Origin of the sequence: Rhodohalobacter barkolensis (genome assembly GCF_002834295.1) — a bacterium.
GTDB classification, from domain to species: domain Bacteria; phylum Bacteroidota; class Rhodothermia; order Balneolales; family Balneolaceae; genus Rhodohalobacter; species Rhodohalobacter barkolensis.
Genome location: NZ_PISP01000004.1, coordinates 1 through 57,671, shown reverse-complemented (window position 1 = coordinate 57,671; position 57,671 = coordinate 1). Strand labels below are relative to the sequence as shown.

48 protein-coding genes, 4 tRNA genes and 2 pseudogenes (1 of these 54 running past the window's edge) are annotated in these 57,671 nt (G+C 43.1%); 29 read left to right on the top strand and 25 right to left on the bottom strand.

Translation table 11 applies throughout. The features are described 5' to 3' along the window. From CWD77_RS12705 to rpoN, 7 genes are all read left to right on the top strand, one after another. Positions 1-730 carry the final stretch of a hypothetical protein gene (locus tag CWD77_RS12705; protein ID WP_101073962.1) on the top strand. It extends 1,274 nt beyond the left edge of the window, so the window shows 730 of its 2,004 coding nt (coding positions 1,275-2,004); its start codon lies off the left edge, out of view; it ends in the stop codon at positions 728-730. Positions 731-749: 19 nt separating this feature from the next. Beyond that, a complete protein-coding gene (gene tsaB / locus CWD77_RS12700) occupies positions 750-1,427 on the top strand; it encodes a tRNA (adenosine(37)-N6)-threonylcarbamoyltransferase complex dimerization subunit type 1 TsaB (RefSeq protein ID WP_101073961.1) in 678 nt (225 codons plus the stop codon). A 61-nt stretch (positions 1,428-1,488) separates the two neighbouring features. Further along, positions 1,489-2,328, top strand: coding sequence for an acetyl-CoA carboxylase, carboxyltransferase subunit beta (gene accD / locus CWD77_RS12695; RefSeq protein ID WP_101073960.1), 840 nt, complete (start codon positions 1,489-1,491; stop codon positions 2,326-2,328). Positions 2,329-2,434: 106 nt separating this feature from the next. Beyond that, the gene (gene obgE / locus CWD77_RS12690; protein WP_101073959.1) at positions 2,435-3,433 is read left to right on the top strand and encodes a GTPase ObgE; all 999 of its coding nucleotides are present in this window, start codon (positions 2,435-2,437) and stop codon (positions 3,431-3,433) included. Next, positions 3,411-4,529: a DNA-processing protein DprA gene (dprA, locus tag CWD77_RS12685; RefSeq protein WP_133120234.1), complete on the top strand. Its 1,119-nt coding sequence runs from the start codon at positions 3,411-3,413 to the stop codon at positions 4,527-4,529. The genes obgE and dprA overlap by 23 nt, the downstream gene beginning before the upstream one ends. Before the next feature lie 26 nt (positions 4,530-4,555). Further along, a complete protein-coding gene (locus tag CWD77_RS12680; protein ID WP_101073957.1) occupies positions 4,556-5,131 on the top strand; it encodes a DUF3109 family protein in 576 nt (191 codons plus the stop codon). Continuing rightward, positions 5,132-6,667 (top strand): RNA polymerase factor sigma-54, encoded by a 1,536-nt coding sequence (gene rpoN, locus CWD77_RS12675; RefSeq protein WP_101073956.1) that lies wholly within the window; start codon positions 5,132-5,134, stop codon positions 6,665-6,667. A 59-nt stretch (positions 6,668-6,726) separates the two neighbouring features. On the opposite strand, the gene CWD77_RS12670 is transcribed toward rpoN, so the two are convergent. Together CWD77_RS12670 and CWD77_RS12665 are read right to left on the bottom strand one after the other, a co-directional pair. Further along, positions 6,727-8,223 carry a hypothetical protein gene (locus CWD77_RS12670; protein ID WP_101073955.1) on the bottom strand — a complete coding sequence of 499 codons (1,497 nt, stop codon included), beginning with the start codon at positions 8,221-8,223 and terminating at the stop codon, positions 6,727-6,729. 12 nt (positions 8,224-8,235) lie between these two features. Beyond that, the gene (locus tag CWD77_RS12665; protein WP_101073954.1) at positions 8,236-8,715 is read right to left on the bottom strand and encodes an Lrp/AsnC family transcriptional regulator; all 480 of its coding nucleotides are present in this window, start codon (positions 8,713-8,715) and stop codon (positions 8,236-8,238) included. Between the two features lie 200 nt (positions 8,716-8,915). On the opposite strand from CWD77_RS12665, the gene serS reads away from it, so the two are divergent. Continuing rightward, positions 8,916-10,184, top strand: coding sequence for a serine--tRNA ligase (serS, locus tag CWD77_RS12660; protein WP_101073953.1), 1,269 nt, complete (start codon positions 8,916-8,918; stop codon positions 10,182-10,184). Positions 10,185-10,462: 278 nt separating this feature from the next. On the opposite strand, the gene CWD77_RS12655 is transcribed toward serS, so the two are convergent. Then, entirely contained in the window at positions 10,463-10,705 is a 243-nt protein-coding gene (locus CWD77_RS12655; protein WP_101073952.1) for a hypothetical protein, read from the bottom strand. Between the two features lie 26 nt (positions 10,706-10,731). Then, positions 10,732-11,385 carry a hypothetical protein gene (locus CWD77_RS12650; RefSeq protein WP_101073951.1) on the bottom strand — a complete coding sequence of 218 codons (654 nt, stop codon included), beginning with the start codon at positions 11,383-11,385 and terminating at the stop codon, positions 10,732-10,734. Positions 11,386-11,860: 475 nt separating this feature from the next. Here CWD77_RS12650 and tnpA point away from each other — a divergent pair. From tnpA to CWD77_RS12635, 3 genes and pseudogenes are all read left to right on the top strand, one after another. After that, positions 11,861-12,297 (top strand): annotated as a pseudogene (tnpA, locus tag CWD77_RS15840) (IS200/IS605 family transposase). 364 nt (positions 12,298-12,661) lie between these two features. Continuing rightward, positions 12,662-14,680 (top strand): S9 family peptidase, encoded by a 2,019-nt coding sequence (locus CWD77_RS12640; protein WP_101073950.1) that lies wholly within the window; start codon positions 12,662-12,664, stop codon positions 14,678-14,680. A gap of 57 nt (positions 14,681-14,737) precedes the next feature. Next, positions 14,738-15,208, top strand: a complete 471-nt coding sequence (locus CWD77_RS12635; RefSeq protein WP_101073949.1) for a hypothetical protein — start codon at positions 14,738-14,740, stop codon at positions 15,206-15,208. Between the two features lies 1 nt (position 15,209). On the opposite strand, the gene dusB is transcribed toward CWD77_RS12635, so the two are convergent. Next, a complete protein-coding gene (dusB, locus tag CWD77_RS12630; protein ID WP_101073948.1) occupies positions 15,210-16,199 on the bottom strand; it encodes a tRNA dihydrouridine synthase DusB in 990 nt (329 codons plus the stop codon). A 195-nt stretch (positions 16,200-16,394) separates the two neighbouring features. Here dusB and CWD77_RS12625 point away from each other — a divergent pair, with 195 nt between their 5' ends. The 3 genes from CWD77_RS12625 to radA all read left to right on the top strand — a co-directional run bounded on the left by CWD77_RS12625 (position 16,395) and on the right by radA (position 20,001). Then, positions 16,395-17,471 (top strand): class I fructose-bisphosphate aldolase, encoded by a 1,077-nt coding sequence (locus CWD77_RS12625; RefSeq protein WP_101073947.1) that lies wholly within the window; start codon positions 16,395-16,397, stop codon positions 17,469-17,471. A gap of 171 nt (positions 17,472-17,642) precedes the next feature. Then, positions 17,643-18,668 (top strand): lysylphosphatidylglycerol synthase transmembrane domain-containing protein, encoded by a 1,026-nt coding sequence (locus CWD77_RS12620; protein WP_101073946.1) that lies wholly within the window; start codon positions 17,643-17,645, stop codon positions 18,666-18,668. Next, positions 18,655-20,001 (top strand): DNA repair protein RadA, encoded by a 1,347-nt coding sequence (gene radA, locus CWD77_RS12615; protein ID WP_101073945.1) that lies wholly within the window; start codon positions 18,655-18,657, stop codon positions 19,999-20,001. Before CWD77_RS12620 ends, radA begins: the two co-directional genes overlap by 14 nt. Positions 20,002-20,023: 22 nt before the next feature. Here radA and rpsU read toward each other — a convergent pair whose 3' ends face one another. Continuing rightward, positions 20,024-20,218 (bottom strand): 30S ribosomal protein S21, encoded by a 195-nt coding sequence (gene rpsU, locus CWD77_RS12610; protein WP_101073944.1) that lies wholly within the window; start codon positions 20,216-20,218, stop codon positions 20,024-20,026. Between the two features lie 177 nt (positions 20,219-20,395). On the opposite strand from rpsU, the gene CWD77_RS12605 reads away from it, so the two are divergent. Further along, positions 20,396-21,073 (top strand): DUF3667 domain-containing protein, encoded by a 678-nt coding sequence (locus tag CWD77_RS12605; RefSeq protein WP_101073943.1) that lies wholly within the window; start codon positions 20,396-20,398, stop codon positions 21,071-21,073. Here CWD77_RS12605 and CWD77_RS12600 read toward each other — a convergent pair whose 3' ends face one another. The 11 genes from CWD77_RS12600 to CWD77_RS12550 all read right to left on the bottom strand — a co-directional run bounded on the left by CWD77_RS12600 (position 21,074) and on the right by CWD77_RS12550 (position 35,317). After that, positions 21,074-22,261, bottom strand: coding sequence for a kynureninase/PvdN C-terminal domain-containing protein (locus CWD77_RS12600; protein ID WP_240596818.1), 1,188 nt, complete (start codon positions 22,259-22,261; stop codon positions 21,074-21,076). It lies immediately after the preceding gene. A 32-nt stretch (positions 22,262-22,293) separates the two neighbouring features. Beyond that, complete coding sequence (mnmC2, locus tag CWD77_RS12595; protein WP_101073942.1) at positions 22,294-23,070, bottom strand: tRNA (5-methylaminomethyl-2-thiouridine)(34)-methyltransferase MnmC2; 777 nt, start codon at positions 23,068-23,070, stop codon at positions 22,294-22,296. A 3-nt stretch (positions 23,071-23,073) separates the two neighbouring features. Further along, entirely contained in the window at positions 23,074-26,595 is a 3,522-nt protein-coding gene (smc, locus tag CWD77_RS12590; RefSeq protein ID WP_101073941.1) for a chromosome segregation protein SMC, read from the bottom strand. A 118-nt stretch (positions 26,596-26,713) separates the two neighbouring features. Further along, positions 26,714-27,283 (bottom strand): ribosome recycling factor, encoded by a 570-nt coding sequence (gene frr / locus CWD77_RS12585; RefSeq protein ID WP_101073940.1) that lies wholly within the window; start codon positions 27,281-27,283, stop codon positions 26,714-26,716. A 97-nt stretch (positions 27,284-27,380) separates the two neighbouring features. Then, complete coding sequence (pyrH, locus tag CWD77_RS12580; RefSeq protein ID WP_101073939.1) at positions 27,381-28,103, bottom strand: UMP kinase; 723 nt, start codon at positions 28,101-28,103, stop codon at positions 27,381-27,383. A gap of 75 nt (positions 28,104-28,178) precedes the next feature. Next, on the bottom strand, positions 28,179-29,009 hold the full coding sequence (gene tsf / locus CWD77_RS12575; protein WP_101073938.1) for a translation elongation factor Ts: 831 nt from the start codon (positions 29,007-29,009) through the stop codon (positions 28,179-28,181). A 27-nt stretch (positions 29,010-29,036) separates the two neighbouring features. Then, positions 29,037-29,999 (bottom strand): 30S ribosomal protein S2, encoded by a 963-nt coding sequence (rpsB, locus tag CWD77_RS12570; RefSeq protein WP_101073937.1) that lies wholly within the window; start codon positions 29,997-29,999, stop codon positions 29,037-29,039. A gap of 230 nt (positions 30,000-30,229) precedes the next feature. Continuing rightward, entirely contained in the window at positions 30,230-30,616 is a 387-nt protein-coding gene (rpsI, locus tag CWD77_RS12565) for a 30S ribosomal protein S9 (protein ID WP_101073936.1), read from the bottom strand. A gap of 9 nt (positions 30,617-30,625) precedes the next feature. Further along, positions 30,626-31,069 (bottom strand): 50S ribosomal protein L13, encoded by a 444-nt coding sequence (gene rplM / locus CWD77_RS12560; protein WP_101074016.1) that lies wholly within the window; start codon positions 31,067-31,069, stop codon positions 30,626-30,628. Positions 31,070-31,182: 113 nt separating this feature from the next. Continuing rightward, positions 31,183-33,765, bottom strand: coding sequence for a M20/M25/M40 family metallo-hydrolase (locus tag CWD77_RS12555; RefSeq protein WP_101073935.1), 2,583 nt, complete (start codon positions 33,763-33,765; stop codon positions 31,183-31,185). A gap of 91 nt (positions 33,766-33,856) precedes the next feature. After that, a complete protein-coding gene (locus CWD77_RS12550; RefSeq protein WP_101073934.1) occupies positions 33,857-35,317 on the bottom strand; it encodes a sensor histidine kinase in 1,461 nt (486 codons plus the stop codon). 256 nt (positions 35,318-35,573) lie between these two features. On the opposite strand from CWD77_RS12550, the gene acnA reads away from it, so the two are divergent. From acnA to CWD77_RS12530, 4 genes are all read left to right on the top strand, one after another. Then, the gene (gene acnA, locus CWD77_RS12545; protein ID WP_101073933.1) at positions 35,574-38,294 is read left to right on the top strand and encodes an aconitate hydratase AcnA; all 2,721 of its coding nucleotides are present in this window, start codon (positions 35,574-35,576) and stop codon (positions 38,292-38,294) included. An 89-nt stretch (positions 38,295-38,383) separates the two neighbouring features. After that, entirely contained in the window at positions 38,384-39,706 is a 1,323-nt protein-coding gene (locus CWD77_RS12540; RefSeq protein ID WP_101074015.1) for a Na+/H+ antiporter NhaC family protein, read from the top strand. A gap of 126 nt (positions 39,707-39,832) precedes the next feature. Beyond that, positions 39,833-41,008 (top strand): GAF domain-containing protein, encoded by a 1,176-nt coding sequence (locus tag CWD77_RS12535; protein WP_101073932.1) that lies wholly within the window; start codon positions 39,833-39,835, stop codon positions 41,006-41,008. A 123-nt stretch (positions 41,009-41,131) separates the two neighbouring features. Continuing rightward, the gene (locus CWD77_RS12530) at positions 41,132-42,304 is read left to right on the top strand and encodes a histidine kinase dimerization/phosphoacceptor domain -containing protein (RefSeq protein ID WP_101073931.1); all 1,173 of its coding nucleotides are present in this window, start codon (positions 41,132-41,134) and stop codon (positions 42,302-42,304) included. Positions 42,305-42,308: 4 nt separating this feature from the next. Here the strand turns inward: CWD77_RS12530 and CWD77_RS12525 are convergent, their stop codons facing one another. The 3 genes from CWD77_RS12525 to CWD77_RS12515 are packed head-to-tail and all read right to left on the bottom strand — an operon-like array spanning position 42,309 to position 45,267. Beyond that, complete coding sequence (locus tag CWD77_RS12525) at positions 42,309-43,469, bottom strand: FAD-dependent oxidoreductase (RefSeq protein ID WP_101073930.1); 1,161 nt, start codon at positions 43,467-43,469, stop codon at positions 42,309-42,311. Next, entirely contained in the window at positions 43,466-44,170 is a 705-nt protein-coding gene (locus tag CWD77_RS12520) for a methyltransferase domain-containing protein (RefSeq protein ID WP_101073929.1), read from the bottom strand. The genes CWD77_RS12525 and CWD77_RS12520 overlap by 4 nt, the downstream gene beginning before the upstream one ends. Next, entirely contained in the window at positions 44,170-45,267 is a 1,098-nt protein-coding gene (locus CWD77_RS12515; RefSeq protein WP_101073928.1) for a type III polyketide synthase, read from the bottom strand. The genes CWD77_RS12520 and CWD77_RS12515 overlap by 1 nt, the downstream gene beginning before the upstream one ends. A gap of 149 nt (positions 45,268-45,416) precedes the next feature. On the opposite strand from CWD77_RS12515, the gene CWD77_RS12510 reads away from it, so the two are divergent. Then, the gene (locus CWD77_RS12510) at positions 45,417-46,076 is read left to right on the top strand and encodes a hypothetical protein (RefSeq protein WP_165779151.1); all 660 of its coding nucleotides are present in this window, start codon (positions 45,417-45,419) and stop codon (positions 46,074-46,076) included. On the opposite strand, the gene CWD77_RS12505 is transcribed toward CWD77_RS12510, so the two are convergent. The 5 genes from CWD77_RS12505 to CWD77_RS12485 form a co-directional block, all read right to left on the bottom strand. After that, on the bottom strand, positions 46,066-47,439 hold the full coding sequence (locus CWD77_RS12505) for an MATE family efflux transporter (RefSeq protein WP_101073926.1): 1,374 nt from the start codon (positions 47,437-47,439) through the stop codon (positions 46,066-46,068). The genes CWD77_RS12510 and CWD77_RS12505 overlap by 11 nt on opposite strands. A gap of 73 nt (positions 47,440-47,512) precedes the next feature. Beyond that, complete coding sequence (locus tag CWD77_RS12500; protein ID WP_101073925.1) at positions 47,513-51,367, bottom strand: sensor histidine kinase; 3,855 nt, start codon at positions 51,365-51,367, stop codon at positions 47,513-47,515. 64 nt (positions 51,368-51,431) lie between these two features. After that, on the bottom strand, positions 51,432-51,848 hold the full coding sequence (gene rsfS / locus CWD77_RS12495; RefSeq protein ID WP_101073924.1) for a ribosome silencing factor: 417 nt from the start codon (positions 51,846-51,848) through the stop codon (positions 51,432-51,434). A gap of 10 nt (positions 51,849-51,858) precedes the next feature. After that, positions 51,859-52,314: a LytR C-terminal domain-containing protein gene (locus CWD77_RS12490; RefSeq protein ID WP_101073923.1), complete on the bottom strand. Its 456-nt coding sequence runs from the start codon at positions 52,312-52,314 to the stop codon at positions 51,859-51,861. Positions 52,315-52,323: 9 nt separating this feature from the next. Then, positions 52,324-52,809, bottom strand: a complete 486-nt coding sequence (locus CWD77_RS12485; RefSeq protein ID WP_101073922.1) for a hypothetical protein — start codon at positions 52,807-52,809, stop codon at positions 52,324-52,326. Between the two features lie 234 nt (positions 52,810-53,043). On the opposite strand from CWD77_RS12485, the pseudogene queA reads away from it, so the two are divergent. The 9 genes and pseudogenes from queA (at position 53,044) to tuf (ending at position 57,669) form a co-directional block, all read left to right on the top strand. Beyond that, positions 53,044-54,090: pseudogene (gene queA / locus CWD77_RS12480) on the top strand (tRNA preQ1(34) S-adenosylmethionine ribosyltransferase-isomerase QueA). 25 nt (positions 54,091-54,115) lie between these two features. Then, positions 54,116-54,799, top strand: coding sequence for a 2-C-methyl-D-erythritol 4-phosphate cytidylyltransferase (ispD, locus tag CWD77_RS12475; protein WP_165779150.1), 684 nt, complete (start codon positions 54,116-54,118; stop codon positions 54,797-54,799). 1 nt (position 54,800) lies between these two features. Next, positions 54,801-55,280: a 2-C-methyl-D-erythritol 2,4-cyclodiphosphate synthase gene (gene ispF, locus CWD77_RS12470; RefSeq protein WP_101073920.1), complete on the top strand. Its 480-nt coding sequence runs from the start codon at positions 54,801-54,803 to the stop codon at positions 55,278-55,280. Between the two features lie 11 nt (positions 55,281-55,291). Then, entirely contained in the window at positions 55,292-55,942 is a 651-nt protein-coding gene (locus tag CWD77_RS12465) for a DedA family protein (RefSeq protein WP_101073919.1), read from the top strand. A 152-nt stretch (positions 55,943-56,094) separates the two neighbouring features. Next, a tRNA-Thr gene (locus CWD77_RS12460) sits at positions 56,095-56,166 on the top strand. A 21-nt stretch (positions 56,167-56,187) separates the two neighbouring features. Next, positions 56,188-56,270 (top strand) — tRNA-Tyr (locus CWD77_RS12455). A gap of 5 nt (positions 56,271-56,275) precedes the next feature. Then, a tRNA-Gly gene (locus CWD77_RS12450) sits at positions 56,276-56,348 on the top strand. A gap of 11 nt (positions 56,349-56,359) precedes the next feature. Next, positions 56,360-56,431: transfer RNA gene (locus CWD77_RS12445), tRNA-Thr, on the top strand. Between the two features lie 50 nt (positions 56,432-56,481). Beyond that, on the top strand, positions 56,482-57,669 hold the full coding sequence (gene tuf / locus CWD77_RS12440) for an elongation factor Tu (protein WP_101073443.1): 1,188 nt from the start codon (positions 56,482-56,484) through the stop codon (positions 57,667-57,669). Positions 57,670-57,671: the final 2 nt, after the last annotated feature.

The window sequence follows — 57,671 nt, the reverse complement described above, 5'->3', positions numbered from 1 at the left end:
TCTTCCCAACCTGATTTCTGTTGATGCTTACAACGAACAGGGATTCCTGCTTTTAGAGAATACTTTTGATTGGGTTGAAATTCTGCCTGAGAAAAGCAGATTTAATCTGGATATTGAAATTGAGGCCGATCTTGATATCAATGGAAGTTTGGCAGGTGTTTTGAAAGCGGAGGTATCCGGCTATCCGTCCCGGGAAATCAGGCGCAGCATAGCCGGGGGAGAAACGAATAGTGAAATTATTAAGAAGATTTTTCTGGATGTTTACCCGGACGTTGACCTGAGTGAAACCGAGATCACAGTTCAAAACGAGAATCGGGATCTGATTACCATTCAGGCAGATTTTGCAATTTCAAATTATGCGGTCTCCTTTTCTGAAGGGTTGGAGTACAAGCCAATGATGGTGGGTTATCTCTATCAGAATCCTTTTGAAACCACAAACCGGCGCGTTCCCATTACCCTGGATGCGCCTGAAACCCTGTTTGTAAAGTACCGGGTTAATCTTCCTGATGGAACGAGTTCTGAGGAACTTCAGGGTGAACAGTCAACGGAGTTACCCGGCGCTAAACTGATGGAAGAGTATGACGTTACCCAAAAACAATTAAACTATTCATTTGGTGTGGATATTGATCGCAAACAGTTTTCTGCCCAAGATTATGCTCAGCTTCGCAGAATTTACGAGCGCTGGGTGGGGTTGAGCAACGAAGTCTGGTTTATAGAAACTGACAGATAACCGTTATCTTTACCTTCTGATGAAAAACCTTTTAGCCATAGAAACTTCAACCCCGGTCTGTTCGGTAGCCCTTCAGACAGGAGACGGACGTACAAAAGAGAAGCGTATTGAAGGGCGGGGTGTCCACTCAGAGTATACGGTTCAATTTATTGAAGACCTGCTACAGCGGGCAGATTTGAATGTGGACGATTTAGATGCCGTTTTATTCAGTAATGGTCCGGGTTCGTATACCGGACTTCGAATCGGCGCCGCATTAATCAAAGGATTGCTGTTTGGTAAAGATGTTCCGTTATATATCTACCCGACATTGATATCATTTGCCTGTGGCCAACTAACAGAAAGTTCAAACAACCGGATTATTCATTCTGTCATTGATGCTCGCAGAAATCATCTATATTATCAGCAAATAAAAGGATCATCAGCTGAAGCCACAGAAGCATCAGCATTGGAACTGGAGCAAATCACACAAAAAATTTCTAACGGTGATATTGTAATTGGAACCGGGTGGGACCGATTGGAATATTCTGAAAGAGAAGCCGTTCGATGGATCGGTCTGGAAGGTGTTTCTGCTGTTAGCTTAATTTATGCATGGAACCACCCAAAGATGAAAAGGTTTTATAAACAAGCAGAGGTTGAAACCTTTGAGCCGGAATATTTAACGATGGCTCAGATAAATAATTCACCGATTAAAGGATAAAGATTTTTGCTTCGGCACGAATTCGTTATTTTTGAAAGCTACTTAAATTAAATTTTGCATTATGTCTTGGTTTAAAAGAAAAGATTCAAACATTCAGACCGACAAAAAGAAAGATATGCCGGAAGGCGTATGGATAAAGGTGCCTGAAACAGGGGATACCATCCATCGTCGTGAACTCGAGGAGAACCTTTGGGTTGATCCGATCAGCGGGTATCACTTTCGGATTGGAAGTAAAGAGTATTTCTCTATTCTTTTTGATGATGGAGAGTTCGAGGAGATTGCAGATGAAATTATGCCAACGGATCCTCTGAATTTTGAAGACCGTAAAAAGTATTCCGACCGAATTAAACAGACTCAGAAAAAGTCGGGGCTTTCGGATGCGTGTCGTGTTGGAGTCGGTAAGTTAAAAAAACAGGATATTGTTATTGCCTGTATGGACTTCTCTTTTATTGGGGGAAGTATGGGTTCTGTAGTAGGTGAGAGATTAAGCCGGGCCATCGATCACGCCCGTGATAAAAAGTTTCCACTGGTGATCATATCTCAATCAGGTGGAGCACGTATGATGGAGAGCGTTTTAAGTTTGATGCAGATGGCCAAAACATCCGCGAAGCTGGCTCAGCTGGACAAAGAAGGAGTGCCCTACATTTCGCTGATGACGAACCCGACTACAGGAGGTGTAACTGCGAGTTATGCAATGCTTGGAGATTTCAATATCGCTGAACCGGGCTCACTGATTGGCTTCGCCGGGCCCAGGGTTATTCGTCAGACGATTGGTCGTGACCTGCCGGAGGGATTTCAAACCGCAGAATACCTGGTAGAACATGGATTCCTTGACTTTATCGTGCCACGAACAAAGCTAAAGAGTAAGTTAGCCAGGCTTTTGAGAATGCTAAAAAAATAGAAGACTTCGTTTTTTGAACAGACGAGAGAAACAGAAAATTAAATACACACTGAAACTCTGCTACTGACCATTGCAGAGTTTTTAGTTTGAAGGAAGAAGGCAGACTATGAGATTTGCAGATTATGCAAAAATTTATGTAACAGCCGGTAACGGTGGAGAGGGAATGTCGCATTTCCGCAGAGAGAAGTATGTACCTAAAGGCGGACCTGATGGTGGCGACGGAGGGAAAGGCGGTGATGTAGTTCTGAAAGGAAACAGCCAGCTCAATACGCTTCTCGATCTGCGATACAGAAAGTTTGTAAAGGCCGACCATGGAGAGCGGGGACACACTTCCCGGAAAACCGGAAAGGACGGTGAAAAAGAGGTTCTTGAAGTTCCATTGGGAACCGTTGTTTATGATGCAGAAACTCGTGAACGGCTCGGGGAAATTACCGATCAAGATGAAGAGATTGTGATTGCAAAAGGAGGAAAAGGCGGTCTGGGGAACTGGCACTTTCGTAGTGCAACCAATCAAACTCCTGAACACGCGCAGGAGGGCGAATCGGGTGAAGAGAGAACGGTTGAGCTGGAACTAAAACTGATTGCTGATGTAGGTTTGGTTGGATTCCCGAACGCAGGGAAAAGCACGCTCTTGTCAGCTCTATCTGAGGCTAAACCTAAAATTGCCGATTACCCGTTTACCACTCTTGAACCAAACCTGGGTGTGGTTACTTTCCCGGATTACAGAAGTTTTGTGATGGCTGATATTCCCGGAATCATTGAAGATGCACACGAAGGGAAAGGTTTAGGACTTCAATTTTTACGCCACATTGAAAGAAACAATGTGTTGCTGTTTATGGTGGGGTGCGACACCGACATCAAACAGGAGTACCGTGCACTGTTGCATGAATTGGAGGAGTACCGGCCCGATCTGTTGGACAAACCGAGAATTTTAGCAATAACCAAAATGGATCTGGTTGAAGGCTTCGAACTCGAAGAACCGGTTGAGTTGGGTGACGATGTTGAGATTATTGAAATTTCATCGGCTACCGGACACAATATCGAGGAACTGAAAGAGATGATCTGGAAAAAATTAAAGGAAATTGAGCCGGAAGAGACATCATAGAGCATTGATAGCCCTGAGTCTGGTTCCGGAAATGGGGCCGGGAAGGGCTAAAAAACTACTGCAGCTAACCGGAGTTGAGAGTGCGGATCAGCTTTTTGATCTGAATATTCGAGACTATTTGAAAGCCGACGGTATTGGCAAACAGGTGTCTAAATATCTCTCTGAGTTTGATGACTGGGAAGCCGTCGATAAAATTTTGCTCAGAACCGAAAAGATCGCTGCCACACTAATCGCATTTGATGATGATCACTACCCGAAACTTTTAAAACATATCTACGATCCTCCACTGATCTTATGGTGCAAAGGAGATCTGAGCGTATTGGACGAACCCGGAATTGCAGTAGTTGGGACCCGAAATCCCGGCAGTTATGGTTTGAAGCAATCAGAATATTGGTCGCAAAAACTGGTTCAAAACGGGATTACTGTAAATAGCGGACTTGCATACGGCGTGGACGCGAAAGCCCATCAAACCGCTGTGGAAAACGGTGGTAAAACAGTAGCCGTGCTGGGCTCTGGAATTGATGTCATCTATCCGGCGAAGAATAAACCGTTGGCGAAAAGAATAATTGACTCAGGTGGATTGATTATGTCAGAATTTCCACCGGGTACAAAACCTGATGCTGGAAACTTTCCCGGCCGGAACCGAATTGTCAGTGGCATGAGCCACGGCGTTTTGGTTGTGGAAAGCGGAGTGAAAGGAGGCAGTATGATTACAGCCCGGTATGCGCTGGATCAAAACCGAGAGGTTTTTGTGGTTCCTCATCAGTTAGGCTATATAAAAGGTAAGGGTTGTAATTATCTGATCCAGAACGGCCAGGGAAAACTGGTCAGGGATATTGATGATATTCTTGAAGAAATTTCAGTTGAAACAAATACGAATAAGCCTTCTGAAAAAACAGTTTCAACCTGGAGATCTCTCTCACTTACTGATGATGAATCAAAACTTTGTGAGATGCTGGATGGAAAATCTTTGCATATAGATCAGATAAGTGAAATAACCGGCCAGCCAACCTTTAAACTGCTGCCCCAAATGCTCACCCTTGAATTAAAGGGTGCCATTACCCAAAAGGCCGGAAAGTATTTTGAAGCTTGTTAGTTTTTTGAATAAATCATTGGATTGATATGATACGTGTACAGGATGTTATACTGAGTGAAGATATTGCCACAGCTAAATTTGCCTGCGATATTAGTAAATGCAAAGGCGCATGCTGTGTGGTGGGCGATGCCGGTGCTCCGGTAAGCCGTGATGAAATTCCGGTGCTCAGAAAAGCGTTCAGAACATTAAAAGATGAGTTAGATCCCGTAGCCGTTTCAAAGGCTGAGGAAGAGGGTGTCGTTTTAGGTGATGCTGAAAATGGATTTGAAATTAACTGCATTGACTCCGGTGAGTGTATTTTTGTTCAGAAAAGTGATGAAGGAGTTGCCACTTGTGCCATACAAAATGCGTATTATTCAGGTAGATTTAATTGGGAAAAGCCGATTAGCTGCCATCTTTACCCGGTTCGTTTGAAGCATATAGCCGGAATGGATTATGCCAACTATGAATACATTCCTGATTTGTGTTCAGCAGGTTGCAAAAATGGTGAGCAAAAGGGAATTTACCTGTCGGATTTTCTTAAAACCTCTCTGATTCGCAGATATGGAGAGAAATGGTATTCAGAATTTATCGAGGCATGCAATGAAGTAAGGAGAAAGTAAGTGCTTAAAACAGGTCAAAACATATCACAAAAGCAGAGTCAGCAGCAAAAGCTGTCTCCTCAGCAGATTCAGTTTGTGAAATTGCTTCAGCTGCCCACCATTGGCCTGGAACAGCGTATTAAGGAAGAGATTGAAATGAACCCGGTGCTTGAAGAAGCAGACCCGGTTATGGAAGAATCGATTCAGGAGAACGAGTTAAACTGGGAAAAAGAGGACGAAACAGGTAAAGAAACTGAAGACTCACCCGAAATAGATCCGGTTGATAAAAATGACAGTATTGATTGGGATTCTTTCATGCATAACACCGAATATGATGGAACCGGCTACTCCGGATTTTCAGGATCATCGGGAGGGGATGAAGATTGGAGAGACCTTCCAAATCCCTACCATCAAACCCTGTTAGAAGAGCTTGAGCATCAGGTTTCACTTCTTGACCTGGACGATGAAGAGATGTTAATAGCCGATCAGATACTGGGATCGCTTGATAAAGACGGATATTTCCGGCGCGAAATAGAAGCCGTTATCGATAATATTGCTTTTAATCAGGGTACGTTGGTAAGTGCGGCTCAGGTTGAGAAAGTACGTAAGATGATTCAGAGACTGGATCCGGTAGGCATAGCTTCCCGGGATTTAAGAGACTGTCTGCTCGTACAGCTTAAAACATCAGACATAGAAAGTGAAATCCGGTCACTGGCCATAGAAATGCTCGAAGATTATTGGGAGAGTTTCGAAAAGAAACATTTCAGTAAATTAAAATCGCGCCTGGATATTGATGATGAACAGCTGCGCGAAATTTTTGAATTGATTAAGGGACTCAACCCTAAACCGGGCGGAGTTGCAAATCCTGATGAAGATAACCGCCAATACATAGAACCGGATTTTGAAGTCTATTTTGAACCCTCCAACAAAGATGATGAAAGTGGGGAGGGAGAATTTGTGATAAAGCTGAGCCAGCGGAATACTCCACCCCTCCGAATTTCTCCGGAGTACAAAATGATGTGGGATAATCTGAAGAAAAAAAATCAAAAGGATAAAGAAGAGAAGCAGGCTCGTAATTTCATAAAGGATAAGATCGAATCAGCCCAGTGGTTTATCGATTCAATATTGCAGCGGCAGAATACTCTGATGAAAACCATGCGAACCATTGTATCTCTTCAGGAAGATTTTTTTAAACACGGTGACGGACTGAAGCCGATGATCCTCAAAGATGTTGCAGACCGGATCAAGATGGATATTTCCACGGTTTCACGAGTTGTGAATGGGAAGTATGTTCAGACAAATTTTGGAGTTTATGAGCTGAAGTACTTTTTCAGTGAGGGTTTGGAAACGGAGAGCGGTGAAGATGTGTCGAGCCGGGAAGTGAAAAATGTTCTTCAGGAAATCATTGATAATGAAGATAAAAAGAAACCCTACAGCGATCAGGCGCTGACTAATTTATTGAAAGAGAAAGGGTATAAAGTAGCCCGTCGAACTGTAAGTAAATACAGGGAGCAGCTTCAGTTGCCTGTGGCAAGATTGAGAAAGCAGATTATTTAAGCTCTTGCTTTAAACCTCATTTCATCTCATTCTGGATGAATGAGAATTTCACCCAATTCTTAATGACTAAACGAGAGTGCCATTTGGAGAGGTTCACTGATAGATGGTGAGTAAAATGTAATCCAGATCAGGAAAGTAAAGAGAAGTGTGTGTAGCCCAATAGTGAGTAAAATATAGACCAGGCTGTTGCGATCCATAAATTTTGATCCATCGAATGCTGCGATGTTAAAGCTCATAAACCATACGAAGAGATAAATTGCCAGTAAGGTTAGAATCATAGATTCATTCGGGTCGCGGCCAAAAAGAACGATAAGTATCGTGGCTACTAAAAAATTGATATGAAGGGGCCAGGCGTAGAGGTTTAAAGTTTGGCTAAAAAACTGCAGCTTTTTATTGGGCAGATGGAGCCATAATACAGAGAGAGCCTGCATGAAAAGCACCATTATAAATCCCACGATAAACAGTGAGAGGAAATGGTTGTCTGACCAGAAAAGAATCGGAAAATGGTGGGTGAGTGCATTCAGGCTGTGACTGTTGAAAAGACTGTCTGCAGTTAAATATAAAATGATGCCTGTGATGATCGCATGCTGAACTAAAATGACGATACCCGGAAAAACATTACGTATCCGGTGTTCCATCACATCAATCAGAAAGAAAGAGTGATTAAAAAAGTACCTGGGCAGCGCCTGAGTGTAGACAGGTTGATAGCGCATGTGAAGAAGAACAGACCCCAGAATGAGAAATAGAAAAATGACATTCCAGTTCATGGCCGGTGGCACTTCCGGGTCGTACGGGATTGGAAATGGGATCAAATTCCCATCCAGGTACTCTGCAAAAATTGTTGTGAAGTCCTGATTCTCAACGATATTCTCAACAAACCAATCTGCTGGAATGATAATGACGCTTTCGTCCATTTGAATGGATTCAGAAAAAAGCTTTTCAAGCATCTGGATAGCCTGAGGTTTTCGGGCATCCGGCTCAAAATAGACGGCGCTGTGAATAGGTGAATCGTCGAGTGAAGAGTAGGTCTGAATAAAAAAATCGAACCCTTCGGGAGCTGCGGACCCACGTTGTAAAGCTGATTGGTAAAAAAGTGGAGAGTCGGTTTGTTGGCGAACCGCTGATGCTATCTGGGATGCGATTGATGTGAATTGCGGGTGTGCTTCATTTGGAAAACGAAGAAGTCCAGTCGCAGCAACTTTTCCGGGATACTGATCCGTAACCACACGTATTGATTCGTTAATCTGACGGATGATTTCGCTCGATTCTGATTGAATCTCATATACGGTCGAATAATTTAAAGGTATTTGATAGATCAGGAAGAAATCATCCACATTCAGTGAATTCAACTGCTCAGGCCGGGTAAAATGTATTAGGTCGATCCCTATCTGAGATGCACTATCCAGTATTTGCTGTTTCTGATCGGGATTAATTGATGAATCAAGAGAAAGAGCGATTCTATTGCCGAGACCATTTTCGGCAGCATTTTGATCATCAACACTCTGCTGAACGGGAGATAGCCAGGTTAGAAAAAAGGCAACAATCAGTGGCAGCAAAATGGCCTGTTGTTATTTTTTGGTTTCAACGGTGCGTTCAATGGGTAGTTCACGCGTTTCTTTAAAACTGGAGAGAACAATGTTGGAACGGGTTCTGCTTACGCCATCCCAGGATTGAACCAGAGACAAAAACTTTTCAAATGACTCTGTATTCTTGGTTCGAACTTTCAAGATGTGAGAGCCGTCTCCTGTAATGGAGTGGCACTCCAAAACTTCCGGATGCTCCGATACATGCTCCACAAAACTTGGGTAGCGTTCGGATCCATCAACTTCCACAAATATGAATGCAGTAATATCAAAGTTGAATTTTTTTGAATCGAGCACTGCATTATAACTTGAGATTAATCCCTTCTCCTCAAGCTTTCGCATCCTTTCTGATACGGAGGGTACAGACAGATGGACGATGTCTGCAATCGTATTTCGCTGCGCACGTCCGTGTTTCTGGAGGTGGTTTAAAATTTTAATATCAGTTTCATCCAATTGATGACTCATAACGGCGGGTTTTACCTAAAATTTCTAATCTGAGTGGAAAATATCTTTAATTAGTTAGGAATTCAATGAATTGTTTCCAGATAATCGTAAAAAGTTATTCAAGCTTTGAATTTAAGCTGTAGAAAAATTTCAATGCCTGTAAAACGACTCGTATCTTTACCTTTTGAATTAAAATAGCGAACCAGTTTAAATTCCTTTCGATGCTCGATATCACATTTATTAGAGAAAATCCACAATTGGTGAAAACCGGAATGATCAACAAAGGAGAGAAAGATTCTTCTGCAGTTGATAAAGTGATTCAAAAAGATGAAGAGTGGCGATCACTGGTAACCGAAATCGATCAGCTTAGAGCTGAGAATAATGCCAAATCGAAAGAGATTGGCAAGCTGATGGGGCAGGGGAAGAAAGAGGAAGCTCAGGAGATCATCAAAGCAACTTCGGATGGGAAAGAGAAATTAAAAGAACTTGAAGATAAAGTGGCAACCGTTGCCAAAGAGCGTGATGACCTGCTCTACAGTATTCCGAATGTGCCGGATGAATCTGTGCCGGTTGGTCAGACGGAAGATGATAATGAAACTTTTAAAACCTGGGGAGACCGGGCTGAAGAGGGTTGGTTATTGCCCCACTGGGAAATTGCAGAAGAGAAAAAGTGGATCGATTTCGACCGGGGATCAAAAGTAACCGGTGCCGGATTTCCTTTTTATGTTGGGAAGATGGCTCGTCTGCAACGTGCGCTGATTAATTTCTTTCTCAACGAAGCGGTGGATCAGGGATTTACGGAGCTTCAGGCTCCCTATTTTGTGAATGAAGATTCAGCCCGCGGAACCGGACAGATTCCGGACAAGGAAGATATGATGTACACCATTCCTCGCGATGGATTTTTTGCGATTCCAACGGCTGAAGTACCGGTGACCAACTTTCACCGGGATGAAATTTTATTAAAAGAAGAACTGCCCATCCGGTATGCGGCATACACACCCTGCTGGAGACGCGAAGCGGGAAGTTACGGTAAAGATGTTCGAGGGCTGAACCGTCTGCACCAATTTGACAAGGTCGAGCTGGTAAAAATTGTTCATCCGGGCACCTCTGATAACGAATTGGAATCTTTGCGTGAGTATGCTGAGTCCCTGCTTCAGAAACTTAAACTTCCATATCGAACTTTGCTGATGTGTACCGGCGATATGGGCTTTACTCAAACCAAGAAGTACGATCTGGAAGTTTGGAGTCCCGGTCAGCAACGGTGGCTGGAAGTGAGTTCATGCTCTAATTTCGGTTCATTCCAGGCTCGCCGTATGCAGCTTCGATTCAAAAACGAAAAAGGTAAAACCGAAATGCTTCATACGCTGAACGGATCAGGACTGGCGCTGCCAAGAGTAGTCGCGGCAATTATTGAAACGTATCAAACCGAGTCCGGAGATGTGAAAGTCCCGGAAGTACTGCAGCCGTTTATGGGTGTTGAGGTTATTTAAAGTTGATATATCACATATATCACAAAAAAGAAGGGTTACGGGCTAAAGCCCAAGAGTTTTTTGGTTCCGCCTTTTCCCGTTGACTTAAGTCAACGGTAATTTTTAGGAATTACTTCTCGACCCTAATAAAAAAGAAAAAAGTATCCGTTAAAAATTTCAGGGCGAGATTTTTTATACTCTAAAGCAACTTAATTATTTACCGTCAGCTTCAGCTGACGGAACAACAACAGGAGAACTCATAATAAAGGGCTTTAGCCCAAAGCGGGTATCATTATAAACTATGTGCCAATTTTAGTTTTCTTTCTCATAGCAAAGGTCTGTTCAATTAATCCGCCAATTACAACAACGGTTACTAATAGCCTCCAAAAAAATTGACCTTCATCCATTGTCCAAAACCATATGATTAGAAATGTACCGGCAATTAAAGAAATGATGAGGCTATTTTTTCTAGAAAGCTTTTTTTTGAAAAACCAGGCAGAAATAAAAATCCCAATGACGACAATAATGAGTAAAATTTCCATAAGATTGATATTTGAATTATTGAGGTTTAACAGATCATATCAGCTAATCCGGAATTTTCTGTACACAACATACACCAGCAACCCCATCCACATATAGCTGCCCCGACTCCTCCTGTTGCTACACCACATCCTGCTGAGCAGGCTAATACTTTTACTTGTTGCCAGCTTGAGCCACACACCGGAGTATCTCCTTCATCTTCTTCCGGTTCAGTATTTAACATGAAACTGTTGGTGTTTTGAGCACTATTTTCAACCTTTGAAAAGAAAGCTCGTATGTTACTGTCTGTAAAATCTGTATTTTTAGTGGCTTCAACCTGATTCAAAATAGGGAATTTTTTGTATAACTGAGTACGAGCATTCTGGAGTTCAGTAATAAATTCTTGTCCTTTGATATGCGAATCAAAAATAATCTCATAGAATAACTTGTGATCATTTCTATTATATGATCTTATCCCTGCTTCTGTAAGTTGATCAATGGTGTATCCTTTTCTAAATGACGATTTAATTTGATCAAAATATTCTAGATTTAAGCTGTAAAATTTTTGGAACTCCTTGGAGTTGACAATGATCTCACTTTGTTCCTCGGTTAGTTCTACAGTAGTTTCATCTAAAATAAAATTAGATTTTTTATCGCAACCTATTAAAATTAATAATAAAGATAGTATGCATAACTTTTTCATGTGTATAGCTTTAAATCAATGTTGAGATATACATTTACAATAAAAAAAATAGAATCCAAATTATATTTATCATAATTGGTCAGGATTCTTGAAATGAAAATGTGAAAGTACCGGAAGTACTTCAGCCGTTTATGGCTGTTGAGGTTATTTAAAGCAGATAAAATATAATAGGTAGAAGAGTTGAGGGCTAAAGCCTGGGAATTATTTGAGTTCCGCTTTTACCCGTTGACTGAAGTCAACGGTAATAATTTTTGAGGTCTGAAAAATTCGGTTAGCCAAACAGAAATTTTATTTGTGAATTATACATTTAGGGAGGAGTTACTACTCTATCCTGATAAACAAGAGCAAGAGTGTCTGTTGTATAATTATTTACCGTCAGCTTTAGCTGACGGTATAGAGCAGAACTAATAATATTGGGCTTTAGCCTAAAACAGATCTCAATATTAGCAATACCAACTTAAACAGGGAGAAAGGTATGAGCTGGGTACAGGTTTGGTTACACATCGTATTTACTACGAAAAACAGGAGGCCTTATCTGAGCACCTTAGAAATCAGGCAAAAGCTGTTTAAACATATCAAGGCAAATGCCAAAGAGAAGGGAATTTGGCTTGATTGTATCAATGGGTATAAAGAGCATGTACACTGTTTAATTTCACTTGGAAAAGATCAATCATAAGCAAAGTCTCACAACTGATTAAAGGTGAATCATCATACTGGATCAAAAGTCAAAAGTTGATCAATGAAAAGTTCAGGTGGCAGGACGACTATTGGGCAGTTAGTGTAAGTAAAAGTCATGTAGCTTCAGTTCGGAACTACATTAAAAATCAAGAGAAACATCATAAGAAAATCTCTTTCAGAGAGGAAGTGGATGAGTTTATTCAAAAACAAGGATGGGATTTAGTAAAGGGCTAAAGCCCGGGAGTTATTCGGGATCCGCTTTTACCCGTTGACTGAAGTCAACGGTAATAGAAAGTCAATAGATTGGCATCAAGTCAGTTTTCACTAAATTTTTGTGACTCCCTGCGGTATTGTCTGCGGAGATCTGCAAGCAACTTTTTAATATTTGATTAAAATCAACAGGAATTCTAAAACACACAGAGTTTTTATACTCTTCTGCGAACCTCTGCGAAATAATCCGCGAAAATCTGCGAGAGACTTTCTAATACTTAGTTAGACTCTCCAGGAATTATATTAACCAACTTTTGCAATCAGGCTGTTTCATTTCATAAGGCATCCCTTATATTATGAGCCAATACTCTAATCTAAATAGCTCAATATGAAAAGAATCGCTCTCTTTCTCTTTTTTACACTTATAGTTTCTTCTACTTTCGCTCAAAAGCGGGCAATGACAACCGATGATATACTCAATATGGATCGCTTGAGTTCATCGATGATCTCACCGGATGGGAATTCAGTTATTTTCGGCAAGTCTACGTTAGACTGGGACGAAAATAAGAGGGAAACCAAATACTACTACATTCCGGCCGATAGTGGTGCGGTTTACCAATATATCGGTGAAGCGGGTGGCAGCGACATGAAGTATTCTCCGGATGGAAAATACATCTCATTAAAGCGATCGGTGGATGACAAACAGCAGCTTTTCCTTTTATCTACAACCGGCGGTGAAGCGGTTCAGCTGACTGAGCATAAAAATAGTGTAGGTTCGTATGAATGGAGCGCCGACAGTAAGGCGATCTATTTTGTATCGGATGTTCCTAAAAGCTCTGAAGAGGAGAAAGAGTACAAGGCAGGGTATGACCAGCTTTTTGTAGATGAGCCGCCGCACGGGCAAACTGAAGGGAGCTGGAACCATCTCTGGAAGTTTGATGTAGACGAAAAAGAGGAGACTCAGATAACCTCCGGCGATGTTATGATTGGAAGCTTCTCTGTTTCGCAGGATCAAAACCGGGTGGTATACACGGCCAGATTCGAAAATCGTAGAAATCAGCAGTATATGTCAGAGATCTATCTGCTTGAAATGGGTGATTCTACAGCGGTGCAGCTAACGGAAAATGAAGTTCCGGAGGGTGGTCTGAACTGGCTCCCTGACAATCAGCATATTCTTTATTCTGCCGCTCACGACGAGGAGTGGGAGCTACGGCAAAGCAAGCTCTGGAGAATGAATGTAGATTCGAAAGAACATGAAATGATCTCCGGACAGTTTAACGGAAATATCGGTTCTGTACATATTACACCGGAAGGAGATAAGATCTACTTTTCAGGTTCTATCAAAACAGATTCCAACATCTTTTCGATGGATCTTCAGACAGGTAATGTTACACAGCATACCGATCGGGAGGGCTCGATTTCAATTGTTGATATGAACAGGAACAGAGATCACGTGCTGTTCACATACGAAAATGTGCAGACACCTCGCGATCTTTATGCAGCGTCATTGGAAAATCTCGACGATCCGGTTCGCCTGACGGACTTGAATCCATTTGTTCGCGACAGCCTGATTCTGGCAGATTACGAAGTGGTTCAGTGGGAAAGTAATGACGGCCTGGAAATTGAAGGACTGAAGTACACGCCTCAGGAGCTTGATCAGGATAGTTCTGCTCCGTTTTTGCTCCATATTCATGGCGGACCTGCCGGCGTATTTCGAAATTCATTCAGCCCGCAATATCATGTCTGGGCCGGTTTGGGCTATGTTCAGCTGGCTCCGAACGTTCGTGGAAGTACAGCTTACGGGGATGAATTCCTGCGAGGAAATATGAACGACATTGGTGACGGTGACTACGAAGATTTGATGAGCGGAGTGGATATGCTGATCGAAAATAGCTGGATTGATGAGGATAAAATGGCCGTTCGCGGCTGGAGTTATGGTGGAATACTCGGTGGAACCACCATCACCAAAACGGATCGCTTCAAAGCGGCGTCACTTGGTGCAGGTGTGTTTGACTGGACATCTGAATACGCAATGGGTTTCAATCACGACGTAAGACTTTGGTACATTGGCGGGGAACCATGGACCAATCCGGAAGAATATCGGAATCGTTCAGCAGCCATGCATGCCGATAAAGTATCGACACCAACGCTATTTCTGCATGGAAATCGTGACCGGGTGGATACGCCTCAGCAGAGTTTGATCTTCTTCACGTACCTGAAAGATATCGGTAAAGTGGACACCCGCTATATTGAATTTCAACGGGAAGGACATGGATTTCGTGAACCCCGAAACCAAAGGACACGGGATATAGAGGAGATTCGCTGGGTACAAAAATATACACTTGGCCTGGATTGGGAACCTTGGGAACGGGAGAAAAAAGAGGAAGACAGCTCTGAAGAGGAGTAGCAAAAAATTTATCAATCCGCCTGACAATTTTTGTTGTCAGGTGAGGTAATTTATTAGATGCTTCGGGAATTCTGGACATATCGAACCAACTTTTTGATATCGTTTGTCCTGATAGGGATAATCGTTCTTTCCGAATCTGTATACTATCATGAATGGGCTCTTGCAGGAATTGTAGGAGCCCTTCTTTTTTCTGTAGTGGGTATGATTAAGGCAGATAGAGAGATTGAAAAGAAAACGAAGCTTTTTGATGGTGGAATCATCTTTTTGACATCCCTGATCTGCGCTGCTGTTTATTGGTACAGGGCGTGGCTAAATATCCCAACAGATATATTTATTGAACGCATTTTTGATCTTATTACGGGATTTGGCTTTTGGTGGCCGGGTATTTTATATGCGTCTCTCTACAGGCATACTGATGAAAGCTGGAGACCATCAAGCCGTGGGAGGTATCTGCAAAACCTTGCGATTGGTTTTGGAGGAAGTCTGGCAGGTTTACTGATCGCTTATCTCATGTTAGAGATACTTTGAATTACGCTACAGCGTAAAGCTTTTCCTCTTTGAAGTTCAGGAGCAGTTCCAGGATAGGCTTCATCTCTTTCTCATTCATGATTTCACCCCGAAGCTTTTTCCCGTTTCGAATTCCTTTCAGATATTGCCCGTAATGCTTTTTCATGATGATGACGCCGTAACGCTCACCGTGGTGATCGACAGAAAGCCGCAACTGTTCCGCACAGAGTTCAAGCCTCTCTTGGATGGTTGGGTCAGGCAGCAATTCTCCGGTTCCGAAGTAGTGGCGCGTCTGTTCAAAAATCCAGGGGTTTCCGATGGCACCGCGACCAATCATCACACCGTCTACGCCGGTTTCATCAAACATTTTTTTAGCCAGTTCGGGTGAGGTGACATCCCCATTGCCAATGATCGGGATTTCCAGTCCGGGCGTGTCGGTCAGCTTTTTCAGGTAATCCCAACGGGCATCACCTTTGTACTTTTGGCTGCGAGTACGCGCATGAACGGTGAGAGCTTTCACGCCTACACTTTGAAGCATCAAGGCGACTTCCTGAATACGAATGGACTGATCATCCCAACCCAGTCTTGTTTTAACGGTTACAGGATAGTCTCCGGCCGCATCAACCACAGTTCCGGTCATGCGCTCCATCATGTCGAGATCTTTCAAGCAGCCGGCTCCGGCGCCTTTTTTTACGATCTTATAGACCGGGCAGCCAAAGTTGATGTCTACAACATCCGGGTTGTTGGCAACCGCCACTTTTGTGGCACCTTCCATGGCTTCTTCTCGTCCGCCAAAAATCTGAATTCCAAAGGGACGCTCCATTTCTGCGAAATCCATTTTGTGCTGGGCAATGTCTGAATCGCGAATAATCGCTTCAGAGCTGATGAATTCTGTGTAAACGATATCCGCTCCCTTTCTGCGACATATTTGTCTGAAAGGAGAATCGGTTACATCCTCCATGGGTGCAAGCAGTAATGGGCGGTTTCCTAAATCTATCTGATCAATCTTCATAGTTGGGGTATTTAAAATAGAGATGCACAAAATACAGGTTTTTTAAATGTATCTCACCTTTGATCACAAATTAATAGAAAACAAAGCGCTTTCATGGGCGGGAATCCGCTCAGATCAATAGCCATTTGATAAATGAACATGTATATTAATGACTGCATAAAAATAATTTCAACAAATTAACGGGAGTAAAGATCAATGGCACTTGCAATTTCAGGAATTGAAGAGCTATTAGGCGATGATGCCGATAAGCTGCTCAATCACACGTGTACAACTATTCCAAAAGAAAAACTTCACCTTCCTTCCGGTTCATACGTAGACGACGTATGGTACCATTCCGACCGTAACAACAGAGTATTAGGTAATTTAGAGTGGATACTGAACCATGGTCGTTTGGCCGGCACAGGATACCTGTCCATACTTCCTGTAGATCAGGGAGTGGAGCATAGTGGCGGAGCATCTTTTGCAAAAAATCCGGCTTATTTTGATCCGGAAAATATTGTAAAACTGGCTATCGAAGGTGGTTGCAATGCCGTTGCATCCACATTTGGTGTACTGGCATCTGTGTCGAGAAAATACGCACACAAGATTCCATTTTTGGTAAAAATCAACCACAATGAGCTGTTAACGTATCCGAATACTTACGATCAAATCATGTTTGGGTCAGTACAGAAAGCTTACGATATGGGTGCAGCTGCCGTAGGTGCAACTATATATTTCGGTTCCGATGAGTCGTCGCGACAGATTGTTGAAGTGGCGGAAGCTTTTGAATATGCTCATGAATTAGGAATGGCTACCGTTCTGTGGTGCTATACCCGAAATTCAGCATTTAAAGTTGACGGTAAAGATTACCATTCTTCAGCTGACTTAACGGGTCAGGCAAACCATCTTGGTGTAACAATCGGTGCGGATATTGTGAAGCAAAAATTACCAACCAACAACGGCGGTTACAAAGCGCTGAATGCCGGTGATTCCAGTTATGGTAAATTGGATGAGAGAATTTACAGTGAATTGTCTACCGATCACCCAATCGACTTGACTCGCTACCAGGTAGCGAACGGTTACATGGGCCGTGCAGGTTTGATTAACTCAGGCGGGGCATCAGGAAGTGATGACTTTGCTGATGCTGTAAAAACGGCTGTGATTAACAAACGTGCCGGTGGTATGGGGCTCATTAGTGGCCGTAAATCTTTTCAGCGCCCTATGGAAGAGGGAGTAAAACTGCTGAACTTTATTCAGGATGTTTATCTGAATGATGAGATTACGATCGCTTAATTTCCTATTTTTATAAAAAAAGCCATACAGAGTAGATCTGTATGGCTTTACTATTTGTTTTGAGAGTTTAAAAAAAAGGTTTTGAACTAAGCTCTGCCAAGAAACACTTCTATATTGCCTGATTCCGATGTACATACTGAAAAAAATGGGTCATTAATTTCCTTTAGGTATATGGCTCTCTCCATAGCATTGAGTCTCATCAGTATGGGGATTGTGATCTATCTGACTTACAAACCGGGTATTTTAGAACATCTGGCTCCAAAACGTCTGCCCGGTATTTTTGTCGCAATTGGAGTTACTTTTTTAAAGGTCTATTTTTTTGCTGCGAAGATTCGGTTTTTAGCAGATAAGACCATCAACTGGATGGCATCCATTCGAATTGCTTTAACATGGGATTTTGCATCGGCAATAACCCCTTCCACTATTGGAGGCGCTCCGGTGGCGACTTATGCAATGACTAAAGAGGGAATCAAGCTGGGGAAATCCTCAGCCATCGTTCTTTATGGAGTGCTGCTCGATCAATTTTGGTATGCATTAGCGGTTCCAATTTTGTTGGTCTCCAGTATCTATTTTAACGTGATTCCGGATGAAACCGGCATGGTTGGCAATATTACAATGTTTGTGATTTATGCAGGACTTTTGATCTATGGAGGTCTGCTTGCCTACGGTTTACTGATCAACCCGAAAGCGATGAAGCGAATGATTGAGGTTGTATTCAGGCTCCCGCTATTACGAAAGTTTGCAGATAAAGTGAATGCGGAAGCGGATAACATGGTCGATTATTCAAGAGAGCTCAGGCAGAAGCCGATTAGTTTTGTTGTGAAGGCGTTCTTATTGTCTACCCTCAGCTGGCTTTGCCGTGTGGCACTTCCGGTAATTGTTGTTCTGAGTTTACTTCCGGCTCAGGAAGTGCTGCTCGTTTTGAGAAGTCTGGCAATGAATCTGGCATTTCTGATTATTCCAACACCGGGTGGATCAGGAGGGGTGGAAGGCTTATTCGCTGTATTTTTGGGGCCATTGATTGACCGAACCGCGTTTATCGGATTGGCTGTGTTCGTTTGGCGATTAATAACCTACTATTTCAGTATCGGGCTTGGTATTGTTGCCATGCTCTGGTATGTGAATACCTCAGTTACTGAAAAACTGGAAGATATTAATCAAGAATCTGATAAGACTGCAGAGCATGGCAAAACCTAAAATTCAATATGAATGTTCAGCATGTGGACATGTTTCACCGAAATGGCTTGGTTTGTGTCCGGCGTGTGGAGAATGGCATACCTTTGAAGAAAAAATAAGTGAGAAAAAGAAAAGTTCGAAAAAACATAAAGTTGATATTTCGAACAGTGATGAGTCGGATGCCGTAGCACTGAAAGATGTTAAACAATCCAAAGATGAGAAGATTAGTACAAATCTTTCGGAATTTGACCGAGTATTGGGCGGGGGGCTGATTGATGGCTCATTTTTACTATTAGGAGGAGATCCCGGAATTGGGAAAAGTACCCTGATGCTTCAGGTGGCTCAGAAATGTCCAAATTTGAAAATACTTTACATTGCCGGGGAGGAGTCTGCATCGCAGATCAAACAGAGGGCAGACAGAATTGGTATGAATGGCGAGAATTTGCTCATCTATAATAACACAGATGTGCAAAATGTGATATCCCAGGCGCGTAAAATCAAACCCGACCTCCTGGTTGTCGATTCCATTCAAACGGTATTCAGTTCAGAGCTAAGCAGCCTTCCCGGGAGTGTGCAGCAGATCAGGGAGTGTTCGGCTATGTTTCAGCAGATCGCAAAGAAAGAAGGAATTACTACGCTGATGATCGGTCATGTGACCAAGGAAGGAGATATTGCCGGTCCCAGGATACTGGAGCATATGGTTGATACAGTTCTCCATTTCGAGGGGGATCAAAGTCAGCTTCATCGACTATTGAGAGGTGTGAAAAATCGGTTTGGACCTGCGAACGAAGTGGGAGTTTTTGAGATGCGCGATACCGGTTTACATGAGGTGAATAACCCTTCGGATCTCTTTTTGGCAGAGATGAACAGCACCGTTAGTGGAAATTGTGTTACGTGTGTAATGGAGGGATCTCGCCCGATTTTAATTGAAATACAGGCTTTGGTAACCCCGAGTAATTACAGTACTCCTCAGCGTACGGCAAGCGGGTTCGATCAGCGCAGATTATCGCTTCTCATAGCCGTGCTTGAGAAACGGGCTGCCATGAGTTTTGCCGGACAAGATGTTTACCTGAATGTGGCGGGAGGACTGAAAATTAACGACACTGCCGCAGATTTAGCTGTTGTTGCTGCTCTGGCCTCAAGTTTAAAAGACGAACCGGTCCCCGAAAAATCACTCTATATAGGTGAAGTAGGACTTGGCGGTGAAGTGAGAAGAGTGCCATTCTTAAAACAGCGCTTAAATGAGGCAGAAAAGATGGGTTTTAAAAATGCTGTTCTGCCAATCAGCGATACCGCGGGTACATATAATATGACTTTAAACCCCGCGGATCATTTGATGAAGGCTCTAAAATAGCAGCCTGAAAAAGACAACGTTTTTAGTAATTGTCTCTTTGACGTCTTCTCTCTTCCCGAATGCTCTTTTTAAGAGCTTCACGTCGCTCTTCAGATGGCTTAGTGTACTGCTGACGCTCTTTGTATTCGTTCAATACTCTTGAGCGGGTTACCATTTTCTTGAAGCGATTAATCGCGCGGTCAATGCTTTCGTTATCTTTTACTTTTACTCCGATCATACGTGTAATTATGTTTATTGAATTCTTTACAGACTCTAAATATAAAAAGCTTTTTATTAAAAAACAGTTCCATTCATAAAAAACATTCTATCCAAAGATCTTATATTAAGTCTCAAAATAGCGGCATTGACGGCGGTTTTGAAGATGTCGAGTAAGAAATGACAAGAAACGGTATCTATGGTTCAAACATTTATCCAAACATTCAGAGAACTTCTGCAGCATCCCAGGAATGTAATTGATCAGTTTTTAGAGAGTGAAGACAGAAATTACACACATCCGTTTCTTTTTCTGATTATTGGTGCAATAGCGATTACGTTGGTTAATACTCTCGTTGTAGACTTCTCTTTTGAGCCGGCTCTTGGTGAATTTGAAGCCGAGAACGATCAGATGCGAGAAATTGCGGAGTGGATCCAGGTGAGTACAGTTCGGTCAACTACCCAATTCTTACCTCTTTCAGCCTCACTGTTACTGGTACCTATGCTTTCTATAGCGGGTCTTTTCTTTTTCAGGGATTATATTACCGGATTTTTCAGCTTACTGATAATGAACAGTTACGCAATTGGAGCAACCATGTTATTTCAACTGCTGCTGATACCATTCTGGGCATTTTCCGGCGTGAGCTTGATAGATCCTTTTGCCAATGCAACGCTACCTGCTTTAGCCATTGCCATTCCAACTCTTTGGCTTTATAAGTCGTACATTTTAAGCTCTTCCTTTTTGGTCTGGATCCGCATTCTATCCACATTTATTGTAGGATATGTTCTCTATGCCGTTCTGACCGGCTTTGCGGCCTCCATTATTGGCTACATGATTTTTGCCATTCAACGAATCGGTGAGATGTCGGGTTCACTATAATCACAGCTCCCGAACAACTTCCTTAAGTTTTTGTATCGCCTGCTCACACTGCCCGGAAGTGGTGTAGGGGGCAGGGCCAAATCGTATGATATCTCCTCTGGCATCAGTGAAAACCCCTTGTTCAAGAAGTCTGGCTCTTATCTCCCTGGCGTGAGGGGATTCCAAAGCTAGAAATCCGCCGGTTTCCTCAATAGCACGAGTATTGGCGTGTGTAATTAATTCTGGTGAAAAACCTTGTTCATTAAATAAATTACGCAGGTAAGAAACCTGACTTGAATACTGTTTCTGAAGTACTTCAGGAGAAAGCCCCATCTTTTGGAAGAAATTCGCAACCGCTGCTGCTCGAAATTGGGAGACTGGGTCGTAGGTGCCGGTCGCGAATTTTTGGTCCCCATCATCAAATGAAACCGGTTGGTCGTCTCTCGGTTCATCCAGCGTATCAAATGAGGCAAACCATCCGGTAACTGCAGGTCTGAGTGAACAATCTGCCGGATATCTCAAAAAGCAGTTTGCTTCACCCCACTGCAGATACTTGTAGCCTCCAATGAGGATGTAGCAGTGCTCTAAGCCTTCATCGGCAATAGAGAGTGGCACTACATTGGTTCCGTGGTAGTCGTCGATTAGGAGGGGAACTCCGGCTTCTTTTGTTGCAGCCGCAATTTCAGGTAGTTTTGTGTTGACTTCCGAAGTTTCGAAATAGATTCTCGATAACATCACAGCGGCTGTCCGATCGTCTAGCTCTTCTTTTACAGAGGCAAGTAGTTGATCGTCATCTTCGTGTGGCAGAAAGACAATTTCATAACCCTCTTCCCGGTATCGGCGCAGTTGACGATACATGGAATGAAACTCACCGGTAGTTGTGATGATTTTTGGTTTATTCTTCAAGTCAAGGGATGATAACCAGGAGATCATCAACACATGCGTATTCTGTTCGCGGCAATATTTCCCGGTCGGATCGTCATAATATTTTCGAAGGTAAGAGCGCAAAACTTCCGTTTTCTCGAAAGCAGTGGCCCATTTTGTATCTACTTGATCAGCTGCAATCTGCATATACTCCCTCACTCCGTCAAATGCAACATCGGGCCAGGCCTGATGGGAGTGGCCTGTGAAAAGCAACCGGTTGGCTACATTAAAATGGGAATAGTGGGGCTGAAGAGATTGTGCCAGTTTATCAAATTCTTGCATCATCAATGGTTTGGACTGATTATAAAAGACGGAGCTTAATCAAAATCGCCTTTTTGATATCGTTCGATTAATCTTAGTTCATTAACTCTTTTTAAACTGCCAAGGTTCTTTTCATCGATCGATGCCAGAGTCATTTCCCGTTTACCCAGCGCTCCCGGTGCGCGCGAAAGTTTCCAGCCGGCTACGGCCATTGCGGCTCTTGCTGAAGAAGCTGCGCAGTAGGTGGCGAGGACGGCTGACTTGTCAGCATATGCCTTCAATTTTCGAAAAACATCCGGTGTCCACAGCTCTGCATTCACATCAGGAGAAAAGGGATCGTGAAAAAAGTAGTCGATGGGTTGGTCGGGCTTAGGAGATTCATCAAATGTACCGATAAACAGATTCAGCGTCAGATATTTCGATATTTGAAAACTATTGGTTCCCGGTTTAGCATCCGAAAAAATCGAACGCAGAAGTTCTCCCGGATGCTGCTGATTCAACTCCTCACCAAAATCAAATTGAGAAGCTGTATCGGGATCAACGGGAAAGGCTTCAACTGAATAGAAATCCACAATTGGCGGATGATCCAACTTGTCTAAATAATCTTTCAGAAGGATAAAGTTAAGCCCGGTACCAAAACCCATTTCAAAGATAGCGAAATGGTCTCTGTTCTGAAGTGACTGAAGAAGTCCCGAGGTTTCAAAAAACACGATTTTACTTTCAGAGACGGCACCGTTTGGGTTGTGATAGTACTGATCAAAAACAGGAGAGTAAAGTGTGGTTGAACCGTCTTTGGTTTCCGATATTGTCGGTTTTTGATCTTCGGGACTCATCGCTTAAGCCGTTGCCACTTCATCCAGTTTTACACCAACCAATCGGCTCACACCGGTTTCCGGCATAGTAACGCCGTACATCATTTCCGCTTTCGACATGGTCTTCTTGTTGTGCGTAATGATGATAAACTGAGTATCGTGGCTGAATTTTTTAATCATTGCTGAGAATCGCTCAATGTTTGCATCATCCAATGGAGCGTCTACCTCATCCAACACACAAAATGGAGACGGCTTTACGAGATAAATCGCAAATAGCAACGCAATAGCTGTAAGTGTTTTCTCGCCTCCCGAAAGCTGATTGATACTCGATGGGCGTTTTCCTTTTGGATTTGCCTTGATATCAATTTTGGCCTCCAGCGGATCCTCGGCATCGTCTTCAATCAGAAGATCACAGTAATCATCTTCGTGGAAGAGTGTGTTAAACACGTTCTTAAAATTAGACCGGATCTTTTCAAATGTCTCATTAAATCGCTGGGTAGCGGTTTGATTGATCTCATCAATGGTTTCACGCATTTCAACCTCAGCTTTCTGGAGATCCTCGATCTGTTCTTCGTAGAAATCGAGCCGCTCTTTCTCCTCTTTGAACTCCTCGATCGCCAGCGGGTTCACATCCCCGATTCGATTCAGCTTCTGCTTCAGCCAGGCGATCCGCTCCTTTGCATCCTCGGCCGGCATCTCTTCAGGCAGGGTTTCTTCCACCTGATCCATCAAAATTCCATATGTTTCCCAAATGTGATCAGAAAGCGCCTGAGATTTCATCTCCAGCTTTTCGTGCGCCATGGATAGATGGTGAACAAGCTCGAGATTAACCTCTTTGCGTCGGCGAAGCTCCTTTAACTCTTTCTCAATTTCGTTGATGATACCGCGTTGCCGGCTGCTTGCCTCCTCGGCAGCGGCAAGTTTCTGATCCGCTTCCTCTTTATTCTCTTTCTTAATCGAGAGCTGCTTTTCGGTCTGTTCTATGGCGTATTTATACTTCTCAATCTTCTCCTTGCTTTCAGCCATCAGCTCTTTACGTGAACTTAGACGGGTTTTGATATTTTTGATGCCTGTTTCGGCACGTTCGATATCCCGTTCAAGGTTTTGAGCTTTATTCTTCACATCCTGATGCTTGAGCTGTGCATCATTATAGCGGTTTTGGGCAATCGCACGCTCGTCTTCCAGCTTTTGGAGAACATCCTTCTTCTGATTTTGCTGTTTGCTCAGTTCTGTAATTTTCTGTTGCAGCTCTTTCTGTTTAGGGTGCAGTGAGTCGAGCTCTTCCTGGGCCGAATCCAGGTTGGACTGTAAGTTCGTCTTTCGGTTTTTTAGCTCGTTAACATTCTTTTCATACACCTGAATGTTCGACTGCCAGCGACTCGACTGCTGTTCGAGATTCCGTAAGGACTTCTGAATCTCTTTAATATTTCGGCGAATCGCTTCGGCATTCAGCTGATCAAGCTCTTTATTCAGTTCACCCAGTTCTTCTTCCTCATTTGAAAGAGAAGCGGATGTCTCATTCAGCTTATCCGTAAGCTTGTCGAGCTTATCCTTCAATCCAAGCCGAACACCGGCCTGCTTGTTTTTACTGCCGCTTTTCAAAAACTGATCTGACGTGATCAAATCTCCATCAGTAGTAACTGCTGCTGAAGCGCCACTTTTTAAAGCTGATGATGCCTGTTCAATAGTCTTCACAATGTGAGTTGACCCGAGCAGAAGGCGGGCGATATTATCGTACTTCGATTCGCAACGTATCTTGTTGTAGATCGATTGCTCCTGAACCGGGTAGCTACTCTTCAATTCATTTAACGGAATGAATGTTGCCCGGCCTTTCTTATTCTCTTTTAGAATTTTCGATGCGCGAATGGCATCGTCCATAGATTGAACAATCATAAAGTTGATTGCCTCACCCAGCGCCATTTCAAGGGCTGGGGCTGTATCCTCAGAAGTGTTCAGAACTTCACCTACCGGCTGCAAAATGGAAAATGCATCCGCATGATTTTCTGTTAAGTAGGAGATCGAAGCAGGCAGGGCGTCGTTCGATTCGGCAAGGCTCTCCATTAAGGAAATTTCGGATTGAACGGCATCCCTTCGGCTTTTAAGTGAACGAATGGATTCCCGGAGTTTTTCCCGTTTCTCCTCAAGCTCTTTGCGTTTATCAACGGTGCTACTTAAAAGAGCTTCTTTATTTTCAAGCTCTTTATTGGTTTCATCAAGCTTCTTCTTAACCAGGTTCAGTTCACCTTTTGCATTGATAATTTCATCTTCAAGATCTTCAATATCGCGGTCGATCCTAAGCTGATCATCCTCACTGTTTTCCAGTTTAGACTCAAGCTTGATGCGGTTAGATTGAAGTCCGGAGAGTTTCTTATTAACATCACTGAGTTCAATTTCCAGCTCATAGAGTTCGTGCCGCACCTTGGTAAATTTCTGCTGAACTTCATTGAATCGCTCTTTAGAGCCCTTCAGACTTTGCTCAGACTTCTCTTTTTCATCAGAAAAGTTCTCAAGCTTGTTGATGCTCTCCTTTTTAAGCTGTTCCAGTTCAGTAAGATCTTTACTGCTCTGTTTGATGTCGTTTTGATGCTGCTCAATAACTCCTTCTTCGTTCACAATTTTTTCTTTTGTAATACGAAGGTTGGTCTCCATTTCCCTGATGGATGAATGCAGCTGACTTACCCGACGCTGAGCTTCCGATTGATTTCTCTCTTTCTCTAAAAGGTGATTACGGGCTTTTTCCTCGTTACTTTCAAGCTCTTCAACTTTTTGAGCGATCTCCTTTTTCTCTTTATCGGCATTGTCAATTCGCTCCTGGAGCGGTTCCAGCTCCTTTTTTACGGCATTGTACTGATGCAGCGTGTACCCTTGATCCAAAGTCTTCAGCTCTTTTTGATACGCTTTGGCTTTTGCTGCTTTATCTGCCTGAATCTCAAGGGACCGGGCTTTTTTTCTCACCTCAACTAAAATGTCCTCGAGTCGCTGGAGATCTTTCAGGGTCTCATCCAGCTTTCTGAACGTTTTTTTACGCTGATCTTTATAACGGGTAACTCCGGCCGCTTCTTCAAAAAGCCGACGGCGGTCGTTGTTACGGTCGTTGAGAATCTCCTCCACCATTTTAAGCTCAATCACGGAATAGGCGTCGGAACTCATTCCGGTATCCATAAAGAGCTCCATGATATCCTTTAATCGGCAGGGAGTGTTATTGATCAGGTATTCACTGTCGCCTGAGCGATAGAGTCTGCGGGTAATGGTCAACTCACTGTATTCAACCGGGAGAATCCCCTTGTTGTTGACAAAGGTGAGAGAAACATCGGCCATTCCCAGGGCTTTCTTCTTAGCAGTACCATTGAAAATCACGTTACTCATGGCACTGGAGCGGAGAAGGGTAGGGCGTTGTTCACCTAACACCCAACGGAGGGCGTCTACAATATTGGATTTTCCGCACCCGTTCGGTCCAACAATTGCTGTAATGCCACTGTCGAACTTAACATGCGTTTTATGCGCAAAACTTTTAAACCCGTGAAGTTCTAAATCAGAAATGTACATGCTTTAAAATGTATAAAAAGGGAACGGCAAAAAATAAAAAAACATGGTATTTAAACCATCTTTATTCCGAATAAGGAGTAAAGATGAAATACCATGTTTCAGGAAAAGTTTCGAGATGTTAAACAGTCATGATCTCTTTTTCTTTGGTCTCGAGCATTTCATCGACCAGACCAATAAATTTATCTGTCAGCTTTTGAATCTCTTCTTCGGCTTCGAATCTGCTGTCTTCGGGAAGTGATTCGTCCTGCACAGTTTTCTTCACTTCGTCATTGGCGTCACGCCGAGTATTTCGAATACTGATTCGTGCTTTTTCGCCAACTTCCTTTGCATGTTTTACGAGTTCTATCCTGCGCTCTTCCGACAGCATTGGCAGAGGAATACGAATGATCGAACCGTCATTATTTGGGTTTAAGCCCAATCCGGACGACATAATTGCCTTCTCTATATCTTCCATGGCCGATTTGTCAAAAGGCTGAACAACCAACAATCGTGCCTCGGGAGCTGCAACAGAAGCCAGCTGATTAAGGGGTGTTTGAGAACCGTAATAGTTCACCTTAATTCCGTCTAAAAGTGAAGTGGTAGCTTTACCGGCACGAATATGCGAGAGCTCCTTTTTACAAAAGCCCGCAGCTTCTTTCATTTTTTCTTCGGCGTCATCGATAATTAACTGAATTTCTTCTGGTATCATGGCAGTCTGTACAAATTAATTGAAAAGATATGCTGAAATGAACTATCCGGATCAAAATCAGCGACTTTTATTGCAAGGCTTGAATTTAATAAAATGGTTATTCATCCCAAACAACTGTTGTGCCTACAGATTCTTCTGAGCAGACAACTTTTTTGAGATTCCCTTTCTCATTCATATTAAATACGATGATGGGCGTCTCATTATCGCGGCAAAGAGTGAAGGCAGTAAGATCCATTACGTTCAGTCTTCTTTTTAGAATTTCATCCCCGGTAATGGTATCAAATTTAACGGCATTACTATTTTTTTCGGGATCGGAGTCGTAGATGCCATTTACACGGGTGCCTTTTAAAATAACGTCGGCTTCGATCTCAATGGCTCGAAGCGAGGCGGCTGTGTCTGTAGTGAAGTAAGGATTTCCTGTGCCGGCACCGAAGATGACTACACGTCCTTTTTCGAGGTGACGAATGGCCCGACGTCTGATGTAGGGTTCGGCAATTTCTTCCATACGAATGGCGCTCATCAGCCGGGTGTGTACGCCTTTTCTTTCCAAGGCATCCTGAAAAGCCATGCTGTTGATCATGGTTGCAAGCATACCCATATAATCGCCCTGCACGCGGTCCATTCCTTCGGTGGCTCCTTTTACGCCACGGAATATATTTCCACCGCCAATTACAACGGAAACTTCAACACCCTCTTCCTGAACTGCTTTTACCTCATCTGCGTATTGCGTTAGGATATCTGCATCGATACCGTGTCCTTGCTCTCCTAAAAGTGCTTCACCGCTTAGCTTGAGAAGTATTCTTTTATATTGATTTGCCACTGGTTATTTGATTAGAAGTTCGTAGATATAAAAAAGGCCACCGTTTTAAAGGTAGCCTTTTTTGAAGATAAAAATTTAAGCTTCGCCAAGTTGCATTCGATAGAATGATTTGACGAGTGGAGCATCATTCTGCTCCAGATACTCTTTAACGGTAATACCGTTGTCTTTAACGAATTTCTGTTCGTGAAGAACGCGCTCTTCGTAAAAACGTCGGAGTTTTCCTTTCGCAGCTTTTTCAGCGATCTCCTCAGGCTTTCCTTCGTTGATCAACTGCTCTTTAGCAATCTCAAGCTCTTTCTCAACAACGGATGCGTCTACGCCATCACGTGTAGCGGCAAGCGGATTCATTGCGGCAATTTGCATAGCCACATCTTTTCCTACGGTGTCGTCAGATAGGTCGCCGTCAAAATCTACGAGTACACCAAGCTGGTTTCCGGGATGGATGTAATCAACCAGTGTTCCTTCTGTTTTAACCAGAACTACACGGGCGATCTCAATTTTCTCGCCGATTTTACCAACCATTTGTTCCAGGTGTTTTTCAACAGATAAGCCATCAACCTCAACTTTCATTAAGTCTTCTGCGCTTTCAATATCATTATCGAAGGCTGCATCAAGGAAAGTATTGGCTTGCTTCTGGAAATCATCGTTACGGGCAACAAAGTCGGTTTCGCAGTTGATTTCGATAGCGGAAGCTTTTTTATGATCGTCGCTGATTCGAGTCAGGATCAATCCTTCGTTTGCATCTCTTTCAGCTCGTTTTTCAGAAACTTTTTGTCCTTTTTTACGGAGAATTTCAATGGCTTTATCCATATCGCCATCAGCTTCGCTTAGGGCTTTTTTACAGTCCATCATACCCGCTCCGGTAACGTCGCGAAGTTTTTTTACATCTTTTGCACTAATGCTCATGAGTTTAGAAAAATTTTCAGTTCAGGTTTACTCTTTGTCAGATTTGTCAGACTCAGATTCTTTCTCTTTTTTCTTCTTATCATCATCATCATCTTTATCTGTGGCGCTCTCATCAGCTTGATCTTTTGCACTTTCTTCTGCTTGATCACTGCTGTCGGAGTCTGAAGCCTTTCGCCGTCTTTTTCTTCGCTTCGTAGTTTTTCCGGCTTTAACTTCTTTCTTCTCTTCTTCTTCGTCCGAGCCTGTATCTTTTTTAGCTTCAGCCGCGGCTTCTTCCATCAACTCTTCTTCTTTGATCGCTTCTCTTTCAGCATTTCCTTCAATAATAGCGTCAGCGATTTGAGCTGTAACCAATTGAATGGTTCGTGCAGAGTCGTCATTTGCCGGAATGATATGATCCGGAATATCCGGGTCACTGTTTGTATCAACCATAGAGATGATCGGGATATTTAGCTTCACAGCTTCATTAATCGCGATGTGTTCTTTAATAGTATCAACAACAAAAATGGCACCGGGTATACGTGTCATGTTCGCAATACCGCCAAGTGTGAGTTCAAGCTTTTCACGCTCTCTGTCGAGCATCAATCCCTCTTTCTTGGTCAATTCTTCGAACGTACCGTCTTTCTTCATTTTTTCAATCTCTTCCATACGGGAGATGCTTTTACGAACGGTGCTAAAGTTCGTAAGCATACCGCCAAGCCATCTGTGAGTTACAAAAGGCATTCCACAACGGATAGCTTCTGTTTTAACAATCTCCTGAGCCTGCTTTTTGGTACCTACAAAGAGAATCGTTTTGCCGGCACGGGCAAGTTTGGTAACCTCATCAAGTGCTTCCTGGAGATATTTTTGAGATTTCTTGAGGTCGATGATGTGAATGCCGTTTCTCTGCATAAAGATGAATTCTTTCATCTTTGGATTCCAACGGCGGGTCAGGTGACCAAAATGCGCACCTGATTTTAATAGTTCTTCTACGTTTGCTGCTTTAGGCATGATTTGTATGTCTGTTTTGAGTTTTTCCTCTACACAGGTCATTCCCAAGGCGCTAATCCCGATTTAGTTATCGGAACACTCGGCGAAGGGTCGCTGTGTATGTGTATTTCAGTTTTCCGGCTTTTTGCCGAAGCCTGATTGAGAGTTAAAAAGTTTCTTAAGTAAGAATCTGAAGCAGGGGCAAGTGGTTCATTGAAAACCTGAAACTTGCAACCTGAAGCTTGGATCTCTTATCGTTTAGAGAACTGGAATTTCTTACGAGCTTTTGGCTGACCGTATTTTTTACGTTCTACCATTCTGTCGTCTCTTGTGAGAAGTCCGTGCTCTTTCAATACTCCGTGAACACCTTCATTCAGATCGTCGAGTGCACGTGCAAGTGCTAAAGATATTGCACCGGCATGACCTGTAACTCCGCCGCCTTTTACAGTTACTTTGATGTCGTACTTGCCATCAAGTTCAGTAACTTCGATTGGGAGACGGGCAATGTTAATTCTTGCCTGAGTATTGAAGTGCTCATCAATGGTTTTACCATTCACGATAAAGTTTCCACTTCCTTCTTTGATGTATAAACGAGCTGTGGACGTTTTACGACGTCCGATGTAATTTTCTTGTGCCATTATGAGAATTTAGATCTCTAAAATTTCCGGTTGTTGTGCAGTATGTGGATGAACTGACCCAGCATATACCCGCAGATTCTTCATGATCTGTCGGCTAAGCTTATTTTTAGGCAGCATTCCTTTCACGGCAATAGTGATCAGGGATGACGGATCTTTCTTCTGCAAATCGAGGGCAGAAGTAAAAGTTTCAGAACCGATGTAGCCTGTGTGCTTAAAGTATTTCTTGTTTGTCAGTTTTTTACCGGTCAGTTGAACCTTCTCTGCATTGATGACGATCACATTGTCGCCGGTATCTGCATGCGGTGTAAATTCCGGTTTGTGTTTTCCACGAAGGATAGTTGCAACCTTGGACGATAAACGGCCTAACGGTTGATCTTCTGCATCAATAATTACCCACTTTTTGTCTACAGTGGCTGATGTTGCGTTGTATGTTTTGTTACTGATCGTATTCACGATATTCTCTTTGTTTTCTTGCAAAATTGGAAAGTTGAAAAAGATAAAGGGATTTATTGTGTATTGCAATACTGAATTGATTCAAAAAAAACATTCAGAAACTTTATTTCTGTTTACTCCTCCCAAACCGTCGGGTCCCAGCCCTGAATACCGCGGCTATTTACTGCTACGACGGTTACCGGTTTGGTCAGGTCTGCACGATTCAGTGAAGTCTCAGTTCCGCTAACAGTTTGCTCATGGGAGTTGCCCATCTGATCGGTATATCCAACAATATAGTTCTCGATATCGCTTTCCGGAGATGCATTCCACCTTACATCGGTTTGATTGCCTCCCAGATCCAACACGTCCAAACCGGTTACTTTTGATGGTGCATTGGCCAACATCATCAGCGTAGCAGTTGTCGATCGGGAGACCTCCTGAACCAGTCGGTGATTGATCGTCTCAAGCTGGTCGGTGGTTTGATGGTAATTTGGGTTTCCAAGAATAGGGTAGGATCCGATTCCTCCAAGTACATCACCAAATGCATCAAAGAATGCGTGCGCATCAGTGAAACGATAGTAGCGCGAATCGTAGGTGATCAAATCTGTAAAAAGAATAGCACCGGAATGCTGCACATCTTTGATACCGTGATTTGAAAACCGGATGGTGTTGTCGAGGCGGTGATGGCGGGTCCAACCCATCATGTCGTTATTTACCACTCCGTGTGCCCAAAGATCTTCCTCTTCAGCGACGCGAACAAACTCACGGGCCCCAAGCAGGCCGGATTCCTCAGCTGTTAATGAAGCAAATATAATAGTTGCAGGCTGCGGGTTATTTGCGAGAACACGGGCGGCTTCCAACAGAACAGCTGTTCCGGAAGTGTTGTCGTCTGCGCCGGGACTATGCTGAACCGAGTCGAAGTGAGAACTTAAAACGTAAACCACTTCAGGATGCTCGGTTCCCTCAAGGCGCGCCACAACATTGGCTGTTTCAATATCGCCGGACGGATTGAACCACTGCAGTTCCGGTTCGTAACCGAAAGATTCCAGCGTTTCGTAAATGTAGTCGATCGCTTTTTGATTGCCGGGCTGACTGATATGCTTCGATCCAAAATCATAAAGATCTTTTTGATAGTGATAGATTCGCGTCAGGTTGATCTGCTCTGTCAGATCTTTAACCGAGTTGTGAATCGGTTCAAACATTTTCTCTGCCTTGGCCAGCAGTTCCTGTTCACTTTTCAGGTTAGCCTGAAGACGATCGATCAGAGTCTGTTTAGAGATTTTATCCCCAATGCGGACGAGGAATACTCCCTGTTCCGGAGCGATGGTATCACCACCGCGCTGAGCAATAACCAGCAGTTTGGTGCCGTCGGGACTGGGTTCCCACTCATTCTCCATCGATACGGTTCGGATGCTGTTGTTATGGAACAGCCTGTAAAAATCTTTTGTGTTCACATCATAAATATGTGATCGGCGATGGCGGGATTCACCCATCATGCCCAAAACTTTCTCATCGTTCAAAAAGTGTGGAAAGAGTTCATGCTGAATATCATAAGAGAGGCGCTCAAGTGTGCCGTCGGAAGTGTGAACCATGTGGAGATCCCAGCTGATTCCTTCTCTTAGCATGTAAGCCAGCTTACTGCCGTCCGGTGAGAGCGCAGGATTCTGAATCGGATCGGTTGACGAGACGAACTCAACAGCTTCGAGTGAACTGTCGTTTAAGTTTACGCTGTGAATTTTAGTTTCATCATCTTGGATAGTCATAAAGGCCAATCGATTTCCGTTTTTTGAAAGAATCGGAGCCTGACCGTTCCATTTTTGAATCTCACCTTGTTCCTGACTGAAAAGGACAATTCCGTCTTCTATATCGTAACTGTTTCGTTCGCTATTTGCGGGTGATGGAAAAGGTGATGAGGAGTAGGAGTTGAAAATGACACGATCGCTTCCGGGTACAGACATTGGCGCATCGTAAAATCCGGGATCTTTTGTGATTTGATTCAGTGATCCATCAGTCAGATTTAGAGTGTAAATATCACTCCGGTCCGGTTGATTGGGATCAGAGCCGGCAAACCAAACAGTGCCGTTTTCATCAAAAGCTGGGGTTCGAACCAGAAGGTTTCCGGTGTCGAGCTTTTCTGTTGAACCGGATTGAAGATCAAAAATATACAGAGATGTATTCAGCAATGCTTCGTATTGCATCTCTCCGCGCAGGCGATTGATTGCGGCCCGATCCCTGGCATTAAAAGCTTCTGATAACTCCTCCTGAAGCTGCTCCAGTTTTTGAGTGGCTTCCGTCCCGAAAAATATGGTGTGCCTGCCATCAGGAGAAAATTGCAGGTCAGAACCCTCAACAGTGTGAAGATGTTCCACTCCCGATTCTGTGATTTTACCAATTTTCATTACAGGACCGTCACCCGTTAGGTCGTTCCACATAAAATGGGTGTTATCCGGGCTGAAAACCGGACTTCGTCCGTCCTCAGTGATTTCATCTACTTTATAGATTTCACCCGTCAGCTTGGCGATGTCATCGAAATAGAGATCTGCATCCGGTCCGTTCAGGATCTCCAGGAAATCCTCAATAGCTCCAATGTAGTTACCGGCATCCCACTTCAGATAGCCTTCCATGTAAGGACTGTTTGGAGATTGAACCTGGGCCTGAGTCGTATGAATAAATAGAAATGTAAAAAGGAGAGACAGTGTAGTAAATGCTCGGATCATCTATTCGGAAATATTGATTAAGGGTTAAGCGAATATATCCGAGTGAGTTGTAAAATCCTTAAAAGAAATTTAGAGCGGTTCGGTTTTCCGATTATAAATCCGGAAAAGTGAAGCTGAAGGAGGCGCCGCCTTCTTCGGGTTCCGAAATCTTGATCTCAGCATTGAGGTTTTCAGCAAATGAGTTGATCAGCATAGAGCCCAGTCCATGTTCGTGATTGGGATTGAAATTGTGTGGCAGGCCGGGGCCGTTGTCTGATACAGTCAATACAGTATGATTCTTGTTCTTTTTTAAAGTCACACTAAGTTTCCCGTCGCTGTTGCCGTTGAAAGCGTGTTTAAAAGAGTTTACAACCAGCTCGTTGATCAATAGGCCACAGTAGATTACCCGGGATGAATCGATTTGAACAGGGTCGAGGTCAAAAAAGAGAGATACACTATCATTCAGTTCGGTAAATGTTCTGTGAACAGACTCAACAAGATCTTTGATATAGACGTCAAGATCGATGTCGGAAAGGGACTCTGTTTTATAAAGTTTGTCGTGAATGAGGGCAATAGACTGAATGCGGGTTTGGCTGTTTTGCAGCATTCTGATGGTCTCCTCATTTTCCGCACTCGAGGACTGGATCTCCAACAGACCTGAAACAATAGAAAGTGAGTTTTTTACCCTGTGGTGAATCTCTTTTAACAGGAGCTCTTTCTGTTGAAGTGAAAATCGAATCTCTTTTGTTTTGGATTCCACACGGTAACGTAAAATCAGGTACCAGATTAATGCAATGATGATTAATCCGATTATGCTCCAAAAAATCAAATTTTTATAGTATGCCGGTAATCCGATGTAAGATAAATCTTGAGGAGTTCTAAGAAAGAGCTTGTAATTTTTTTGCCCGGGAAATTCCGGATTGTACTCAGTAATCACACCCTGTACTGCAATTTCATCTCCTACACTTAGAATATCAAAATTGAACTCGGAGAAGCTGACGTGAAAGTTTGAAACATAAACCATGATGCTGTCAGGGCTTTCATCCGGCGAAATGATAACGTATTTACCATTATAGGTACTTCCTTTCTCTGTGATAACACCATCTCCTTTGGCAAGCACGCCCAAATAATCTGCAGGGTTGGAGATCAGATCCGTTAAATTTATCGGTCTTGGAACAGATCGGTTCTGATATACACGGTAGGAGTCAGCCTCCACTTCAACCAAACCGTTATAGGAGTCGACGGCTCCCCAAACAACGAGGCTATCGCCGGGTACAATTGGATCATCAATATTGTAAGAGAAAATGGAAATTCCGGAAGAATCATCCTGAATGAACATTTGCAAATACTGCTCATGAAATACGCCACTGGGAGAATTAGCAATTCCGGTTGTAATAACTTTTTTGCCAAACAAATCGGGTTGGCCATCTCCATTATTGTTTGATCTTATCTGAGAGTAGGTGCTGATGGAGTCAGTTTCAGATTGAGCAAAGACCGTTGAGTTGAGCAGGAAAAGCAGTAGGAGTGTGGTAAGAGTCAAAAATTTATCAGCCTGATAATTCAGAAAAAGCATTTAAGGTCTGTAGATATATGGGTTATTAGTCGTCAGATTTTTGAATTTCTCAATTAAATGTTTGGGTACAACTGAAGTTATCGTCAATCAGCTGAACAAGTTTAAACATAAAGGTTATGGGTTACAATAATTTTTAAACTTACATATTTCAGGAGATCTCCCATCGGGATTTGGCAAAGATATTATCTCAAAAAAACCATATTTTAAGATGATAAGACAAGTAGGACTTTTAACATCTTGAAAGCACAGAGGATTTATGACAACTGACAACCCAATCAAAAATACCAAGATTCCGTTTAACACGGGTTCAGGTGAGGCGCATCTCTATAGCCTGAAAAAACTCGGAGAGCTTGGTTATGGAAACATCAGTAAGCTTCCGTTTACCATAAAAATTTTGCTCGAAGCTGTTTTGAGAGAGTACGATGGCTTTGCAATTACTGAAGACGATATTAAACTGCTGGCAAACTATAATGCCAAAAGCCCTTCCGGAGAAATTCCTTTTAAGCCATCACGTGTAGTTCTGCAGGATTTTACCGGAGTACCGGCTGTTGTTGACCTTGCGGCTCTCCGTTCTGCCATGGAAAGAATGGGTGGAAATCCAACCTCCATCAACCCGCAGGTACCGGTTGATTTGGTGATTGACCACTCCGTTCAGGTGGATATGTTTGGACAGGAGTACGCGTTTATGTTCAACGTTGAGAAAGAGATGGAGCGTAACCGTGAGCGGTATGAATTTTTGAAGTGGGGTAAAGAGGCGTTCGATAATTTCCGTGTGGTTCCTCCTGGACGCGGAATTGTTCACCAGGTAAATCTGGAATACCTCGCAAAAGGAGTATTTACCCGAAAAGAAGATGATGGTTCAACGGTAGCTTATCCGGATACTTTGGTGGGAACCGACTCTCACACAACCATGATCAACGGTCTTGGAATTCTTGGCTGGGGTGTTGGCGGTATTGAAGCAGAAGCAGCTATGTTGGGGCAGCCAATCTCCATGCTGGTTCCCGAAGTTGTGGGTATGAAATTGACCGGCAAGCTTCGCGAGGGAATTACCGCAACGGATTTAACACTTACGGTTACTCAAATGCTTCGTCAGCATGGCGTAGTTGGTAAGTTTGTAGAATTTTACGGTGACGGAATCAGCAATATGAGTCTGCCGGATCGAGCCACTATTGCGAATATGTCTCCCGAATACGGAGCAACAATGGGCTTCTTCCCGGTTGATGAGGAGTCACTCCGTTATATGAGCAGAACCGGCCGTTCGGACGAGCTCGTGAAATTGGTTGAAGCTTACACCAAAGAGCAGGGACTTTTCAGAACAGATGATACGCCTGATCCGGAATTTACCTCCACACTTGAGTTGGATCTGGGTACAGTTGAAACCTCACTTGCAGGGCCAAAACTGCCTCACGACCGAATCAAGTTGAGCAATATGAAGAAGGCCTTTGAGAATTCGTTGACCAGCGATAATCCAACGATGGGTTTCAATCTCACTCAGGAAAAACTGGCCAATAAGGGTACCTACAGAAATGGACAGGAAATTGAAATGAAGCATGGCGATGTAGTGATCGCAGCTATCACTTCCTGTACTAATACGTCGAATCCAAGTGTAATGCTGGGTGCAGGTATTGTTGCGAAGAAAGCGTATGAAAAAGGACTCAAAGTTCCGGCATATGTGAAGACATCTCTGGCCCCCGGTTCAAGAGTGGTAACCGAATACCTGAAAGAAGCCGGACTGACAGAGTACATGGATAATCTTGGTTTTAATCTGGTGGGTTACGGATGTACAACCTGTATCGGAAACTCAGGTCCGCTTCCCGAAGCTGTTGAAAGAGCCATTAAGGAGGGCGATTTGATTGCTGCCGGTGTTCTTTCCGGAAACCGAAACTTTGAGGGACGAATCCACCCATGGGTGAAAGCAAACTACTTGGCATCACCGCCACTGGTTGTAGCATATGCTCTTGCAGGTACTGTAGATATTGACCTCGAACACGAGCCCATCGGAAAAGATAAAGATGGAAACGATGTTTATCTGAAAGAGATCTGGCCTACATCTGCTGAAATTAAGGAGTTCCTCGACCAGGCTATTCGTCCGGAGCTTTTTGAGAAAATGTATGGCGACATTTTTGAGTCCGAAACATGGGATAAAATTCCTGTGGGCGGAGGAGATCTGTATGAGTGGAAAGAAGATTCTACCTACATTCAGGAACCACCTTTCTTCCTTGGAATGGGTGAAGAAACCGAGCCGATCAAGCCGATTAAAGGTGCTAAAGTATTGGTGAAAGTGGGTGACTCTATTACTACCGATCACATTTCTCCTGCCGGGAACATCAAAAAAGAGAGTCCTGCAGGTAAGTATCTGATCGAAAATGGAGTGGAAGAGAAAGACTTCAACTCGTACGGATCCCGACGTGGTAACGATCGTGTAATGACGCGCGGAACCTTTGCCAACGTCCGGTTCAAGAATCAGCTTGCCCCCGGAAAAGAGGGTGGTTTTACTAAGTATTTCCCGGATGATGAGATCACAACGATTTATGAAGCATCCATGAAATATAAAGAGTCCGGTACACCGCTGGTAGCGTTGGCGGGAACTCAGTACGGTACGGGTTCTTCACGCGACTGGGCTGCAAAAGGAACCAACCTTCTTGGAGTGAAATCGGTCATTGCGGTTTCTTATGAGCGTATTCACCGTTCAAACCTGATCCAGATGGGCGTGTTGCCGCTTCAGTTCAAAGAGGGTGACAGTGCCGATTCACTTGGATTGGATGGAACCGAAACGTTTGATATTCAAGTGGATGACAACGTAAAAGCCCGCGATGAGATCAAAGTAACGGCCACCAAAGATAATGGTGAGGTGATCGAGTTTATGACCGATTGCCGAATTGATACTCCGATTGAGGTAGATTACTACCGAAATGGCGGAATCCTCCACAAAGTACTTCGCGACTATGTGGAAGAGGATAAAAAACAGAACAGCTAAATTCTGACTGTTTGAATCCGCTCGGATTCAACTAATATTTTAAAACCTCCGTGGTGTTAAAAACCGCGGAGGTTTTTTATTTTCATCCCATGAAATCATTTAATACTCGCACGGCACAGCTCTCACTCCTTCCATTTCTACTCTTTATCGTATTGTTTTTGGGCTCCGGCTTGATATTACAGGCTCAGGGCGTTGAACGGGCCTTTCAGCAGCTTCCCGGTCACGTGGCCATTATCCCTTCATTAATCCTTGCCGCATGGCTTCACAGAGGGAAACTAACCGAGTCGATAGCACTTCTTGTAAAAGGAATCGGCAATAGCAATATTATTACGATGTGCTTGATTTTTCTGCTTGCAGGTGCGTTTTCGAGTGTAGCTTCTGCAACCGGCGGCGTAGATGCCGTGGTCAATGCAGGACTCCAGCTGATCCCTGCCGGTTTTGTTCTTCCGGGGCTCTTCATCATTGCGGCATTGGTTTCCCTGGCTATGGGAACCTCCGTGGGAACCATTGGCGCACTTGCGCCGGTGGCAGTTGGTTTTGCCGATCAAACGGGAACCGACCCGGCGCTGATTGCAGGTGCACTGTTTGGCGGGGCCATGTTCGGTGACAATCTTTCCATTATTTCTGATACAACGATTGCAGCTACTCGAACTCAAGGTGTTCCGATGAAGGACAAATTCCGGGAGAATATTAAAATTGCCCTGCCGGCTGCAATCATCAAAGCTTTACTGTTAGTTGTTTTGGCAACTGATGCCGGAACTGTATCCAATGAACCCCCGCAATGGCTGGCTACCATTCCGTACCTGGCCATTCTTATTTTGGCTGTTGCAGGGATGAATGTGTTTCTGGTTTTGATTCTGGGGGTTTTAATGGCAGCCTTTCAGGGTATGCTTTTATCAGGGTATGAACTATCGGCATTGGGAGGAGATATTGCATCCGGTTTTGCGGATATGCATGGTATCATGATTCTAGCCATGTTTGTGGGAGGCTTGGGAGAGTTTATCAAACAGCAGGGTGGATTACAGTGGATTTCCGGTGTGATTACCCGGATGGCCGAAAAAGCTTCCAGAAAGGGTAACAGGGCTCAACAACTGGCGATAGGGTGGCTTGTATTTATTACAGATATCTGCATTGCCAATAATACGGTCTCCATTGTTGTAACCGGTGAAATAAGTAAATCTATCGCCGAAAAGCATAACATTTCTCCCAGACGAACTGCCAGTTTATTAGACATTTTTGCCTGCTCTGCTCAGAGTTTTATTCCTTACGGTAACCAGGCACTACTGCTCAGTGCTACATTTGCCATTTCACCTTGGGATGCAGTTACACACAATTACTATGGATTTGTGTTGCTGTTTTTTGCAATCGGATTTATACTTTTTGGCAAGAGTCTAAAATGGGATAGTTCATAATCCCGTTTTTTTGGACTTAGAATGGAGTATTAACTAAGTTGGTTTTGTTTTTTTGATGTAAAAGTGCTTATTAATTTGTTAATTGTGCTTGATGTATCTCAATTGGAACATATAGTTGAAATAAATATGAGTAAGGGTAAAAATAAAGATGATAAAAGTGAGAATGTTCACGACAACTTAGAGAAAGAGAATCTCTCACTTATACTTGAAACCCTGGAGGGGATCAACAATACAAATGAGTTTAAAACTGTGTTGTTCGAAAGTATGGAGGCAACCAGATTGGTGATGAACTCTGAAGCCAGTTCACTGCTGCTTGTAGATGATGAAAAGGGTGAGCTCTTCATAAGTGTTCCAACCGGGCCGGCCAAAAATGAGGTAGCCGGAAAAAGTATCCCAAAAGAGAAGGGAATTGCCGGTTGGGTGTTGGAAAATAAAAAACCTTATTTCACCAATGATGTGACCAAGTCGGACTATTTCTATGGTGATTTGGTTGAGAATTTTACAACTACAAATTTGATATGCGTTCCGCTGATCAACCGTAATGATGAGGTTGTGGGGGTTATTCAGGCCTTAAACCGAAGGAATAATGAAGAGTATCATGAAGAGGATGTGCCGGTTTTTGAGGCACTGGCTACTCATATCACCATAGCAATTGAGAGAACCAGAAAAATTGATGCGATGCGGGAAACCATTCATCAAAAAGATGTAATGATTGCAGAGATACATCACCGGGTAAAAAATAACCTGCAAGCACTTTCAGACCAGATACAAAAAGACACCAAAGAAATTTCCGATCAGAAGGCTAAAGACCTGTTTAAAAAGGTTGAGGTCAGAATGAAGTCGATGTCTAAGTTGCACGACATGCTGGTAGAGAAAAAAGTAAATGAGAATATCGATCTGCACTCTTACATCAAAAACCTGGTTGATAAAATTGAAGATTCCATGAGTTTCCACCAGCTGGATATTGATGTAGATGTATCAGGCAGTCAGTTTAAGATCTCTCAAACAAAAGCACTTCTTTGCGGGCTGATTCTAAACGAGCTTCTCATAAATGTATACAAACATGCCTACATCGAGGGGACAAAGAATGTGAATAAAATAGAAGTCAATGTAGCGAATGATGAGGGGCTGGCTATTTTAAGTGTAGCCGATAATGGTATAGGACTGCCCGACAACTTCACCCTAGAGTCGAAGCAAAACATCGGTATGTGGATTGTACACGAACTGCTTCAAAAGTTGAACGCTGAGATGACCATTTTAAATGACCCGGGAGCTAGATTTACCATTACATTTAAATCATAGAAGAGATTTTTACAACACGGTTTATTACTGAGTATTATAATCCTTCCCCTTAATATTATTAAGGGTTAGCCTTTATCCTGAAAATTAATTATACATTAAAGAGATAAATTAATTCAGGTTACTATGGAATCTTCAGAACTAAGCAATATCAATCCGGATGACGGTTTGCAGGAACTGCCGGATAAAAACCTGCGTCTGTTACTTGATACGATAGAAGGGATCAATCAAACCAAAGAGTTTAAATCGGTCTTGATTGAAAGTATGGAGGCTATTCGGCTTGTCATGAATTCAGAGGCAAGCACCCTTATTCTGGAAGATAAGGAAACCGGAGAGTTGCACGTAAGTATGCCAACCGGTCCGGTAAAATATGATATTGCAGGAAAACGCATTCCAAAAGATCAGGGGATTGCGGGATGGGTTGTATCGCAAAAAAGGCCTTATCTGACGAATAACCCCGCCGAATCCGAACATTTTTACGGTGAACTGGCCGAAGGTTTTAAAACACGGAATATTATCTGCGTGCCTTTAATAAACCGTGAGAACAAAGTGATTGGGGTGATGCAGGCACTGAACCGCCGGGATAATCATGAATTTACATCCCGGGATATCCCTGTGATGCAGGCATTGGCCTCTCATGTTACGTGTGCAATTGAACGGACCCGGCTCATCGACAGACTCCATGAACGATTGAAACAGAAGGACACCTTGATCGCCGAGATTCATCATCGAATCAAAAATAACCTACAGGTAATTCTTTCAATTGTTGAGAACGAGTCGTTGGATCTTGAAAAGAGCAAGGCAAAAGATGTTTTGGATGATGTTGGCCACAGAATTCGTTCGATGGCAAAGCTTCACGAAATGCTTAGTGAGAAAAATCTGAGCAACAGAGTCGAACTTGGAAAATATCTGAAGCAGCTATCGCAGACGATAGAAGAGACGATGAGTTCTATTCTATACAATGTTAAACTCGAACTGAAGAGCGAAAAAATTGAAGTAAGGCAAGATCAGGCACTCCTTTGCGGTCTGATTCTGAATGAGCTTCTAATCAATATCTACAAACATGCCTTTATTGAAGATGATGGAGAGGGGCAAATTGAGATAACCTTAAAGAAACTGAATGGTGAAGCACTCCTCGAAGTGTCTGATAATGGTGTCGGATTACCGGAAGATTTCCAGTTTGAAAAGAGAGAGTCGATTGGAATGTGGATTGTTGAAGAACTATTGAAAAAATTGAAGGCAACAGTCAATACCGAAAGTACTGAGGGAACAAGATTTAGAATCACGTTTCCCGTTTAATAAATCAGATTGGCCATCTCCCTAAACCCCTCATTGTGAATAAATTGGCCAATAGCCGATTAAAAGGAGAGTTGATTATCAAATTCATCCCGGTTTTGTAAGACAGGTTTTTTGTTTCCGCACGGCCAAGATGCATATTCATTTCGGCTCGCTTGGCAACCTGTTTAGCAATTTTACGCTGAGTATCAGAATATTGATTTAAGAAAAACTCTTTTTTTACAGGTTGCTTCTTTATTTTCATGAGTGTGTTCAGACACTCCTCTGCATCGAGCCAGCCCAGGTTCATTCCTTGCCCGCCAATTGGGCTGACAACATGCGCAGCGTCGCCGGCAAGAAGTATCCTGTTTTTATGAAAGGATTTGGCTAAAAGATGCTGTACGCCAAAGCTGCTCAACATATAATGATCTGTTTCGGATAAGTGAAAACCGGTTCGTTTAAAAACAAGCTCAGTGATCAGATCCGGATTCGACGTTTCAATGTACCGATCGGTTTTCACAACCCAGCGACGATGTCCGTTTGGAAGAGGAAAAGATTCAACCAGTCCGCCTTTGTGGAGATAGACGGCAGCTTTTTCGCCAAAATCGGTATTATCGTCAAAATCGCCCATGATGTATGTATCCGGATAGGAACTGCCCTCAAAAGGAATTTGAGCACTTTTCCGGGTGTGGCTTTGAATACCGTCACAGCCGATCACGTAAGAAGCTGTTATTTTGTTGGTTTCGCCATTCTTAAGGTAATCAACTTCAACCCTATACCGGTCTTGATTGACCTGTTTAACATCGGCACCTCGGATGAGGCACTCTTCATTGAGACTCCTGATCCATTCCTCCAATATTTCTTCCGTCTTCCACTGCGGAATGGCTAAGATGTAATTGTGAGGCGGAGGACAATATTCAAATGAGACCTCTCCAATTTCCTCCCGGTTCCAGAAAGCAACACCTGATTTAATTTTCAGCCCATGCTCAAGAAAAGATTTTGAGATTCCTGCTTTATCAAAAATATCGAGAGAAACAGGGTGGATGCCGAGAGATTTAGAATGGTGATCAATGGTGGATCTCTTTTCCAATACTTTACAATGAAAACCACTTTGTAGCAGTCTACCGGCAAGATAAAGACCTACCGGTCCGCCACCGACAATTACAATATCTAATTCAGAATTACTCATTCAGTACTTGTTTGAACCATTGCCAGTAAACGAAATGGGAACTTTCTTTCCACTTTCCAGGGCTCGGGTAAAATTGACTGCAGTTCGCTTTTTCTGAAACTTCGGCGAATAGATAGTTTTCCATCCCGGCTGATAAAACTGTTACGGAATATCAAGGGGGCTGAGATTGAGAACAGTCCATAGCCTATATCACTTCGTTCAATGTCGTTAAATATCACGAGACGGTGGCTTAATTTTTCTGCGTCTCGGCTAATGTTGACTAGCTCATCAATACTCAAATGATGCATCAAATGGTTTGAGATAACGATATCATAAGATTCTCCATTCTGAATCAGCGTATCTGTTCGAGCTGACAATAGCTGAATATTATCATCCCAGTCCATCTTTTTTGAATATTCATGCGCTCTGGAGTCCGGATCGATACCTGTAAATTGAACATCAAGATTCTCTTCTTTGCAGAGTTGATTTAGAAACCAGATTACATCACCTCCGCCACACCCGATATCAAGGACTGTTGTCGTGCCGTCAATATCCTGAATTACCGGTTTCAGGAAGGAGTAAAAAATATCTTTCCAACCGGACAGTAATCGGTTCAAGGGGCCAAATTGGCGATAGGTATTGAAAAGCAGTTGCTTATCGCAGTCCGGGTGATCCATCCACTCGGTTAATTGTTCATTTCGATGCTTTAGAAAAATTGGCATCAGTGGCTGGTAACTTTTGTAAGGAGTGCGGACTCAAGCGTTAAGCCCGGACCAAAGGCCATTGCCAATGTCCGTTGGTTTTTAGCTTCCAAGTTCTGATCCAGAAGCTCTTTTAGTACATAGAGAACCGTAGCACTGCTCATATTTCCATAATTAGACAGCACGTTTCTGGATGCTGCAAGTGAGTCAGACGGCAGTGAAAAAGTTTTTTCAACTTTGTCCAAAATGGCTCGCCCGCCCGGATGAACTCCCCACAAGTCGATATCACTTAGAGTTAATTCGTATTGCTCAAGAACCGGGTCTAAAAAGGGATGCAGTCCTTCCTCCAAAAGGTCCGGAATGTAGCTTGAAAGAACCATATTAAATCCTGTGTCGCCAATAGACCACGCCATATCCTCTTTGCCCTTTTCAGTGACTGCAGAAGCAAAACCGTCGACTTGATATGCAGTATTTTCAGGTTTACGGCTACTTACAATCGCTCCGGCCCCTCCGTCTGCAAATACGGAGGCCGATAGCAGATCATCCATTTTGGGATTGGCTTGAAAATGTAGTGTACAGAGTTCTACAGAAACAACCATTACGTTAGCCTCAGGATTTGCCTGACAGAACTGATCAGCCATTTTAAGAGCAGGAATTGCGGCATAACAGCCCATAAAACCAAGATGGTATCTCTCTGTTTTTGGGGACAATCCTAACGATTTAATGATGTCATAATCCGGTCCAGGCGCGTAGAATCCGGTGCAGGATACGGTGATCAGATGTGTAATGTCGTCTGCATCAAATTCTGATTGATCTAAAAGTTTATGAGCGACTTCAATAAACAGTTTTCGTCCTTCACGAGTGTAAGTGTCATTTCGGCTGGCAGTACCGGGAGATGCTCCCTGACCATTAAAAAAAAGCCGGTGATTCGCCGTTTTGCGGAAATCGTCTACAACAGAGTAACGTGTGCTGATGCCTGACCGACTGTAGATGTGATGAATGATCCGTTCATCCCGCTCACTGCCAGGCACAATCTCTTTCATCCTATCTCGCAGTTCATTTTGCTGATAAGAAAATTGTGGTACTGCGGTTTGAATAGTTTGGATGTAAGCAGACATACAGTGAGTTTTTATGGAATCGTGTTAGTACTATCAACCTGATGCCGTGTGTAATTCGTTCACTCGCATCACCATGTGATGTTTGAAATTTGTAAAATCACTATTTTAAATTGTTATAATCAGTAGAAAAAAATGTGGAGTGTATGATTATGAAAATCCGATTCCTCACACTTTTTATTTTGTTGATTTCCGTCTTACCGTTTGCGGGTACAGCGCAGAGTCAGTCAGACCACGCAGATGATGAAAAATCAGAAGAATCAATCATCCTTAGTCCGGCAGCAGGTGTACAGGCTTATCAAATGACTGATCGTGGAAATTATCATTCACTGAATGGTTTGGTTATAGGGAAGGGAATGTTGGGTTTTGAATCAATATACAGACAGCCGGGAGCGCGTGCCGATCTCGGCTTTTCCCTTTCAGCCTATTATGAGGCTGGCAATTCCGAATTCCGAGATGATAATCTGCTGATTGGCGCCCTTAACGTTGGCCGAAATTTTTCGATATCAGAGTTCACCAATTTATCCGGAAGTACAAAGTTGGAGATCTATTTTAGAATATCACCGGGTTTTGGTGTGGCCGGACGTGGTATTTTTGATAATGTAAGCACACAATTTTTTCCGGGAGTGACTGCCACAACAGAATTTGGAGCGATCTATCACTTTACCGAGAGGGTATCTCTTTTTACCAACGCAGGTGGCAGGTATTACTGGTTCCCCGGGCTAGATGAAATGGGGGTATTGGGAAGACCGGCAGTAATGTTTGGTTTACAGTTTAATCTTACCGGTGGATTCTCTCCGGTTAGATTTTAACTGCACTGTTTTCCAACGCCTTTGTCTTTCTGTAGAAACGGATGTTGTGCAAAATTCCAGCCACGGTTAGTCCGGCAATCAAGCCTCCCCACAGTCCTTGGGCGCCGTACTCTGCAATAAATCCGAGATAGTATGCTAGTGGAATACCGATTACCCAGTATGCAATTAAATTGACATACATAGGCACTTTGGTATCTTTTAAACCGCGCAGTGCTCCAAAACCGCTTACCTGTAGTCCATCCGACAACTGAAAAATGGCCGCCATAAAGAGTAGCTGAACGGCAACATCTGTTACAGCTCTGTCATCGGTGTAGATTCCGGTAATATATTCCGGAAACAGAAACATAGTCATGGCAGTGAATGCCATAATAGTACTGGCCAGCCCCACTCCAACATATCCTCTGAATCGCGCTTCATTGGGACGTTTTCGTCCAATGGACTGGCCGACTCTTGCCGAGATAGCAACGGAAAGTCCGAAGGGTATCATAAAGGTCATGGAGGCAAAATTGATCGCCACCTGGTGTCCGGCAACGGCTACCGTACTGATGGTTCCAACCAACAGGCTCACCACAGCAAACATGGTGACCTCCATCGTTGAACTGATACCGATGGGGACTCCAATGCTGAGGAGCTCTTTCAAATATTTCTTTTCAGGCCAGCGGAACTTGCCGAAAATATCGAACCGTTTGTACGCTTCAAACCCTACAGTAAACCACAACATGGCGATGAACATGACTGTAAAAACAATGGCCGAAGCGTAGCCGGTTCCTATCGCTCCAAGCTGAGGGAAGCCGAATTTTCCAAACATCAGCACATAGTTTGCCGGAATGTTAACCAACAGTCCGATTACGGCAATAAACATGGCCGGACGGGTTACACTTAACCCTTCATTAAAATACCTGAGAGCTCCAAACGCATAAGCAGGAAAAATTCCCCAGGCGATCGCTTTCAGATAACCGGATGCGATGGGGATAATTTCATCCGTGATACCAATTAATACGAGAATAAAATCAAGATTTCGCAAAAGGAAAAAGCTGGGAATAGCCAGGATCAGGCTCAGCCAGAGAACCTGCCTGGCATTTTTGCCGATCAGCTTAAAATTACGTCCGCCAACATTTTGTGCAACGATGGGAGTGACCGCCATCATGCAGCCAAGACAGAGAACAACAAATGGCATTAAGGTACTGGACCCTACGGCAACAGCGGCAAGATCTTCCGGAGAGAGTCGTCCTGCCATCACGGTATCCACAAAACTCATGCTCATTTGAAGAAGCTGTGTGATGATGACAGGCACACCAATTTTTAGCAAAGACGAAAGCTCCTGGCGTATGTCTGTTCGATATGTTGGTTGATTCGTATCCATTAATTTGAGAGGGCAAATGGTACGAAGATTTAGAGAGAGTTGTTACTTTTTGATCGCCCGAAAGTCAACGATATTAATATGCGGGAAAAGTAAGGGTGAATGTTGTGCCTTTGCCCGACTCAGAATCAAAAGTGATGTCCCCTTTATGGGCTTCAACAATTTTTTTGGTAATTGCTAAACCGAGTCCCGTTCCGCTCGATTTCGTAGAAAAGTTGGGCACAAATATTCGGTCTCGGTCTTCAAGGTCAATGCCTTCCCCGTTGTCAGAAATCTGAACTTTGATGAATCGATTCATTTTATTTGCACTGATCTGAATTTTGGCATGACCATTTGAGTGTGCTTCAATTCCATTTTTAACCAAGTTGACGAAAACCCTTCGAAGTTCACCTTCTACTCCGCTAATGATTAAATCACTACCATTTAATTCATGTTCGATTTTAACAGATTCATCATGACTGTAGAGTTCAACAATGGAGGCTAATAGTTTTTTCAGGTCAACCGGTTCAAATGGATCCTGTACGGGTTTGGCAAACTTGGAAAAGTCTGATGCAATTTTATTTAATGATTCAATCTGCTCTATAATATTCCGGGCTGTTTTTTCGATGACAGGCTTCAGCTCCATCACATTTTCAGGATTAGCTTCCAATCTCTGCTGAAGGTGCTGGAGATTAAGTTTCATCGGAGTGAGCGGATTTTTAATCTCATGAGCAACCTGCTGGGCCATCTCTTTCCAGGCGGCTTCGCGTTCGGCTTTGACAAGCTCTTTTCGGGCTGTTTCAAGCCGTTCGGCCATTTCATTATATGCTTTAGCTAACGTGCCAATCTCATCTTTGCCGGTTACGGCTACCCGGGTATTCATTTCACCTCTTGAAATTTTATTCAAACCACCCTGAATAATTTGAAGTGGTTTGGTCAGGCGATTTGATAAGATTACAGTACCGATGATAAAGACTCCAAAGATGGCTAAATAGATCACGAATAGTGAGCTTGTAGCTTCTAAAAGCTGTTCCCTGTAAACCGGAGACTCTACAAATGTTGGAATGGCTACAGCACCTGCCGGCTGATTATCTTCATCTAAAAGAGTTCGGTAGCCAATTAAAAGTTGTTGATTGGCTACTTCTGTAGTGGTCGTATAGTGTCTCCGTTCTCTGTTGTATAAAAAATCGAAGACATCAAATGGCATCGTTCGAGGGATCACATACTGCTGAAAAATTTGAGGTGTTGTAGAATCTAATACATTGGCCTGGCTGTAAAGAATAGCATCTACATTAAGGGGTGATGCAAACTCAGCCAGACGCGAATTTCTGGATCTCGACTCCTGAAATTCTCCCCGCATGGATTCCCCGAGGCTATTTAGTTTAGTAATCAATTCCCGTTCAACATTCTTCTCATTTTGCAGGCTTACAGAATGCTGGGTTGCAAAAATTAAAACAGTCAAAAATAAGATGGTTGCTAAAGTAAGTCCGTCCAGAAGCCGGTGCTTAAACTTTCGACTCTGTCCAAAAAGCCTGAAAATTCTAAACCCTACAGTAGAGAAAATTGCAAATAAGAAGAGTCCAAAAAAGATCAAAACGATCTGATATCTGAAGAATGAAAACAAATGCTGATTGAAACCGGGCAAGGGAGAGCTGGCTTTAATAACCGTGTTGTCATTCTGTTTGATTAAGATTTCGCGAAACTGTCCCTGTGGGGTTACATTGGTAATGAAGGCCACAGAGTCACGATTTGAGATTTCAGCTTCTCTCGTGGGTAAACGGTTATACTGTGGCTGATTATCGTAAATTCCCTCCATTGCAGTACGATTAACCTTACCATCAATAAATTCGGCAATATAGAGACTCTGTTTCCAATTCTGTTCAGTATCGGCGGATAAAACGGCTCTCATCGGCCGGTTAAAATCTGGACGCTCGAGATATGCAGCTGCAAAAATCCATGCGATGATTTCATTAGAACTGACCTCATCGTAAATGGGGATCCAACCGCGGTAGAATGAGATAAATTCTTCTCCAAGATCTGTGGGTCGGTTGCTCCATATGATAGGTTGATTTGTTACCCTCCGAAGTTGTTCTCCTTCGTAAGAAGTTCTCATTAACGTCATATTGACCAGAGATCGCCAACCCGGTGAATCAAGATTGGTTGAATAATCGCTGATTAGATTTCCATCCGTAGTGAGAAGTTGAATTTCAAATGAGTGTTCCCTCCACTCCGGACGGATACTGTTTTGAATGGCACGCTGAAATTGTGCCTGAAGTATAGCCCTGCGTTCGGCAATATCTTCTGATGTAAGAAAGATCAGAGAGCTTTCCAGATCAGAGAGGAGTATTTCAAGTATTTCCTGAGTATTGGCGATCTCTTCATTTGCAAAATTATTTGCAGATTCGGTCAGCTGCCGATCCAATATCCTACTGGATGAACTCCATATTAAGAAATAGAATGTAGCTGTTATCAAAAAAACAGATAGCAACACTTTTCTGAATCCGGACATGTCGAGGAAATGATCGGTTCGCTCATGAATGAAATGAATCAGGAAAAGCAGAGTGATAAAGAGCACAAATCCGGCTATAAAAATGGGTGTAAATAGTGATTGCAAATCTAACAGAAGATCAAGTAAAAAATAGAAAAGCAGGAAACTAAAAAGGGAAGTGGTTCCAATAACGACAGATTTATCCACTTCAAAACGATAGAGGTAAAGTCCGGCGCTGATTATTATGCCGGATATTGCCGTAAAGAAAATGGCAGATGAGATATAGAATATAAATACGGAAATCTCCGGAGCCAGTTCCAGGTCAAGTAGTGAAAGAGGCGTTTCAATAAGAACCTTTTCGGTTTGATCGAATAAAAAAAGAATAAGCACGGCTGACCCCGCGCCAAAAAGTGAAGCCAGCAACAGCGTTTTTAAATGCGAATCCTCGCTCGATTTTATATTTGTTAATAAAACGTATCGAGATAGCGGGATCAGCGTCAGAGACAGAAAAAAGGCATGCACTATATATTCAGCCAGTATTCGATAGGAATCGGCCTGCCAAAGCTTTGGCAATAACTCCGGATAGATCCAATCGGAAAGAAGATTGAACTCAAAAAACAGAATCCAAAGCAGAAGGGGTAGCAGAATAAGAATGCGGATGATTGCAAGTCTGTTTGAATGGATACAGAATGCGGTGAATACCATGACCAGCGAAAGAGCTAATAGCAGAAGGATCGAAGCTCTCCATTCAGTTAGATTCTCAGTCAAATTCTGCCGGTAATTGCCGTAGTCAGCAGGGTTCGCATAGACGGTACCTACAGAATCAGACATTTCCGTAGCCAGGTTTATGTAGGGAAGATGATCAGGAAATGGGGAGAAAAAATTAAAAGTTACCGGAAAATTATTCTCTAATTCCGGCGAATCTGAAAGGTGATAAGATACTTTATCAGCAAAAGGCAGGTTTGTGGTTTGTTCAATTTTTTCGGCAGTGAGAAGTAGGTATCTGCCCTCGTTAACAGAAAATGCCCTTTGCCCAAACAGGTACACAACATTGTTTCGTTTGAGCAATGTTACCAAAAGTGAATCAGATGTTCCGTTTGTTAGTGTAGGGGATGGCGTTAAGCTAAATCCATCCCAAACCCATTTGTCATTCTCTTTATGAAGTGCAGAACCCCAAAATGTGTGACTTTTCAACCGGTTAAAGATGGCCGGTTTATTTTGTTCGGTTAAGGGGAGCTGGGAAATTTCACTGTAAAGTTCATCAGAGCGGTTCCGGAACTCCCGATAGGTATTGTCAAAATGTTGCTCTGCCTGATCTAAACTGAGTTGGATTTGATCGGTAAGTTCATCCTCTTGAATGGTTTGACCCGGCCATAGAGTCACTTCGAACAGAACTAAAAATGCAAGTAGAAGTACAAAGCTAAATAAGCTGAACTTCAGGAAGTATTTTTTTTGGCTGCTCAAATTTATGGGATATTAATCAGTTCATATACTGCTCGGCCTAATGTTCTGGCATTATGCAAAGCGATTATGATACAGTATCCTCAATCTGAGTGACTTTTGCATCATTCCACATTCTTTCGATACCATAGTAATCCCGTTTCTCTTCGGTAAAGATATGTACTACTACATTCACGTAGTCCAGGATCACCCAGCGTCTAGAATCTTTTCCTTCCTGCTGCCATACATTCTCTCCGAGTTCTTCTTTCACTTTTTTCTCCACACTGTTTGCAAGCGCTCTGATTTGAGTGTCGGAGGTTCCGTGGCATACAACAAAATAGTCTGCCAAAGTTGTCAGTTCCCGTACGTCGAGTAAGACAATATCCTTAGCTTTTTTTTCGAGTAACCCTTCCGTGATGGCATCGATAAGTTTAGACGTATCGTACGGTTTCTCAGTTTTCGGCTTTGTGAATTGTGATTTTGTTGATTCTGTGGTATCTGTCATAGGCGTATGATTATAAATTTAGTTTTTCAAAATCTGATCCAATGATCAGTGTTACATCAAGATAATATTCGGGAGATTCTTCTCGTAGAATAAATTGATCCTGAACGCCAATAGCCCTTGCTACCCTGCGTGCATTTTCAATTTGTCCGTTTCGTGAAATTACAAGCGTGTTAGGTACTTCGAAATGATCAAAGTTTCCTGTTTCAACCACATCAAACCCAAAGTTTCTGAGAGTACCGGTAAATTGATTGGCAAGTCCCGGAATTCCAACTCCGTTTAAAACTTCCATCTGAATTACTGTACTGATAAGTGCGGGATCTTGTACCGCCCGTTCATTAACAATACGGGGATAGAGTAACCGGGTTCCCAAAGCAAAAAGCAGAATCAATAAGAGGACACTTAAGAACCCAATTACGGCATTTAGAATTAAATTATTGGTCTGTTCGCTTCGGTTTTCCTGATTCATGAACCGTAATTAGTAACCGATAGGTCTTCTGCTAAATGGAGAATAGTAATTGCCGAACGAGTTGCGGTATGGGTTTTGAGAGAATTCAAGAGAAATTCGGGTGTTCTCTGAAAACTTGTAATCAATTCGTGCACTGTCAATAATGATCTGAGTACCCAGGTTGTCATTATTCATAAAACTGTTGCCAAATGGGGAGTGAAGAAGTGAAACGTTCAATTGAGCATCCAGTTTGTCACTCACATCAAAAAACATGGAATTAGTATAGGCATTCAGGTTTTGAGTTTGACCGCCAAAATTGGTGAATGACATACTGTAGGAGTGACTCATAGTCATATTTAGCATATTCATCCAGTTACCCAGGGAAGAGCCGTTTTGTGTGTGAGTCACTGTCCCTGTGTACTCCTCCGGTTGAAAACGAAGATCTTCTCTGAGTTGTGCTTCAGCAACCAGGGCCGTAAACGTAAATATCAGAATCAGTGTGGTAAAAAATTTCATGGCAGTCAATTAATCTGAGAAAGTGATTAAACCGATAAACGATCGCAAGCATAATTAATTATACAGAAACGGCAGCAGTTAGTAAATAAAAATGAAAAAAATAAAACAGGCTGCTTTTCGCTCTAAAATTGTAGACTCATTCCAGGCCTATTTGTTAAATGAAACAAAACAGCCTATATTTGAAAGCTTCAATAATAATGAATTTATTAACAAAAAATTCCTACCGTTTTGAAAATGAAACTTACGGATTTCAAATTTGAAATCGAAGATTTTAATGTACCTGAAGAGCCACTTGATCCAAGAGATTCTTCAAAATTAATGGTTCTGAACAGAGAGGATGAATCAATCAAGCACGAGACGTTTTCTGATATCCACAAATATTTGAAAAAAGGCGATGTTGTTGTTTACAACAATACGAAAGTTTTTCCGGCTAAGCTCAAAGGCAAAAAGGAAAAAACAGATGCCGATATTGAAGTGTTTCTATTAAGGGAGTTAATGCCCGAAAATATGCTCTGGGATGTATTGGTTGAGCCGGCTCGTAAGATCAGAATTGGAAATAAGCTCTATTTCGGTGAAGATCTGATCGCAGAGGTGGTAGATAACACCACTTCACGTGGCCGAACTATCCGATTCCTTTATGATGGTCCCAACCAGGATCTCTACGATCGTTTGGATGAAATAGGTGATATGCCTCTTCCTCCATACATCGAAAGAGAGCCAAAAGAGAGTGATAAAGAGAAGTATCAAACCATTTTTGCTAAAGAGCGCGGTGCGGTTGCTGCACCTACAGCCGGCATGCATTTTACTCCGGAACTTGTTGAAAAGCTCGAGAAAAAAGGCGTAGACTTTGTTCCTGTTACTTTGCATATCGGCTGGGGTACATTCCGAAATGTGGAAGTGGAAGATTTAACCAAGCATTGAATGGATTCTGAGAACTTTTTTATATCCCAGGAATCATCCGACAGGATAAATGAAGCTTTGAAGAGTAAAAAGAACAGGGTTATTGCCTGCGGCACATCTGCAGTTCGGGTTATCGAAACAAGCGTGATGGCGAGCGGCATGTCTAAGCCCGGAACAGGCTGGACTGATAAGTTCATCTATCCTGATTACGAGTTCAAAATTACTGAAGGGGTTATTACAAATTTCCACAGACCTGAATCTACATTATTGATGCTGGCATCTGCATTCGGTGGTTTCGAATTTGTTAAAAAAGCTTACAAAGAAGCCGTAGCAAATGATTACCGGTTCTTCTCTTTTGGGGATGCGATGTTAATACTTTAATGTTTTGGGGCTCGATTCAAAACATTTGACACTTGTAGTGCCGGCAGCAGGGTCGGGGAGCAGGCTTGGGGAAGATATTCCTAAACCGTACCTGACTATTGCCGGTAAAACAATTCTTGAGCATACATTATTGAAGTTCAGGGACATAAATCAACTCAGAGAGATTGTAATTTCTACATCTGACCAATACTTGGATCAAACTCGAGAAATTGCAGATGCTGTTTTTAATACTCAATCCGTAAAAGTAATTCGAGGTGGGGATGAGCGGCAGAATTCTGTAATGAACGCCCTTCATTCTGCATCCGGGTCGACCGATTTTGTGGCGATTCATGACGCTGTCCGTCCATTTGTAAAGAAAACTCAAATAGAGAATTGTTTAGTAAAGCTGGATTCAGAAGACGTTGATGGAGTTGTTTTAGCCGTTCCTGCTAAAGATACGATCAAGGAAATCGGCAGTGACAATCTTATAGAGAGAACACCGGATCGAAGTAAGGTTTGGCTTGCTCAAACTCCACAAATCTTTAAAAAGGAAGTGTTGATGAAAGCTTATCAAAACGCAGCTGAATCTGGAGTTAAAGGAACGGACGACTCTTCCCTGGTTGAAAGGATCGGAGGCAGAGTGTTGGTTGTTGAGGGGGATGGAGATAATTTTAAGATTACCTTTCCGTTGGATTTGCGGCTGGCAAACATAATGCTTTCAGGAAGATAAGATGGATATAAGAATTGGATATGGATACGACGTTCATGCCTTTGAGGCAGGAGAAGAACTGGTATTGGGCGGAGTTAAGATTCCTTTTCAAAAAAAATTAAAAGGTCATTCAGACGCAGATGTTCTATTGCACGCCATTACAGATGCCCTGTTGGGTGCATTGGCATTGGGTGATATAGGAGTGCATTTTCCGGATACGGATCCTGAATATAAAGGTGCGGATAGCTTAGGGTTGCTGGAAAAAGCCTACGATATGGTATTGGGTAAAGGTTACTCTTTATCAAATTTAGACGCTACAATTATTGCAGAAGCGCCCAAGTTGAATCCGTTTATACCGGATATGGCTAAGAACATTTCGAGTGTATTGAAGTGTAATGAAGATCTGGTATCCATTAAAGCAACGACAGGAGAGAAAATGGGATTTGTGGGAAGAGGAGAAGGGATTGCTGTTCAATCGGTAGTGCTTGTGAAAAGGGATTAGTACAATTTGATATGGTATTCGAACTCTATATAAATCAAATTGTAGATTGGGTAATTACACTCTCTCCGGCAGAGATTTACCTGGTTTTTGCAGTGGTAGCCTATGTTGAGAATGTTTTGCCTCCTATTCCGGGTGACCTGTTGGTTGCATTTGGAGGGTATCTGGCGGCAGAGCAGGTTGTTGGATTTTTCCCTCTGCTTATAATAACTACAGTTGCTTCAGTTGTGGGTTTTATGACTATGTATATGATCGGTGCACATTTTGGTCATAAAATTGAAGAGCAAAGGAGCAGGTTTTGGTTGATGCGAATCGTAGATGTAAAGTATTACGATAAAGTAAAGAGATGGATGCAGCGATGGGGGCAGGGGGTTGTTTTTGCAAACCGATTTTTGGCCGGGACCAGATCTGTGATATCGTTGGCTTCCGGTGTGTCAAAAACAAAAGTTAGTACAACTTTGTTGAGCTCAACGGGAAGCTCGTTGATTTGGAACTTTTTGCTGCTATTGATGGGTTGGGTCGTGCATGAGAATTGGCAAATCATCGGCCACTATTTAAATATTTACGGCAGGGTGATTTTAGTAATTATTATACTTGCTGTGGCCGGCAGAATTATCTTTAAAAGACGACTTAAGAGTAAAAGTAGAAAGGCTAAAAAAAATTAACAGAAAGGGTTGATTAATATCAGAGATGTTTTTAGCTTTTAAGTCTTTCGCGGGTGGGAAGTGATTTCCATCTTTAAAAAGAAATTGAGGGTTTCAGAAGAGTGATCTCTGTAGTTGTATCGGCTCTCATATACATATTGAAAATTTGACCAGCCAGTGTAGCTCAGGGGTAGAGCAGCTGTTTTGTAAACAGCCGGTCATCGGTTCGAATCCGGTCACTGGCTCTTTGGGAGCCTATTTTGTGAGGGGGGATACCAAAGTGGCCAACTGGGGCAGACTGTAAATCTGTTGTCGTAAGACTTCGCAGGTTCGAATCCTGCTCCCCCCACTTTTGCGGGCGTAGCTCAATTGGTAGAGCATCACCCTTCCAAGGTGAATGTTGCCGGTTCGACTCCGGTCGCCCGCTCTCTGAAAAAAGCCGATATAGCTCAGGGGTAGAGCACTTCCATGGTAAGGAAGGGGTCGTCGGTTCAATTCCGACTATCGGCTCTTCAGGTTGAATGTTCAAGAAAAATAAATCATAAATAATCTTTTTTACCATGGCAAAAGAGAAGTTTGAGCGGAGTAAGCCGCACGTAAACATAGGGACGATTGGTCACGTAGATCACGGTAAGACGACATTAACGGCAGCGATTACCACGGTAATGGCGAAGACCTACGGTGGAGTTGCCAAGCAGTTTGCGGATATTGACAATGCACCTGAGGAGCGCGAGCGTGGGATTACCATTGCGACGGCTCACGTGGAGTATGAAACCGAAGATCGTCACTACGCTCACGTAGATTGCCCGGGTCACGCCGACTATGTGAAGAACATGGTGACCGGAGCGGCTCAGATGGACGGAGCGATTTTGGTGGTTGCCGCTACCGACGGTCCGATGCCACAGACCCGCGAGCACATTCTGCTTGCCCGTCAGGTAGGTGTACCACAGATTGTTGTCTTTATGAACAAGGTAGACCTGGTGGACGACGAAGAACTTCTGGAGCTGGTAGAGCTTGAAGTTCGTGAACTCTTGTCATCCTATGAATTTGACGGGGACAACATTCCTGTGATTCAGGGAAGTGCCCTTGGCGCGCTGAACGGCGAGTCGGAGTGGGAAGAGAAGATTGTGGAGCTGATGGATGCTGTGGATGACACGATCCCAACACCGGAGCGAGATGTAGACAAACCATTTTTGATGCCTGTTGAGGATGTATTTTCCATTACAGGTCGTGGTACAGTAGCAACCGGACGTATTGAGCGTGGGGTTGTGGAGCTGAACGACGAGATTGAGATTGTAGGAATTGTAGAGCAGCCGATGAAGAGTGTGGTTACCGGAATTGAAATGTTCCGTCGCCTGCTTGACAGAGGAGAGGCCGGAGACAACGCCGGTATTCTGCTTCGTGGAATTAACAAGGAACAGCTCGAGCGCGGAATGGTTCTTTGCAAGCCCGGTTCGATTACTCCACACAAAGAGTTTGAGTGTGAGGTATACGTACTGAGCAAGGATGAAGGTGGACGACATACTCCATTCTTCAAGGGATACCGTCCGCAGTTCTATTTCCGTACAACGGATGTAACCGGAGCGTGTGAGCTTCCTGACGGAGTGGAGATGGTCATGCCTGGCGACAACGTGAAGCTGAATGTGAAGTTGATTCAGCCGGTAGCGATGGAATCAGGGTTGAGATTTGCGATCCGAGAGGGTGGCCGTACCGTAGGCGCCGGAGTAGTAACTAAAATACTTGACTAAAG

Bases quoted from the DNA above. Each gene is read 5' to 3' on its own strand.
- rpsI (WP_101073936.1), bottom strand. From the start codon at position 30,616: ATGGCACAAGAAAATTACATCGGACGTCGTAAAACGTCCACAGCTCGT.
- CWD77_RS12600 (WP_240596818.1), bottom strand. From the start codon at position 22,261: ATGATGCAAGAATTTGATAAACTGGCACAATCTCTTCAGCCCCACTAT.
- rpsB (WP_101073937.1), bottom strand. From the start codon at position 29,999: ATGCCTAAAGCAGCAAACGTAGAAGAACTATTAAAATCAGGTGCGCAT.
- dusB (WP_101073948.1), bottom strand. From the start codon at position 16,199: ATGAAGATTGATCAGATAGATTTAGGAAACCGCCCATTACTGCTTGCA.
- CWD77_RS12530 (WP_101073931.1), top strand. From the start codon at position 41,132: ATGGAATCTTCAGAACTAAGCAATATCAATCCGGATGACGGTTTGCAG.
- CWD77_RS12490 (WP_101073923.1), bottom strand. From the start codon at position 52,314: ATGAATCAGGAAAACCGAAGCGAACAGACCAATAATTTAATTCTAAAT.
- tsaB (WP_101073961.1), top strand. From the start codon at position 750: ATGAAAAACCTTTTAGCCATAGAAACTTCAACCCCGGTCTGTTCGGTA.
- CWD77_RS12680 (WP_101073957.1), top strand. From the start codon at position 4,556: ATGATACGTGTACAGGATGTTATACTGAGTGAAGATATTGCCACAGCT.
- CWD77_RS12540 (WP_101074015.1), top strand. From the start codon at position 38,384: ATGAAATCATTTAATACTCGCACGGCACAGCTCTCACTCCTTCCATTT.
- smc (WP_101073941.1), bottom strand. From the start codon at position 26,595: ATGTACATTTCTGATTTAGAACTTCACGGGTTTAAAAGTTTTGCGCAT.
- CWD77_RS12605 (WP_101073943.1), top strand. From the start codon at position 20,396: ATGGTTCAAACATTTATCCAAACATTCAGAGAACTTCTGCAGCATCCC.
- rpsU (WP_101073944.1), bottom strand. From the start codon at position 20,218: ATGATCGGAGTAAAAGTAAAAGATAACGAAAGCATTGACCGCGCGATT.
- acnA (WP_101073933.1), top strand. From the start codon at position 35,574: ATGACAACTGACAACCCAATCAAAAATACCAAGATTCCGTTTAACACG.
- CWD77_RS12620 (WP_101073946.1), top strand. From the start codon at position 17,643: ATGGCTCTCTCCATAGCATTGAGTCTCATCAGTATGGGGATTGTGATC.
- tsf (WP_101073938.1), bottom strand. From the start codon at position 29,009: ATGAGCATTAGTGCAAAAGATGTAAAAAAACTTCGCGACGTTACCGGA.
- CWD77_RS12550 (WP_101073934.1), bottom strand. From the start codon at position 35,317: ATGCTTTTTCTGAATTATCAGGCTGATAAATTTTTGACTCTTACCACA.
- CWD77_RS12640 (WP_101073950.1), top strand. From the start codon at position 12,662: ATGAAAAGAATCGCTCTCTTTCTCTTTTTTACACTTATAGTTTCTTCT.
- tuf (WP_101073443.1), top strand. From the start codon at position 56,482: ATGGCAAAAGAGAAGTTTGAGCGGAGTAAGCCGCACGTAAACATAGGG.
- CWD77_RS12525 (WP_101073930.1), bottom strand. From the start codon at position 43,469: ATGAGTAATTCTGAATTAGATATTGTAATTGTCGGTGGCGGACCGGTA.
- serS (WP_101073953.1), top strand. From the start codon at position 8,916: ATGCTCGATATCACATTTATTAGAGAAAATCCACAATTGGTGAAAACC.
- CWD77_RS12655 (WP_101073952.1), bottom strand. From the start codon at position 10,705: ATGGAAATTTTACTCATTATTGTCGTCATTGGGATTTTTATTTCTGCC.
- CWD77_RS12520 (WP_101073929.1), bottom strand. From the start codon at position 44,170: ATGCCAATTTTTCTAAAGCATCGAAATGAACAATTAACCGAGTGGATG.
- CWD77_RS12510 (WP_165779151.1), top strand. From the start codon at position 45,417: ATGAAAATCCGATTCCTCACACTTTTTATTTTGTTGATTTCCGTCTTA.
- CWD77_RS12515 (WP_101073928.1), bottom strand. From the start codon at position 45,267: ATGTCTGCTTACATCCAAACTATTCAAACCGCAGTACCACAATTTTCT.
- ispF (WP_101073920.1), top strand. From the start codon at position 54,801: ATGGATATAAGAATTGGATATGGATACGACGTTCATGCCTTTGAGGCA.
- CWD77_RS12635 (WP_101073949.1), top strand. From the start codon at position 14,738: ATGCTTCGGGAATTCTGGACATATCGAACCAACTTTTTGATATCGTTT.
- CWD77_RS12485 (WP_101073922.1), bottom strand. From the start codon at position 52,809: ATGAAATTTTTTACCACACTGATTCTGATATTTACGTTTACGGCCCTG.
- CWD77_RS12650 (WP_101073951.1), bottom strand. From the start codon at position 11,385: ATGAAAAAGTTATGCATACTATCTTTATTATTAATTTTAATAGGTTGC.
- CWD77_RS12465 (WP_101073919.1), top strand. From the start codon at position 55,292: ATGGTATTCGAACTCTATATAAATCAAATTGTAGATTGGGTAATTACA.
- CWD77_RS12625 (WP_101073947.1), top strand. From the start codon at position 16,395: ATGGCACTTGCAATTTCAGGAATTGAAGAGCTATTAGGCGATGATGCC.
- CWD77_RS12535 (WP_101073932.1), top strand. From the start codon at position 39,833: ATGAGTAAGGGTAAAAATAAAGATGATAAAAGTGAGAATGTTCACGAC.
- radA (WP_101073945.1), top strand. From the start codon at position 18,655: ATGGCAAAACCTAAAATTCAATATGAATGTTCAGCATGTGGACATGTT.
- accD (WP_101073960.1), top strand. From the start codon at position 1,489: ATGTCTTGGTTTAAAAGAAAAGATTCAAACATTCAGACCGACAAAAAG.
- frr (WP_101073940.1), bottom strand. From the start codon at position 27,283: ATGATACCAGAAGAAATTCAGTTAATTATCGATGACGCCGAAGAAAAA.
- rsfS (WP_101073924.1), bottom strand. From the start codon at position 51,848: ATGACAGATACCACAGAATCAACAAAATCACAATTCACAAAGCCGAAA.
- mnmC2 (WP_101073942.1), bottom strand. From the start codon at position 23,070: ATGAGTCCCGAAGATCAAAAACCGACAATATCGGAAACCAAAGACGGT.
- CWD77_RS12665 (WP_101073954.1), bottom strand. From the start codon at position 8,715: ATGAGTCATCAATTGGATGAAACTGATATTAAAATTTTAAACCACCTC.
- obgE (WP_101073959.1), top strand. From the start codon at position 2,435: ATGAGATTTGCAGATTATGCAAAAATTTATGTAACAGCCGGTAACGGT.
- CWD77_RS12505 (WP_101073926.1), bottom strand. From the start codon at position 47,439: ATGGATACGAATCAACCAACATATCGAACAGACATACGCCAGGAGCTT.
- CWD77_RS12555 (WP_101073935.1), bottom strand. From the start codon at position 33,765: ATGATCCGAGCATTTACTACACTGTCTCTCCTTTTTACATTTCTATTT.